Consider the following 56173-nt stretch of genomic DNA (forward strand, 5'->3'; position numbering starts at 1 on the left):
GCCGGCAAGACCACCATGGTGAAGATCCTCTCCACGCTGCTCACAGCGGATGGCGGGCATGCCGCCGTCGAGGGCTTTGATGTTGCCACCGAGTCGCTCCAGGTGAGGCAGTCCATCAGTCTGACCGGACAGTTCGCCGCAGTGGATGAGGTCCTGTCCGGGAAGGAGAACCTGATCCTGGTGGCGAAGCTGCGCCATCTCAAGGACCCGGCACAGATCGCGGACGAGCTGTTGGCCCAGTTCAGCCTCACCGACGCCGGGGCACGCAAGGTAGCAACCTACTCAGGCGGCATGCGTCGCCGGCTGGACATCGCCATGAGCCTGATCGGCAACCCCAAGGTGATCTTCCTGGACGAGCCGACCACGGGCCTCGATCCGGAGGCGCGGCTTGAGGTGTGGCAGATCGTCAAGAACCTCGCCCATCAGGGGACCACGGTCCTGCTGACGACGCAGTACCTCGATGAGGCCGAGCAACTGGCAGACCGGATCGCCATCCTTCATGAGGGCCGCATCATCGCCAACGGCACGCTGGCCGAGCTGAAGCAACTCCTGCCGCCGGCCAAGATCGAATACGTCGAGAAACAACCGAGCCTGGAGGACATTTTCCTGACATTGGTTGGCACCGGCACCGGCTCCCAAAAGGCTGGTAACGAGTCAGTAAAGGACAAGTCATGAATACCCATTTCTTCGCAGACACGTCCGTGCTGCTGGGCCGTTCCATGCGGCACATCTTCCGCAGCGTGGACACTATCATCACCACGGCCATCACACCGATCGCGCTCATGCTGCTGTTCGTCTACGTTTTCGGCGGCGCCATCAAGACCGGCACTGAAAACTACGTGAACTACCTACTGCCCGGCATCATGCTGATCGCCATCGCTTCGGGCATCGCCTACACGGCAGTCCGGTTGTTCACGGATATGCAGAGTGGCATCTTTGAGCGGTTCCAGTCCATGCCGATTGCGCGCTCCTCGGTTCTGTGGGCACATGTGCTGACGTCCTTGGTGGCCAACGGACTTTCGCTGGTGATCATTGTGCTGGTGGCGCTCCTCATGGGGTTCCGGACGTCGGCCAACATACTTGATTGGCTGGCCATCGCGGGAATTCTGGCGCTGTTCACCCTGGCACTGACATGGATTGCCATTATCGCGGGGCTTTCGGCAAAGTCCGTGGATGGCGCCGGCGGGTTCTCCTACCCGCTGATCTTCCTGCCATTCATCAGCTCGGCCTTCGTCCCGACGGAGACCATGCCGGGCCCGGTCCGCTGGTTCGCAGAGAACCAACCGGTCACCTCCATTGTGAACACCATCCAGGATCTCTTCGCGCAGCGTCCGGTGGGCGGCGACATCTGGGTAGCCCTCGCATGGTGCTTGGGGATCCTGGTTGTCTCCTACGCCTTTGCCACTGCCGCCTACAAGCGCCAGATCGCCTAGTCACCGCAGCATAAGGACCAGCGCCCAACAAAGGCCTAAGCTCCCCCTTCATCAGGGCGGGAGCTTTCGCCATTCAGACCGATTCGCCATTCGTCAGGCATTAGCTATAGCTTTATCGAACAGATTTGTAACGGCCGTCACTATTATGGCGGATCCTTCGAAGGGTTCTTGAACTAATGTCCGACCAGACAACACAGGGGCAGCTCCGCGCCTCCAGCAGGGACAGCGAGCCCCACCTGTCACGCTCGCTCAGCAACCGCCACATCCAACTCCTGGCCATCGGCGGCGCCATCGGAACCGGCCTCTTCATGGGCTCCGGCAAAACCATTTCCGTCGCCGGGCCCTCTGTGATCTTCGTGTACATGATCATCGGCTTCATGCTCTTCTTCGTCATGCGGGCCATGGGACAGTTGCTGCTTTCCAACCTGAACTACAAGTCCTTCAGCGACTTCGCAGGCGACCTCCTTGGCCCCTGGGCCGGCTTCTTCACGGGCTGGACCTACTGGTTCTGCTGGGTAGTCACCGGCGTGGCAGACGTCATCGCGATCGCGGGCTACGCCAACGAACTCTGGCCGGGAATCCAACTCTGGATCCCGGGCATCGCCACCATCATCATCCTGCTCCTCCTGAACCTGCCCACCGTTAAGGCGTTCGGCGAGACCGAATTCTGGTTCGCCCTCATCAAGATCATCGCCATCGTGGCGCTCATCGTTGTGGGCCTGGTGATGATCTTCACTGGTTTCCAGTCCAACGCAGGCACGGCCAGCTTCACCAACCTGTGGAGTCATGGCGGATTCTTCCCCAAGGAATTCATGGGCTTCGTGGCCGGCTTCCAGATTGCCGTGTTCGCGTTCGTGGGCATCGAGCTTGTTGGCACCGCAGCAGCCGAAACCAAGAACCCGGAGCACAACCTGCCCCGCGCCATCAACGCCATCCCCTTGCGCGTGATGCTCTTCTACGTAGGCGCACTCATCATCCTCATGTCCGTCACGCCGTGGACCGAATTCAAGGCAGGCCAGAGCCCGTTCATTGCCATGTTCTCCTTGGCCGGTTTGGGCATGGCAGCCACCGTGGTCAACCTCGTAGTGCTCACCTCGGCCATGTCATCGGCCAACTCGGGCATCTACTCGACGTCCCGCATGGTCTACGGCCTGGCCAACGACGGCGACGCACCCAAGCTCTTCGGCCGCTTGTCCACCCGCAAAGTACCCCAGAACGCACTGTTCCTCTCCTGCGTCCTGCTGCTGGCCGGCGTCGCGCTTCTCTACGCGGGCAAGGACGTTGGCGTGGCGTTCGACATGGTGACCACCGTATCCGCCGTCTGCTTCATGTTCGTCTGGTCCATCATCCTGGCCAGCTACCTCGTGTACCGCAAGCGCCGGCCCGGGCAGCACGCGGCCTCGCCGTTCAAGATGCCCGGCGGCATCCCGATGGTGTGGGTTGTCTTCGCGTTCTTCGCGTTCCTCGTCTGGGCGCTCACCACGCAGCCGGACACGCTCACCGCGCTTATGGTGACGCCCATCTGGTTCGCGATCCTCGGTATCGCCTACGCCGTGGTCCGCAAGTCCCCGCTCCACCAGGCCCGCGTGGCCGAATGGAAGGCCATGTCCGAGGCCGAAACCGCGGAAGCGCGCTAACGCTTCAAAATTAAAGCCCGACGTCGGCACCCACCCTCGGTGCCGACGTCGGGCTTTCTTGATGCAAGCGAGAGAGCGTCCGGCCCCACCCCGCGAAAGGTGAGCGAGGGTCAGGCGAAGTACACGCCAATCCGGTCCCCGTCGATTTCCTCAATGCGGATGTCGATGTCGTAAACGTCGTGCAGCATCCCGGCGCGCATGATCTCCGAGGGCGTGCCCTGATGGATGAGCCGGCCGTCCTTCATGGCCAGGATGGTGTCCGAGTAGCAGGACGCGAAGTTGATGTCATGGACCACCAGGACAATCGTCTTTCCGAGCTCGTCGGCCAGCCGGCGCAGCAGCCGCATCATTTCCACGGAGTGCTTCATGTCCAGATTGTTGAGCGGTTCATCGAGCAGCAAGTATTCGGTGTCCTGCGCCAAGACCATTGCGATGTACGCGCGCTGACGCTGCCCGCCCGACAGCTCATCCACGAACTTGTCAGCCATGGACGTCAGATCCAACTGCCGGATGGCCTCGTCCACGTGCTCAAGATCCTCCACCGTGGGCCGGCCGCCGCTGTGCGGGAAGCGGCCGAAAGCCACGAGGTCGCGGACCGTGAGCCGCATGGTCAGGTGGTTTTCCTGCCGCAGGATGGCCATGGTCTTGGCCAGTTCCTTGCTGGGCGTCGCTGTGACATCCAAGCCAGCCACCGACACTCCCCCGCCGTCCATGGGCTGGAGGCGGCTGATCAGGGAGAGCAGAGTGGACTTGCCCGCACCGTTGGGTCCAATGATGGACGTGATGCCGCCGCGGGGGATCTCGCAGGTGACGTCGTCCAGCACGGTGGTGCCGCCGTAGCGCTTGGTCACGTTCCGGACGGTAATCATGGGCACTTCCCAATCATTTCAGTGAGCCTTTCAGCAACAGGTAAAGGAAGAGGATGCCGCCGGTGAACTCGATGATCACGCTGAGGGCAGTGGCGAACCCAAACACGCGTTCCAGCAGCAACTGGCCACCCACCAAGGCGATGGCGCCAATCAGGACCACCATGGGGAGCAGCCAAGCGTGCCGGAAACCGCGGCAGAGCTGGTAACCGAGGCTGACCACCAGCAGCCCGAAGAACGTCACCGGCCCCACCAGGGCGGTGGAAACCGCCACCAGCAGCGAGCACGCGAGCAGCACCCGCATCACCACGCGCTTGTGGTCGACGCCCACGTTGATGGCCACTTCCCGGCCCAGCGCCAGCACGTCCAGCGTGTGCCGCATCCGCCACACCCCAACGCACACCAAGGCGATCAGCACCGCAGAAACACCCAGGAGTCCCGGGTCTACGTTGTTGAAACTGGCGAAGAACAGATCCTGGAGGATGATGAATTCGCTGGGCTCCATGAGCCGCTGCAGCAGGGAGGAGAAGCCACGGAACAGCGTCCCCAGGACGATGCCCACCAGCAACAGCAAATGCAGTGATCGCGTGGCCCCAGTGAACATCCACCGGTAAAGGAGCACGCTGAACCCCACCATCAGTACGATTTCCAGCCCGAACTTAAGCGTGGACGGAGCCGTGGCCAGCGTCGCAGCACCCGCCACGAACGCCAGCGCCGTCTGCACCAGGATGTACAGCGAATCGAAGCCCATAATGGACGGCGTCAGGATCCGGTTGGCCGTGACGGTCTGGAACAGCAGCGTGGAAACACCCACCGCCGCGGCCACCAAGAGCATTGCCGAAACCTTGATAACCCGCCGCGGCAGGACGTAGGCGATGTTGCCCTTGAGGTCGATGGTCAGGAAAACGGCAACAAGCACGACGGCGGCAATCGCCAACACGGCGATCACCCGTCCCGGCGGGGTGCTTCGGATGGCGTCGCGCCAACGGGTGCGGGCGGACAGGCGGGGTGCGGTCAGGAGTGTTTCAGGCATTGCGTTTCCTCAACAGCAGGAAGAGGAACAGGATGGCTCCCAGGACCGACATGACCATGCCCACCGGCACTTCGTAGGGGAACCGGATGGTCCGGCCGATGATGTCGCAGACCAGCACGAACGCTGCTCCGAACAACGCCGTCCAGGGAACAGCCCGGCGGAGGTTGTCCCCGAAGAGCAGGGACACAATGTTGGGCACTACCAAGCCGAGGAACGGCACGGCACCCACCGTGGTAACCACAACGGCCGAGATCAACGAAACGATCATCAGCCCCAACCGCATGGTGCGCGCGTAGTTCAGACCAAGGTTGGTGGTGAAGTCCTGCCCCATGCCGGCCACGGTGAAGCGGTCGGCAGCAAAGAGGCCCACCAACACCAGGACAGCCACGATCCACAGCAGTTCATACCGCCCGCGGAGCACGCCGGAGAAGTCTCCGATCATCCAGTTACTCAGGGTCTGGAGGAGATCGAAGCGGTAAGCGAAGAATGTGGTGACGGCTGCGATGATGCCACCCAGCATGATGCCTACCAGCGGAATCAGCAGGGTGTTACGGGCAGGAAGGCGCCGCAGGATCGCCAGGAAGAGGGCTGTGCCCAGAACGGCGAACACAGAAGCCACCAGCATCTTGGTGGGAATCGGAGAGTCGGGAGCCAGCACGGTGACCACCAGGATGCCGAGTGTCGCCGACTCCACGGTGCCCACAGTGGACGGCTCAACAAATCGGTTCCGGGCCATGAGCTGCATGATCAACCCGGCAACGGCGACGGCCATGCCGGCCAGGACCACGGCCACGGTGCGCGGCACCCGCGAGACCCAGAAGATTTCCCAGGCACCGGCGTCGTTCGCCAACAGAGCGGGCAGTGAAACATCGCTGACACCCACAAAAATGCTGGCCACGGCGATCACCACCACAACGGCAGCGGCCGCAACCAGGCGGGCAGTTTCGCCAGTCCGGTTGCGGCTTGCTGGCACCGTGGGGCGCACGGCGGTAGTTGTCACGTCAGGATTTCAGGTGGAGCGGTTGTCAGGCGACCGAGTCGGCCACTGCGGTGACCATGACCTGGACGTTGTTCAGGCCGTAGCCCACGATGTACCAGCCTGCGGGATCCAGGTTGATGATCTTGTTGTTCTTGGCGGCGTTGGTGGACTTCACGAGCTCGTTGTCCAGGATGGGGTTGGCAGTGGAGCCTGCGGTGCCGATCGCGGTGTCGCGGTTGATGACGTAGAGGATGTCCGGGTTGGTTTCCTTGATGTATTCGAAGGAGACAGCCTCGCCGTGGGATCCCTCGGACTTGACGTCAGCGGCCGTCGGAACGCCCAAGACATCGTGGATGATGCCGAAGCGTGAGCCCGCGCCGTATGCGGTGACTTCGCCACCGGAGGTCAAAACGATCAGGCCCTTGCCGGCCGAAGCGGCTTTGGTCTTGGTGTCGGCAACGGTCTTGTCCACTTCTGCGAGCTTGGACGCGACCTCGTCTTCCTTCTTGAAGATCTTGCCGAGCTTCTCGGTCTGTGCCTTGAAGCTTTCCATGGGCTTGGCCGCATCAACGGAGAGGTCGATGGTGGGGGCGATCTTGCTCAGTTCCCCATAGGCGCCGGCAGTTCGGCCGGAGACGATGATGAGGTCCGGGGCTGCGGAGCTGACGGCTTCGAAGTCGGGTTCCTTAAGCGAACCCACCTTGGCGTACTTGGCCTCGGAGAACTTCTTGAGGGCCTCCGGGTAGCTGGCCTCGGGAACACCGGTGGGCTCGACGCCGAGCGCGTTCATGGTGTCCAGGACGCCGAGATCGAAGGTGACAACCTTGGCCGGATTCACGGGAACGTTGGTGGTTGAACCCTGGGCGTGCTCGATGGTGATGGTGCTGGCCTCCTCGGGTTGCGAAGACGCCGTTGCCCCGCCTCCACAGGCCGTAACGGCCAGCAAAGCAGCGCCTGCAGCCAATGCCCCAATGTAGCTCGACAGCCTCTTTTTCACGCCAGTACTCCACTCACTAATAAGTCATAGATGTGTTGCCTAATTGCTTTTTGACTCTATTAGTAAGGTGAGGCTAACTTCAAAACCGAAAGGCCCTCCAGCGGGATTTTGTGACTGAAGTCACCCTTTTTTCTCCCGCTGGAGAGCCTTTGTTACTTTCGGGTGGCGCTTACGCCTCGGCCTGCCGATCCTCCACGAGCTTTTGGACCGCCGGGAAGAGCGGGTGCGACGGCGTCAGTTCCGTGATGCGTTCGACGGCGGCAGCCGCGTCCAGTTCGGACAGCAGCGTGGCAAGTTCCACGGCTTCGTCATCGTTGCCGTCGTCGAAACGCAGCGCTGCGGACATCGTCTCAAGGAGTGCCACTGGGGTGACACCGCGCTCAGCGAGCTCCGCGGCAGGACCAACGAACCGCTCATGCCGGCCCAGTTTCCGCAGCGGGGCACGGCCGACGCGGACCACCGTGTCCGGCAGGTGCGGGTTGGTAAAGCGGGACAGGATCTTCTGCACGTACGCTTCCTGCTCGGCCTCGACAAAGCCGTGCTTGGCCACCAACAGTTCCTTGGTTTCCTCCAGAACCGCCCGGACCTTCGCGGCCACGGACGGATCGGCCATGGCATCGGAGATCTTCTCCAGCCCGGCTTGGTAACCGAAATACGCTGCCGAAGCATGGCCGGTATTGACCGTGAACAGCTTGCGCTCAATGTACGGGCCCAGTTCGTCTACGAACGTGGCGCCGGGGATCGTGGGCACCTTGTCACCGAACGGCGTGCGGTCAATGACCCACTCGTAGAAGGTCTCCACCGTGACATCAAGGCCCTGGCCCGGAGCCTGGTTGGGGACAATGCGGTCCACAGCCGTGTTGGCAAAAACCGCGATGGCGTCCAAATCACCTGCGGAATTGTCCCAAGCCGACAGGATCGCCGTGTGCAGGAGGTCCGTGGCGTTGATGGCGTTCTCGCAGGCCATCACGTGGAGAGGCGGCAGGTCTGTGGGACGGGCCGCCAGCCCACGGGCGATCACCGGTGCCACGAACTTCAGGATGTGCGGCCCCACCGCCGTGGTGACCACATCCGCCGTCGAGATTTCCTCCACAACAGCGGCCTCCTGCGATGCGGAGTTGAAAGCTCGGAAACCAGTGACGGTCTTGACCGCTGGATTCTCACCAACCTCGTGGACGTCGTAGCTGCCGGCCACCGCGAGCTGGCTGATCAGCGCGTCCGCGACATCCGCGAACACCACCTCATAGCCGGCTTCATGAAGCAGCAGCCCCACGAAGCCGCGCCCGATGTTTCCTGCCCCAAAATGGACTGCCTTCACTATGCATTGACCTTTCTGAACAGCTCCAGGACCTCGTCAACCGTGGTGGCCTCCTCCAACTGGGCAACTTGTGCCTTGTTGGTGAAGATCTTGGCAATGGAAGACAGGATGTGGAGGTGCTCATTGTTGACGCCGGCGACACCGACCACGAACTTCACTTGCTTGCCGCCCCAGTCGATGCCCTCTGGGTAGCGGATGATGGACACGGCCGAGTGGTTGATGTGTTCCTTGGCATCGTTGGTGCCGTGCGGGATGGCCAGGAAGCTGCCCATGTAGGTGGATACGGATTCCTCGCGCTCGTGCATCGCGTGGACGTAGCTGACATCCACGGCGCCGCGGTCCAGCAGGAGCTTTCCGGCCTCGTCGATCGCCGCGTCACGGTCAGTGGCCGTGCCGTTCAGGACCACACTTTCGCGGAGGAGGACACCTTTGCCCCCGGCTGCCTGACCATCGACGGCGGGGGCCGGTTCAGCGGCATGCGCACCGTGGGTGGCGGCTGCTGCGGCCGCGGGCTGTGCGCTGGCTGCGGGGGTAGTGCTGTTGCTGCTCCGCACCAGTTCAACGATCTCTTCGTACTTGGGACTGTTCATGAAGTTGTCCACCGAGTAGTGCACTGCGCTGGACGTGCGCGGCTGGGCGCGTTCTGTGAGGTCCTGGTGCGTGACCACCACATCGTAGTTGTCGTTGAGGTTGGCGATGGCCGAGTTGGTGACCTTGACGTCCGGGAAGCCGGCGGCCTTGATCTTGTTGCGGAGGACCGAGGCACCCATGGCGCTGGAACCCATGCCTGCGTCGCAGGCGAACACGATGTTCTGGACCGGGCGGGTGAGCACGGTACCGGGCTGGGAGCCTGCCGGTTCGCCGGCGCGGTCACCAACAAGCGCGGAGGAGACGGAGCTCTTCTTGCCCTTCATGGCTTCCATGCGGGATGTCGCTGCCGAGAGATCATCCTCGCCCTTGTTCTTGGACGTGCGCAGGATGACCGCGGCAATCAGGAAGGAAACGGCAGTGGCCAAGACAACCGCCAGGATGACGCCAAGGTAGCTGTCGCGGGCAGTCTGTGCCAGCACGGCGATGATGGATCCTGGCGCGGCCGGAGCAACGAGGCCGGAGTTGGTGATGGCCAGGGTAGCGATGCCGGTCATGCCGCCACCGATGGCAGCCAGGATGAGGATGGGCTTCATCAGGACGTACGGGAAGTAGATCTCGTGGATGCCACCGAGGAAGTGGATGATCGCTGCACCGGGGGCCGAAGCCCTGGCCGCACCGCGTCCGAAGAACATGTACGCCAGCAGGATGCCCATACCCGGACCCGGGTTGGCTTCCAGCAGGAACAGGATGGACTTGCCCTGTTCCAGGGACTGCTGAATACCCAGCGGAGTCAGCACGCCGTGGTTGATGGCGTTGTTGAGGAAGAGGACCTTGGCCGGCTCAATGAAGATGCTGGTCAGAGGCAGCAGGCCGTTGTTGACCAGGAACCCGACCACGGCCCCGGCGCCGTCAGTGAAGCGCTGGACCACCCAGGAAAGGCCGTAGAAGCCACCCAAAGCCAACAGCGCACCCCAGATACCCGCGGAGAAGTTGTTGACCAGCATTTCGAAACCGGGGCGGATCTTGCCGTCCCACAGGGCGTCGATCTTCTTCATGGTCCAAGCACCCAGCGGGCCCATAATCATGGCCCCGATGAACATTGGCGCGTCCGTACCTGCGATGACGCCCATGGTTGCGATGGCGCCGACCACGCCGCCGCGGACGTCATAGACCATGCGGCCGCCCGTGTAGGCAATCAGGATTGGCAGGAGGTACGTGACCATAGGGCCAACGATGCCGACGTTGGGATCGCCCTCGGCATTGGTACCGAACCCACCCAGTTCAGCGACTGGAATCCAGCCCTTCTCGATAAAGAGGGCTGTGATGAGGCCCCAGGCGATGAAGGCGCCGATGTTGGGCATGATCATGCCGGACAGGAATGTTCCGAACTTCTGAACACCAACGCGCACGCTGGTGCGGGGCTTCGCAACTGTCTCTGTTGCCATGTGAATTCCTAACGTGTGTCCCGCGGCGGCGCGGGGTCAGTCGATAAAGATCGAGAGAACGCAGCCTTAGGAGCTGCTGGAAATGCGGTGAAGCCATTCAAGGAAAAGCTTCAGTTCAGAGCTGGAAAGTTGGTCTGAATGTGAGGCCTGCAGTGCCGCATTCAGGGCGATTGCCGCAACAACCACGGACGATTTACCGGAGTCGTCCGCTGCGGCGCCACGGGCGGTGTCCGTGGAGACGGCAAAAATCATGGAATCCCGGGTCATCGTTGAGAGCTCGAGGTTCCTTTCTTCCACCGGTTCTGCGATCAGCATGAGCGTGACGCCCACGTTGGCCGCCAGGATGCTACGGGCCGCTTCGCGGGGCGGCACGTTGATCTGACCGGAAATTGCGGCCTTGTTCAGCATTTCCTCCAGAAGCGCTTCAGCATCGGCCACGATTGCAGGGCGGCTTTCCGGCCTGATGTTGCCGAACATCACCAGGTACAGATGCGGCTGGCTCAGCCCGAACTGGACATGGTTATCCCACATCCGCCGGACGTCTTCCAAAGGCTCCCCGGACGGCGCAAAATCCCGCTCCCCCGCCACATACTCTTCAAATCCGGCTGAAACGACGGCGTCGAACAAGCCTTCTTTGTCGCCAAAGTGGTGGTAAAGCGTTGGTGCGGTGACCCCGGCCAGCTTGGTGATCTGGCGCGTTGAGACCGCTGACCCCTCCGAATTCGCCAGCAACTCGGCAGCTGCGCGAAGCAACCGAATTTTAGGCGGAAGCTGGTCATCGAAACTCATAACCGCTACCCTAGCACCTATAGCGTTGCTATATGAAGTGGCTCACAAAGGAATTTTGTAGGCTAGTTTTCGAGGCTCCCGGTGCCGTCGCCGGCGGGTCTGAACCAACAAGCAGGAACAGAGGATTCAGTGCAGAATTTCCAAGGAGTAGGGGTAAGCCCTGGCCGCATCATTGGTTCCGTCCGCCAGATGCCCAAGCCGGTGAGCGAACCGCCGTCGGGAGAACGGTTGGCTGCGGACGTTGCCCCGGAAGACGCAGTCGCAGGCTTGAAGGCTGCCGCGCAGTCCGTCCATGACGAGCTCAAGGGACGTGCGGAGAGCGCTTCGGGCGACGGCAAGGCCGTGCTCGAAGCCACCGCCCTCATGGCCAAGGACACCATGCTCCTGAAGTCGGCGGCGAAGCTGATCAACGCCGGCTCCTCTGCTGAGCGTGCCATCTGGGAAGCCGGCGCGTCCGTCTCCGAGATGCTGCACAACCTGGGCGGCTACATGGCCGAACGCGCAACTGACGTCCTGGATGTGCGCGCCCGCATCGTGGCTGAACTCCGCGGCGTGCCCGCACCCGGCATTCCCGCTTCGGACACGCCCTTCATCCTGGTGGCCGAGGACCTCGCGCCGGCAGACACCGCAACACTGAATCCCGCGGTGGTGCAGGCGCTGGTGACCTCAGGTGGAGGACCGCAGTCCCACACGGCCATCATCGCGCGCTCGCTCGGCCTGCCTGCAGTGGTCGCGGCTCACGGCGTTGACGACATCGCCGACGGAACCGAGATCTACGTCGATGGTGCGGCCGGCTTCGTGGCGGCTTCGCCCTCTGACGAGCACCGGGCTTCTGCCATCGCATGGGCCGAAACGTCAGCCACCCTCGCCGAATTCGACGGAAACGGCACGACGGCGGACGGGCACTTGGTGCCGCTCCTCGCCAACGTTGGTGGAGCCAAGGATGCCGTGGCGGCCGCCGCTTTGGGCGCCCAGGGCGTTGGCCTGTTCCGTACCGAGTTCTGCTTCCTGGAACGTGACACCGAGCCCTCCGTGGACGAGCAAGCCGCAGCGTACAAGGCCGTTTTTGACGCGTTCCCGGGCAAGAAAGTTGTCCTCCGCACGCTCGACGCCGGCGCCGACAAGCCCCTGCCGTTCCTCACGGACGCCACCGAACCCAACCCTGCGCTGGGTGTCCGCGGCTACCGTACCGACTTCACCACGCCGGGGGTCCTGGAGCGCCAGCTTGAAGCCATCGCCCGGGCTGCCTCCGATTCCGATGCTGATGTGTGGGTCATGGCACCCATGATCTCCACGGCTGCTGAAGCCGGACGCTTCGCTTCACTGTGTGCAGCTGCGGGAATCCGGACGCCCGGTGTCATGGTGGAAGTTCCCTCTGCCGCCCTGACCGCTGCCACCGTGCTGCGCGAGGTGGGGTTTGCTTCCCTGGGCACCAACGACCTCACCCAGTACGCCATGGCCGCCGACCGCCAGCTCGGCCCCCTCGCCGAACTCAATACCCCTTGGCAGCCCGCCGTACTGCGGCTCGTGCAGCTCACCGTGGAAGGCGCGGCGCAGGAAAGCTCGGGCCGTGAAGGTGACGCCAAACCCGTGGGTGTTTGTGGTGAAGCAGCTGCCGACCCGGCCCTCGCCGTCGTTCTTACCGGGCTGGGTGTCACCACACTGTCCATGACCGCCCGGTCGCTGGCCGCCGTCGGGACAGTCCTGAAGACCGTGACCCTGGAGCAGGCGCAGGAACTCGCCCGCCTGGCCCTTTCCGCGCCCAGCGCCACCGAGGCCCGCGACTGGGTCCGCGCCAAGCTCCCCGTGCTCGAAGAGCTCGGCCTCTAATTTTCACTTCCGACCTTAGGAGAAACCATGCCCGAACGCACAGCCACCATCGCCAGCCGCTCCGGCCTCCACGCCCGCCCCGCCGCGCTGTTCGCCGAGGCCGCAGGCGAGCAGCCGGTTGAGGTCACCATCGCCATGCAGGGTGCCCCTGCCGATGACGCGCTCGACGCCGCCAGCATCCTTTCGCTCATGACGCTCGGCGCCGCGAAGGGCGACGTCGTGGTACTTCGGGCGCAGGGTGACGGTGCCGACGCTGCGCTGGACGCACTGGTGAAGCTGCTGGAGACGGACCTGGACGCGGAGTAGTTTTAGCTGGATTGTCACGGTTAGATGGTTTGCTGCGTGTTGGACGGCAGGAGTCGCCCAACGCGCAGCGAACCATCGAAATGGGTAGCGCTTTCAAACGCACTGCTCACGCTAGGCTTCTGCCATGGCATTGATAGCTCCCCGCGTCACCGCAGGACTCCCCGCCGACGACGCCCGGAATCTGGCGCGCTCCCTCCAGGACAGCGACGACATCACCGTGTTCGTGGACGGCACAGTCCACCGCCTGCCTGATGAGGCGAGGGATGCCGTCGTCGACCTCCTCGCAAGGCTGGGCCGCGGGGAAACCGTGACGGTCAGCAGCGTGGAGGAAATGCTTACCACCTCGCAGGCCGCCGAGCTCGCCGGGATCTCGCACACCTATCTGCGCAATATGACCGACCGCGGCGAGATCCCCGTGGAATACCGCGGAACACATCGTCGGATCCGGCAAGCTGCCATCATCGCTTGGCTGGAATCCCAGAAGAAGAAACAGGCTGCCGCGGCGGAGGGCCAAGCCGGCGAAAGTGACGCCGACGCCGACTCATAGGGTCGACAGTGATAAGGATCAAGCAACGATCCCAGCCAACAGGCGGGCACCCCTTAAAGCCGGGGTTACGCTTGATCGGTGGGCAATTTCAAAGGGTGGCATATCGTGGCCGGGTTGGCCGCAATGGCCCTTGCCGCACCCTTGGGCTCTGCCATGGGATTGAACTTTGTGGCAACCTTCATGTTCGCGTGCACAGTGTTCGTGGCCGTTGCGATGTGGACGGAATCAAAAATTGCACGACGCCGGGACGCGGCTGAGGCGTCCGCCGCCGCCGAATCGGCACGCCCGGCAGGCGACCCCAACGAATCCGATGACGCCACAAGGTCAGACGACGCCACAAGGGAGTAGGCATGGGGTTCAATAGCGGTATGGCTTCGACTTCCCCCTCCGTTGTGTGGCCCGTGGTGCATGAGGAACGTCGCGCCCTGATCCGGGACCTTGAACCACTTCAGCCCTCCCAATGGAGGACCCCGTCACTGTGCCCTGGCTGGGACGTCCATGATGTCCTGGCGCACGTGATCGACAGCGCCAAAACCACGCGCCTTAATTTCATTCGACGGATGATTGCCTCCCGGCTGAACTTTGACCGCGACAACGACGTAGGTGTTGAGCGCGAAAGGACCCCTGACCCGGCTACGACCCTGAGTCAGTTGAAAGCCGTGCTCTCCCGGACATCCGGGCCGCCTGCAGGCCTGGGGACCCGGCTGGTGGAGGCGTTCGTCCACGGCGAGGACATCCGCCGTCCGCTGGGGATGCGCCGCGACTACCCCGCCGCGCACGTGGCCACTGCCCTGCACTATCAGGTGCGGACCAGCACCAAGATGGGCGGAGGCAAGGAGGTGGCAGGAGGCTGGCGCCTGGTGGCCACCGATGCATCCTTCGATCACGGGGATGGCCCTGCTGTGGAAGGGCCGGCCATTGCCCTGCTGCTGGCGGTGTCCGGCCGACCAATAGCAGAGGACGAGCTGAGTGGCCCCGGGGCTCCGGTGTTCTTGCGGCGGACACCATCATGAGGGCGCGGAGCAGGCCGGCAGCAATGCTGTCTGCAGACGTAGAAGTTCTGGGATTGAAGGGGCGGATCCTGTGGGCTGAGGGCACGCCTGAGCCTGCCGCTGTCCCCGCTGCCGGCTCTGAGGCCGATCCCACCGGGCCCGTCTATGTCCTGGTTCACGGCATCGGAGTCTCACACCGCTATTTGGCCCGGCTGCACACAGTCCTTGCAGCGAGCGCACCCACCTATTCCTTGGACCTCCCGGGGTTTGGAGGGACTCCAAAGCCTGATCGACAGCTTTCGGTGGAGGACTACGGCGCCTTCATTGCGGAGGCCCTCGCTTCCCGCGGCATCGGTTCGTACGTTTTGGTGGGCCATTCGATGGGTGCGCAGTTTGTTATCGAGGCGGCTTTGCATTCACCGGATCGGGTCCGCCAGGTGGTGCTGATGGGGCCAGTGGTTGATTCGCGGCACAAAAACGTGAGGCGCCAGTCCGTGGCTCTTCTCCTTGACGGGATGCTCCGCGAAAGCCCCTCCTCCAATTTGATCGTCACGTCGGACTATCTCCGCTGCGGTCCGCGCTGGTACCTTACTGAACTGCCGGTGATGATGACGTACCCCACCGAGAAACGCTTGGCTGGTATCAAGGTCCCTGTGCTGGTCCTAAGGGGAAGCCGCGACAACGTGGCCGGCCCGGACTGGTCGCTTCGGCTTTCGAGGGCCGTTGACCAGGGGCGCTTGGTGGAGATCCCCGGCGTCGGGCATGTAGCGCAACACATGCGGCCCCAGGCCGTGGCGGACGCCATCCGGAGTTTCGTTGCAGCGACAGCGCTTCACGGCCAGGCGCCTTGATGAGTCCACGCGTCCCGGCTAGGCTGGCGAAGCCATCGCATTAGTAAGTTTGCTTACGAAAGGGCCGATCGTGAACACTGGAGATAACAAGGACGAGCAAGGCTTCGGCGCAACCGGCGCCACTGGCCCCTACGGTGCCGCAACGCCCCCGGCCACCACCAAGGATGACGTCAACGCCGACCCCGAATTGCGCCAGGACGAAGAAGAGGACCCCGCCGCATCCTCCAACCCCGATCCCCTCGACGGAAACGTCACGGGCTTGGAACCCGGCGGAGGAGTGCCTCCGGGAGAAACCCCGCCGGCCGAGGGCAGCATGAGCAGCGACCAAGGACACGAGGAGTAAGCAACTGCGGGCGCCAAGCTACGGCAGCCCCAGGAGCTCCCCAAGATCATAATCCGCCGGCTCTTCCAACTGGGAGTAAGTGCAGCTCTCCGGCGTTCGGTCCGGCCGCCACCGCCTGAACTGCGTGGTGTGCCGGAACCGCTCGCCCTCCATGTAGTCGTAGGCCACCTCGATGACCAGCTCGGGACGCAGGGGCACAAACGAGAAATCCTTGCCCGCGCTCCACCGGCTTTGGGCACCGGGAATCCTGGAACCGCCGGCTCCGTCGCCCTGGCTGGCCCACTCACCCCAGGGATGCTCGCCCAGTTCAACCTGATACGGCTCGAGCTCAGCTACCAGGCTTTCCCTGCGGGCCATGGGGAAGGAGGCCACCACCCCCACATGCTGGAGCCGGCCGGCGTCGTTATAAAGACCCAACAGCATGGACCCCACAACTTTCGCGGTCTTGTGCCAGCGGAAGCCGGCCACCACGCAGTCCGCAGTGCGCTCGTGCTTGGTCTTGAACATCACGCGCTTGTTGGGCAAATACGTCCCATCCAGGGGCTTGGACAGCACACCGTCCAGGCCTGCGCCTTCCAACTGCACGAACCATTCCTTTGCACGCTCAAGGTCCGTGACTGCAGGGGTGACGTAAACGGGCGGCTCCGCCTTGGCGAGCGCATGTTCCAGGATGGCCCGACGCTCCGAAAAGGGAGTGCCCATCAGGTCGTCATCGCCGAGGGCAAGGATATCGAACGCGATCATGGACGCCGGAGTCTTCTCGGCGAGCATCCGGACCCGGCTGTCCGCGGGGTGGATCCGCTGCTGCAGCACCTCGAACTCCAGCCGGTTGCCCTCGATCAGGACAATCTCGCCGTCGATCACGCATTTGTCCGGAAGGTTCTTCCGCAGCGCCTCCACCAGTTCGGGAAAGTAGCGGGTCATGGGTTTCTCGTTGCGACTGCCCAGAATGATCTCATCGCCGTCCTTGAAGACTATGGTCCGGAAGCCGTCCCACTTGGGCTCGTAGTGCCCAACATCGGGGATGGCCGGAACGGATTTGGCGAGCATGGGCGAGACGGGTGGCATCACAGGCAGGTCCATAGACAATGTCTACCTGCCGGTGCACGCGGAAGCTAGTCCCAGGCGATGGATATCTTGGCCGTGGTGGCTGCCGCACCGGGAGCTCCCAGCGCCGGCCCCGAAGCCTAAGCGCCAGGACCCTCTCATCCGGGGAGGCCTACCGTCCGTTATATTAATGTGACTTTACTTTCCGGCTCATGTACCGTCGTAGGGCGACCCGTATCTCCGCTGGGCCGCTTCCGGAATGACGCCGAGCTCTGCCGCATTCCGGAATCCGCCAGACCCGCGGCAGAGGCGGGGGACCCAAAAGTTCCCGGACTTTCCCAAGTCCTTGGGGTGAAGCCGCTACGGCGGCCGGACGGCCTCGTCCGAACCCGACAGCTAACCTCGAAGGCGTTGAGAGGCAACCACCATGTCCCCAACCATGGATCAGCCGCGCCGCGCCGAGACTGAACGCGGGCGCACCAAGCCAACCGGACGCCGTCGGGCCCACCCCAGCGGATCCCCCCTCAGCGCGCAGCCAGACACTGTGGCCGCACCCGGAACGACAAGCACGACGCCGGAGGCCGCCACTGCGGCTATCCCAGCCGTCGCAACACCCACCACGCGTGCAGCCGCGCGCGCGGCCGAGCGCGCGGCCGAGCGGGAGCGTGCGGCACGGGCCGTGATCGCGCCTGAAGCACCGGCCTCGCAGCCGGCACCGGAAACGGCCGCACAGGAGGAACCCGCAACTGCGGCGATTCCCGTCGTGGAGGCAGCACAGGCTGCAGCTCCGGCCTCCACTACGCCAGGGCCTCCTACCGCGGCCATTCCCATCGTGCAGCAGGCCGCCCCGAACCACGGTTCTCAGGAACCCGACACCCCGGAGCCCGTAACTGCCGCCATTCCGGTGGTGGCCGAGTCCGCCCGCACTGAGCCACCGCGGGGCAAGTCCCCTGCCCAGGTCGCGGCGGCCGCAACGGCCTCGGCAGCACTGGCGAGCCGCAAGGACCTACGCAAACCGGCAGCTGCGCCCACGGCCGCCAAGTCGGGTTTTGGCGGCTCTTCGCCGGGCCGGGAACCCCATACGGTCCTGCGGAAAGCTGCATCCGTCAAACACATGAGCCAGCGCATGGCCGTGGTGGCCGGCGCCCTCGGGTTGGTCCTGACAGCCGGTACCCTGGGGCAGGCCCTCGAGCTGCCATTCTTCGGCCAGGAGACCCCCTCCCAGGAAGCCAGCGGCGCCGACCGGAATTCAGGCTCCGCGGCTCCCGCGCCCAGCGCCTCCTACTCAAGGGCATCATCGCCCTCCGCGTCAGCTGCTGCGACGTCGGCAGGCGGCCAACCGGCCACGGTTCCGGAGGCACCCGCACCAGGGTCGCCGTCGTCGGTTCCCACCCCGAAAGTTTCCTTGGCCGACCCCGTATGGGTCCCGTCCGCAGTGCCGTCAACCATCGCCGCGGACCCGGCCACCGCCAGCCCGATCCCCACCCAGCCGGCGCCGGCACCCAGCGAGGTGCCGTCGGACACGATCACCACGCCACCCACGACGCCGACGCCCACAACCACACCGACGGTCACACCCACGCCGGCTCCTACCCCCACGCCGACGGGGACTCCCACGCAGACCACCAAACCCAAGCCCTCGGGCAAGCCCAGTGCGGCCACCGCGCCGCAGCCCTCCGGGACGGCACTTGAAGAAATCCTTGACGCGGCAAAGGACACCCTCAAATGAGCACCCGCTTGCCACGCACCACCACGCATGTGGGATGGCACAGCCGGTACTGCAGCAGCAGCCGGACGGCCACGTTCCGGCGTCGATTGGGCCGCTGGAGCTGCCAGCGGCTGAGGCGCCCGTAAAGCAAGACCATACCAATGAGCAGGCGCCCGCACCGGGCGCCTGCTCATTGTTCTTGACAACCTCAGATCCGCGGCCTGCCGGCCCAGCGGCGGGCTTTCAAGGCAGCGTGCAATTCGACGCGGATCACTCCGCTCAACGGGTCAGCGCCGATGAGCTGCCGGATCCGGCCGAGCCTGTTGTAGATGCTGCTCCTGTGGAGATGGAGTTTGGCAGCGACGTCCTGCACTGAACCATCACTGTCATAGAGGAGTTCCAGGACGGGCAGGAGTTCGCCGTTCTTGTCCTGGTCCTCCAGCGTTCGGAAGTGCACGGAACCTGTGTCGTCCCAACCTCCGGGCGCCAGCAAGCGGTCGAAGAGCTGATAGACGCCTACGGCCCGGCTGTCCACGAGCTCGCCGAGGGGTTGATCGACGGCGGCAGCCTGCGCTGCAACCTTGGACTGCCGGTACGCTCCTGCGAGCTGCCGGATCACCTGGAACGGCTCGCTGATGCCCAGGATTACCCGGTCCACCGCCCTGCCGGAGCGCTTGGCGAGTTCCAGTTGATAGTGGACCAGCACCTGGGCGTGGTCCGCCCGACCACCGGACTCTCGAAACAGGACCACGGAATGCGTCTCCGTTCCGGCGCTGAACAACGCAGCGTTGACGCCGATGGTGGACTGCAGTGCAGCTGTTCGGTGCGTCAGGGTTGCGGCGAGGGGATCGACGTCGGACCTCGCGCCGTCCGCGTCCAGGATGGTCACCAGTTGCCATGGACCGCGGCCTTGGATCTCCTTCCACCCGGCCACGGCCGCCACGGCATTCGATTCGCCACTGCAGGCCGAGAGGAACTCCTGCTCACGCCTGCGCCGGAATTCCGACTCTGCAGTGTTTGAATCGAGGAGCAAACCCGCCAACAGGTCCAACTCATCACGCACGCCGGGCAACTCGGCGAGTATCGCCGTCGGGCTTTGCTCTTCAACGTCCAGCTGGACCCACAAGTAGCCCACGCGGAAGCCGCGCACCAGGAGCGGCACGCAGACGCGGCCCAACATTCCGAGTTCCTCGTTGGCGGGAACGACGACGGGACGCACCGCCGTGGCGATGCCGTGGGACAGTTGCCACGCGCTGACGTCGCTGGGGACACGCTTGCTGAGGAGGAAGTTCACGCGGACGCGGTCGGCGTGCGACTGGTTGGAGCTGTACGCGAGGAGGACGCCGTCGAGGTCTTCGAGGGACAGGCCGCGGCCCAGCTTCAACGCCACGCGTTCAACGATCTGTTCCACGTCCTGCTGCATCAGAAAAGCGTACCAACAGCAGGCGACACCTGACGCTCCAGGGCTCGACAAATGTCGAGCTGCAGAGGTGAAGATCCTTGAGTTTCCGGGGCGCCTCCGCCTGTGCGCGGCAAAACCCATGTCGCCTGCCTCACAGCCGGATTTATTCTGGAATCACAGCCCGCAACACATTTTCGGCCGAAAAGGCCGCTAACGATGGAGCCCACAGATGATCATCGGCGTCCCCAAAGAAATCAAGAACAACGAGTTCCGCGTAGCCATCACGGCCGCAGGTGTCCACGAATTCCGCACCCATGGACACACCGTTCTGGTTGAGCGTGGCGCAGGCCTCGGCTCGGGCATCACCGACGAGGAATACTCGATCGCCGGCGCCGAAATCGTCAACGAAGCTGACGACGTCTGGGGCCGTGCGGACATGGTCATGAAGGTCAAGGAGCCCATCGCGGCCGAGTACCACCGCTTCCGCAAGGGCCTCATCCTCTTCACCTACCTGCACCTCGCCGCAGAACCCGAGCTCACCGCCGAGCTCATCAACTCCGGCGTCACGGCCATCGCTTACGAAACCGTGCAGGAAGGCCGCACCCTTCCGCTGCTCGCTCCGATGTCCGAGGTAGCAGGCCGCCTGTCCGTCGTGGTGGGCGCTTCCTCGCTGATGGCTCCCGCCGGTGGCAAGGGCGTCCTCCTGGGCGGCGTACCGGGTGTCCGCCCGGCCAAGGTTGTTGTCCTCGGCGCCGGCGTTGCAGGAACCAACGCCGCTGCCATGGCGCTGGGCCTTGGTGCTGATGTCACCATCATGGACATCAACATCAACCGGCTGCGTGAACTCGACGCCCTCTACCAGGGCCGCCTGAAGACCGTTGCCTCCAACGCTTACGAGATCGAGAAGTCAGTCATCGATGCAGATCTCGTCATCGGTTCCGTCCTGATCCCGGGCGCCAAGGCTCCCAAACTGGTCACCAACGAGCTCGTTGCCCGCATGAAGCCGGGCTCGGTCCTGGTGGACATCGCTGTTGACCAGGGCGGCTGCTTCGAGGACACGCACCCCACCACCCACCAGGAACCGACGTACAAGGTCCACAACTCGATCTTCTACTGCGTTGCCAACATGCCTGGCGCTGTTCCCAACACCTCCACGTACGCACTGACGAACGTCACCCTGCGCTACGCCGTGGCACTGGCCAACCTGGGCGTCAAGGCTGCCTTCGACCGCGACCCCGCGCTGGCTGCCGGCCTCAATATCGCCGCCGGCCACGTGGCACACCACTCCGTTTCCGAGGCGCACAACCTGCCCCTCGTCAACGACTGGCACACCCTGGTCTCCGCGTAGTTCCAAGGCCTAACAAACACGACGGCGGGGTGCGGCTTCCACACGAAGCCGCACCCCGCCGTCGCGGTTTAACCCGCAACGTTATCCACCCCGGTAGTTCTCCCCATGGCAGCCCTGTTCCGCAGTAGTTATGCTCGGGAGACGCCTGGTGCCACGACTGGTCCGCAGGTTTTTACCAATGTCGCTACGTTCAGGGGATACGTGATGGGGCTGAGTACATAATGGGGCAGGGACTGGTAGGCGCCGACGTCGGTGATCTCCGCCGACTCTCGGCAGTGATGGACTCCGAAGCTGAGAAGATCACCACACTTCAACAGCAGCTCAATGTGCTCATCCAGAATGGCCACTATTGGCGGGGAAACGATGCCGAGCAATTCCGCAGCAACTGGCACAGCCAGCTGTACGGACGGCTCGGTGCGGCAGCGGTTTGCCTCAAGGACAACGCCCGCGCCCTGAAACTCAATGCCGACCAGCAGGAGCAAGCCTCGCTGGGCGGGGCGGGACGGGGGCTTGGTGACGGAAAGGGCAGAAGCCCCTCAGGGCCGCTGGGGTTCACTTTTGATCCCACCACCTTCGGTCCGGTCACTGTGGAAGGCAAGGGCGGATTCGACAGTCAGGCATCGGGCGAAACGCACGGATCCATGGGGCCGGGCGGAATCGCGATTGGTGGCTCCGGTGATGCGTCCACTGGCGGTGAGATGACGTGGACAGCGAAATCCGGATACGGGCCGGTGGACACCACTGTCACCAACGAAACATTCATCGGAGCGCGCGCCAACGGCGAGTTCGATGCAAGCGTGCCCTCCGGGCTGCGGCTCCCCCATGCCAGCGCCACCGGCGAAGCTTTTGCAGGGGCCGAGAACACCACCACCGTGCGGTCCGACTTCTTCGATGGCTGGGTCACCAACACCTCTACCACGCGAATGATGACCGGAGTAGAGGCCAGCGCACACGCCGAAGCGACCAGCCCATTCCTGTTTTCTGCGGGCGGTGAGGGTTTTGCCGGTCAGAAGGTCACGATGGATAACAAGACCGACTTCGCCGGAGGGCTGTTCTCCCTGGGGCAGGGCGGAGAACTGCGCGCCGGTGCCTGGGCAAGCGCCGGCGAAGGCGAGCTGAGCGTCAAGGGCAGCGAGACAACCGGTACAGCCTTCAGCGCAGGTGCCGGAGCGGAACTGACCGGGAGCCGGTACGTCGAAGTTTTGGGCCAGACGCTGACCCTCAACGCAACAGTTGCCGCCGGAGCCGGGGAGGGTCACTTCTTTACGGCTTCCATGGACGAAGACGGACTGACCCTCGGCGCGGGTGCCAAGATCACTGCGGAGCTGGGACTGGGAGCAGGTGGCCAGATCACCATCAGCCCGTCCGGGTTCGTTGATTCAGTAACCGGGTTCGTCGACTTCCTCAGCAAATAGCTTCCTGCACTGACAGCGCTCCGAAAGGGCTCCCATGACATCGCACCAGGTTTTCCCATCCGCCGAGTTCCCCGCCTACCCCTCCATCAAACTCAACGCGCCCGCGGGATGGTCCCAGCAAGTTGTCCCCGATGCGGTGGGCGCCCTGATGGCACCCGCTGCGGAAGGACGCTACACGGCGAATGTGGTGATTTCCGTGTCGCGCCGCTTGCCCGGCTATCAGCTCCAGGACATCGCCGCGTCCGTGGACTCGTTCCTGGACGCCTTGCCGGATGCAGTTCTGCTGGGCACGGAGCCGGTGGTGATCAATGGCCGGGATTGGCACGTACGCGAAGCACGCTACACGCATCCGCAGGCCGGCTCGCTGGCCCAGTTCACCGCCGTCACGGTAGTTCACCACGAGACCGCAGCGGATATTGTCCAGCTGACGGGCAGTTGCCAGCCCACTGAAGGCAACGACGACCTCAAGGCCATCTACTCGCTGGTTGCCAGCGCGGACGTTACGCCAGCGTCCTAGCCTGCTCAATCAGCTTCAGCACCGCAACGGAGCCGTCCGGATCAACAGGCAAGGGAAGCGCCGAGGCTGTGCCGCCGTCGTCGAGCTTTTCCGCCAGAATCCGGTAGAACTCGGGGTAGGCGCCACGCTCTGTGGGGACCTGGATGCGCTGCCCGTTCAGTTCCAGCGTGCCATGGTTTTCTGCGGGTTCGACGCCGTACCGCGCGTCCGTAGGGAGCCCGCCTCCCAGCACGTAGGGCTCCTGGGGGTCGGCGCCGAACTTCACGAAGCCACCCTCGGTGCCGAGGACGCGGAAGCGCGGGCCGTGCAGGTGGCTGGTCAGGTTGATGGTGACATGGCTGACCACGCTGGACTGGTGCCGGAGTGCCAGGAAGACATCGTCATCGACGCTTTCCTGGGGACGGCGCGCCTGGATTTCCGCGTAGGTGACGGTGGCTGGACCAAAGAACTGCAGGCACAGGTCCAGAACGTGGGTGCCGAGGTCGAACAGGACACCGCCGCCGTCTTCCGCAGTAGCACTGGCCTTCCAGGCTTTGGCGATCTCCGGCGCCCAACGCTCCATTCCCACCTCGAATCTGGTCACTGTCCCCAGTGTTCCGGCGTCGAGCAATTTCCTGACGGTGAGCGAGTCGCCGTCCCAGCGCCGGTTTTGGTACACGGTGAGGACACGGCCCAATTTCGCTGCCAGTCGGATCAGTTCCTCGCCCTCGGCGCTGCGGACCGTGAACGGTTTGTCCACGACGACGTCGAGCCCGGCTTCCAGCGCGGCTTTCGCGAGCGGGAAATGGGTTGCGGGCGGTGTGCCCAGGACGATGAGGTCCAGCTGGTCAGCCAGCGCCAGGATGTCCTCCGGCGTGCTGACAATGGTGGCCTGCGGGTAGCGGTCCTTGGCCTTGGCTTGGCGCGACTCGTCCGAGGTGGAGATGACGGCAAGCTCATATGCAGGGTTGCTGGCAATGAAGGGCGCGTGAAAGACGCTGCCCGACAGGCCAAAACCTGCCACGGCGGTACGGATCGGCTGGGAAGTCATGACCCTAGGCTACCGACCCTCTCTCACGTAATAGCCCTTTCACGCCAACCCTCTATCACCGGGTGAGAGAGCGTCCGACCCAAGCACGCGGGACGTGAGAGAGCGTGGGGACGGCGAAGGCCGGGAACCTCCCCGACCCGATGAACAGGTTGGGGATGTTCCCGGCCTTCTGGAAACTACATCTTGGACAACTACAGCGGGGAGGCTACTTCTTGGCGCCCTTTTCCCAGCCGAGGGTGGTCCAGTCCGGAACGTTGGAGAGGCTCTGGAACAGGGACGGGCCGTAGTTGGCCAGACCCTTGCGCACGAACTGGATCTCCGGGCCGTTCATCACGACGCCCATGGAGAAGTACTTCTCCATGTGCTTCTTCTCTACCTCCATGGCGGCCTTGTTGCGCTCGGCGTCATCCGCGATGCTCGAAAGTCGCTTGATCTCGGCATCAAGTTCAGCGTCGCCCAAGCCATTTTCGTTGGTCTCGGAGTCGTAGTACTGCTTCACAGCGTCGGTAGCGTCCGGGCCAACGGTGTACCCGGAGATGGTGACATCGAACTCGCGTGAGCCAACAACCTTGCCGAAGTCAGCGTCGCCGCGCTGGTCGATGGAAACATCCATGCCGGCGGCCTGGAGCTGCTTCTGCAGGGTCTGGGAGGTGGCAGCGGTAGTGGGGTCGTCACCGAAGTTGGTGATCTTGAAGGCGACCGGGACGCCATCCTTCGCCATGATGCCCTTGTCGTTGGCCGTGTAGCCAGCGTCGGTCAAGACCTTCTTGGCTGCATCTGCTCCGGTGTCCTTCACGGGGTAGTTGTCCTGGTAGTACTCGGAGAACGGCATGAGCATCATGGAACCTGAGCTCTCTTCGGACCAGTTCAGGCCGTTGAAGCGGACATCGCGGATGGCCTTGCGGTCGACGGCGGTGAAGATCGCCTTACGCACGGCAACGTCGGTGAGGGCAGGGCGCTTGGCGTTCAGGTTCAAGCCACCTGCGAACAGGCGCTGGCCACGACGGATCTCGGAGTCGGTGGTCCCTTCGAGCTGCTTGTAGCGCCCCAGGGTGCGGCCGTTGGCTGCGTCGATTTCGCCGTTCTTGAACGCGGCGATGGTTGCACTCGGCTCCATCTGGCGCCAGATGACCTTCTCGAGGACCGGCTTCTGGCCCCACCACTTCTCGTTCGGAACCATGGTGACCGTCTTGGCGGTGGTGTCGTAGTTTTCAACCTTGAACGGGCCGGCCATCCACTCGGGGTGCATGTTGCCCGCGAAACCGGTGTTGAAGGTCTCCGCGGAGTTATTGGCCGGGTGGATCAATCCGAAGAAGAGTGAGTCCAGCGGGTAGACAGGCTGGGTGGTGGTAACAACGACTTCCTTGTCGTTGGCGCCGGCCTCGACCGAGTCAACGAAGGCGTAGTTGCCTGCCGTGACAATGTCGATGGCCTTGTCTTCACCCTTCAACATGTTCCAAGTGTTCTGGAACGTCTTGACGTCGATCGGTGTGCCATCGTTCCAGGTGGCCTTCTCGTTGACCTTGATGGTGATGGTCTGCTTGCCATCCTTGACCTCGCTCTTGACCTCTTCGCAGAAGTCCTTGTTGGGCTCTGCCTTGCCACTGAAGTCCAGTTTCCAGCAGCCACCGATTCCACCGCTGCTGATGGCAGCCGGGTTGACCGGTGTCAGCAGTGCAGAAGTATCCGCGCTGTTGCCGACATTGGAGAAACCATTGAAGTCCGGTCCAATGCTGCCCACGCCCAGGGTGACAGTGCCGCCCTGCTCAAGATCTTTTGCTTCCTTGGCGTTGACGCTGATCAGCTTGCTGATGTCGCCGCCACTTTCTTCTGCCTTCTGCGAGGCCGGACCCGACGGCGTTCCCCCGCCGCAAGCGGTCAGCATGAGCGTTGCTACGAGCGCTACGCCGCCAATCGTCGTGTACTTCTTCATGGTTTGCCCTTCGTGTTTACGACTGAAATATCTTTGCGAGTTGAGACCAGGGATGTATTCAATGCTTCATATGTCGTCAGGCATGCACCACCAGCATGTCGGCATCCAGCTCTCCGTCCGGGAAGAAGCAGGCGAAGTCCTGCGCGCCTTCCTTCTCAGAAGCCAATGGCGGCTCCAGAGTAAGGCACTTCTCCTGCTTTGCGGCAGGTAGTGCGGCGAACACGGGACAACGGGTGGCGAAATTGCATCCCTTGGGAGCATCAAGCGGGCTGGGAAGGTCACCCTGCAGGATGATGCGTTCGCGGGTACGTTCCAGGTTCGGGTCGGGCACCGGGATGGCGGACAAAAGCGCCCGGGTGTAAGGGTGGCGCGGATTGTCGAAGACATCGTCTACGTCACCGGTCTCCACGATCTTGCCCAGATACATCACGGCAACCCGGTCTGAAATGTGGCGGACCACGGAGAGGTCGTGGGCCACCATCAGGTAGCTCAGCCCCAATTCGGCCCGGAGCTTGTCCAACAGGTTGATGACTCCGGCTTGGACGGAGACGTCCAAGGCAGAAACCGGCTCGTCCAGGACCACGAGCTTGGGATTGACCGCCAGAGCCCGGGCTATGCCGATACGCTGGCGCTGACCGCCGGAGAACTGGTTGGGGAAGCGGTTCACGTGGTCAGGCTGCAGGCCCACCAGCTTCATGAGTTCCATGATGCGTTTCTTGATGGCGGCCTTGGGCATCCCGAGGTTTTCCAAGGGCTCAGCCAAGACTTCATACACGGTGAAGCGTGGATCCAGGGCGCCGGTGGGGTCCTGGAAAACCATCTGCATTTCCTTGCGCATGGCCATCTTGGTCTTGTGGTCGGTAGCCACTTTGTTGCTGACGCCCCCGATGATGACTTCGCCCATCTGATCCGGGTGGAATTCCATGATCTCCAGGAGCGTGGTGGTCTTACCGCAACCGGACTCGCCCACGATGGAGACGCACTCGCCCTCGCGGATGTCGAAGCTCAGCCCGTCCACGGCCTTGACCGTGCCGATCCGCCGCTTGATCAGGGCACCCTTGAGCAGCGGGAAGTGCTTTTTTACATCCTTGAGTTCCAGGACCTTGTCGCGCTCGACGCGGGCAACGCCGTCGAACTTTGACACCGGCTTGGGCGGCGCGTGGAAAATCTTGTGGGCGTCAGCGTCGCCGCTGAGCTGGTCTGCCTTAATGCAGGCTGCCTTGTGACCCAAAGTCTGACCTTCAACTCCGGGCACCGGGAACAGTTCCGGTTCGCCCTGAAGGCAGGCATCGCTCACCATCGGGCACCGAGCGGCGAAGGAGCATCCAGTGACGGGCAACGCCAGGTTGGGCGGGGTCCCTTCGATGGGCACCAGCGACTGCTTGCCCGAGGTATCCACACGCGGCACGGCCCCGAGCAGGCCCAAGGTATATGGCATCCGGGGGTTGTAGTAGATGTCCTCCACAGTGCCGGTCTCCACCGGCTTGCCCGCGTACATCACCATGATGTCGTCGGCCATGCCCGCTACGACACCGAGGTCATGGGTGATCATGACGACGGCGGCGCCGGTCTCCTCCTGCGCCGTGTGCAGGACTTCCAGCACCTGCGCCTGGATGGTGACGTCCAACGCCGTCGTGGGTTCATCAGCGATGAGCACCCGAGGATCGTTGGCAATCGCGATGGCGATCATGACGCGCTGGCGCATGCCACCGGAAAACTCATGCGGGAAGGCCTTCAGCCGGTCCTTAGGGCTCGGGATGCCCACCATGCGTAGAAGGTCGACGGCGCGGGCTTCTTTGGCCTGCTTGCTCATGGTGGGGTTGTGGACCGTCAGCGCCTCAATGATCTGGTTGCCCACCGTGTAGACGGGCGTCAGCGAGGACAGCGGATCCTGGAACACCATGGCAATGTCACTGCCGCGGTGCTTGCACATGGCTTTGTCAGACAGGCCAAGGAGCTCCTTGCCCTTGAAGCGCACGGAGCCGGTGATGTCCGCGGTTTCGGGGAGCAGCCCCATGACGGCCATGGACGTCACGGACTTGCCGGAGCCGGACTCACCCACGATGCCCAGGGTCTTCCCGGGCATGAGATCGAAATCCACTCCGCGGACAGCATGGACCACACCGTTTTCGGAGTTGAAGCGGACGTTGAGGTCGCGAACGCTGAGGACGGCGTCGCCGGGAGCGTAAAGTCCAGCGTCGCGGAGGCGTTCGGCCGGCGTGTGGGAGATGTTGGTGCTCATTTGTTGACCTTCTTTGCGGTCTTGGTCTTCGCCCGGCCGATGGAGCTGGAGCTGGGGTCGAAGGCGTCGCGGAGGCCGTCGTTCATCATGGCCAGCGAACCGGTCAGCAGGAACATGACAGTCAGCGGTACCCAGAACATCCACGGGAAGGAGGACACCTGGCCCGTGGCCTGGCCAATCAGGACACCCAGGCTGACGTCTGGAAGTTTGATGCCGATGCCGATGAAGGAGAACGCAACTTCGGCCAGGATTGCGCCGGTGATGCCGCGGGTGAAATCGAGCACCAGCAATGAGCCAATGTTCGGAACCAGGTGGCGCCACACGATGCGGCGGGACGGGACGCCCATGTACTTGGCGGCTTTGACGTAATCACGCTGCATGAGCGACAACGACAGCGAACGCACCAGGCGGGCAGTTCCCATCCAGCTGAAGAACAGCAGGACGACGACGAGCAGGAGCCAGCTGGGGAGGTCCTTCAGACCACCGCTGCCGCTGGTTGCAACGGCCACTACCAGGATGGCGGGCATCATGATGAGTGCTTCGAGGATGAACAGCATGGTGGCGTCCACCTTGCCGCCGAAGAAGGCCATGGTGCAGCCATACACCGCGGAAATCAGCACCGAAATGCCGCCCACGATCAAGCCGATGAGGATGGAAGTCCGCGTGCCGTCCACAATGAGCGCCATGAGGTCGATGCCGGCCTGCGTGGTGCCCAGCAGGTGGTCCGGCGAGGGCGGCATACCAATGTTCAACGGATCAAGCGTGTCTTTGTCCCACGACGTCAGGAACCCGCCGAAAATCGAGAAGAGGAACAACGCGAGGAAGATGAACAACCCGGCGACGGCGGTACGGTTCCGCATGAAGCGACGGAAGATGATGCGGGACTTGCCGATGACGACGTCCTGGTCGCCGACCCGGGATTCGTCGATTTCCGCAATGGGATCGATGATGTTGGTCATTACTGGACCCTCACTCGTGGATCGACCAGCGTGGTGGCGAAGTCGGCAAGGATGGCCCCGATCGCGAAGATCACGGAGCCGTAGGCCAGCGTGGCGGTGGCGACGTTGACATCCTGCAGGCTGATGGCCTGGATGCTCCAGAGGCCGATGCCCGGCCACGCGAAGATGGCCTCGGCGAAGAAGCCGCCGGTGAAGATCGCCGGGATGGTGAACGCGATGCTCTGGGCGACCGGGATGAAGGAGACGCGCAGGGCGTGCTTTCGGATGGCCTGGTTGCGGGTGAGCCCCTTGGCCCGTGCTGTGCGGACAAAGTCGGCATTGACGTTGTCCAGGAGATACTGCCGCTGGGCGATCTGGTAACCGGCCCAACCAAAGATGGTCATCGCGAAGGTGGGCACGGCGTAGTGGGCAACCAAGTCCACGAAAGCCGGCCAGCCAGGGTCGATTCCCGGCGTCGAAATTCCCGTCACGAAGAAGATGCGCTCCCCAACGGCCTCGTTGATGCTGATGGCGCCGAGCTGCACCAGGAAGTAGGCGATGGGCGCTGGGAGGATGTGGACCAGGTAGCTGTAGGACGTGATGACACGGTCTTGGAACTTGTACTGGCGTGCGGCGGAATAGACACCGAGTGCGACGCCGATGACCAGGGTCAGGATGATGGAGGCGATGAACAGCCGGGTGGAGACCATCACGCGGTCCGCGAACTCGGCGTTGACGAACGCGCCGTTCGGGCTGCGTCCCCAGTCCCAGCGGGTGACGATGCCGCCAAGCCACTGAATGTACCGTTCCCAGGGGTTTAACTCCGGGTCAAGTCCCAGTCCACGGAATGACGCTGCTACCTGTTCCGGGGTTGGCCGCGGAATTTTCTCTTGCTCCAGAACCGCCGGCTTGAGCGAGGAGACTGCCAGGAAATACCCGGCGCTGGTGGTCAGGAAGATCATGATCAGGTAGATGCCCGACCGCTTCATCAGATATTTCAGCATGTCGGGCGGCTGCCCCGAATCGTGGCAAAACTCAATGCTCGTCCTTCCGCGGTTCCCGGCTGTGGCCGGCGTCAGCTACGAATTGATGCAGCGGGTTCTTGGGTCCCCCACACCCCTTCAGTGATCACCAGCCCTGTATGGCATGCGTCACATTCAAGAGGAAACTACCACAATAACTGCTTCACGTTTTGCTTCCTCGCGTCCAGTTTCCCGCCTGCAGCCAGATTGTTATGTGCAGACTGCGTCACGTTACCGACGCCAATGGCACTTATGCGCCTGAAGTAGCGGCAATGGGGGCGCTAACAGGGCGGGGCGGCGGGTTGCGCGGCCGGCAGTGGCGGGTTGCGGCCCACCCGCGGGCAGTCAGGCGGCAGGCAGCAGCCGCGTGATCAGTTCGCGCCAGGAGTCCGTGAGGCGCGTGGGTGAAATGCCGCGCACTCGGACGTCATCCACAATGCGCTCAGGGTCCAGGGCATAGGTCAGGGACATGGCCATCACCCAGGGATCAGCAATCCCGGCCTCGCGGAGCAAGATCTCCATGTGGCGGTGGGAGAGCTTGGTTGCGGGGACATCGAACCTGTTGCGGGTGGCAGCACCCGCCGCCTTCAGGAGTTCGCCGTTTTCCAGGACGAAGAAGATCCGCCCTTCGCCGAACGCAATCAGTCGTTCCTTTGCGGCGGCGCCTGGACCCAGCGGTGGTGGCCCGAACATGAAGCCGTGTTGGAACTCGGATTCAGAATCGCTCAACAGAGTCATCATGAGCCCCGCCCTGCTGCCGAACCGGCGGAAGACAGTGCCCTTGCCTACGTGGGCCTTGCAGGCGAGCGCGTCCATAGTGAGTGCTTCCGCGCCGAACTCGGCCACCAAGTCCCGGGCAGCGTTGAGGAGGCGCTCACGATTTCGGGCGGCATCGCTGCGCTCGTGGGGCGCGCCCAGGGGCACGTCCGGCCGAAGAGGGATGGAGCTCACAGAAATATTCTAGACCCCGGGAATAGAAAGCGGACCATAGTCCGTTTAGTATCGATGAAGGCTCCAAAGCCCAGATACCGCAGGTCGGGTTCCGCAAGGTACCCGGCCAGACACAAGGAGACACCATGTCCAAGAGCACCGTTCTTACCCTCGTCGGCAGCCTCCGCGCCGATTCCCACAACAAGAAGCTCGCCGAAGCCATCCAGCTGAACGCGCCTGAGAATGTTGATGTGCAGATCCACGGCTCGCTGGGCAACATCCCGTTCTACAACGAGGACATCGACGTCGAAGGTCAGATCCCCGCCGAAGCCGCCGCACTCCGCGCCGCAGCAGCCGACGCCGACACCATCCTGCTGGTCACCCCCGAGCACAACGGCACCATGCCCGCCTCGCTGAAGAACGCCATTGACTGGCTGTCCCGCCCGTTCGGCGCCGGCGCCCTCTCCGGCAAGCCGACCGCCGTCGTCGGAACCGCTTTTGGCCAGTTCGGTGGCGTGTGGGCCCAGGACGAGGCCCGCAAAGCAGCCGGCATCGCAGGTGCCAAGGTCCTGGAAGACGTCAAGCTGGCCGTCCCGGGTTCGATGATCCGCTTCGCCGAACTGCACCCGAAGGACGACGCCGAGGTCGTAGAGCAGATCAAGGGCATCTTCGAGCCGCTGACGGCCGCCCAGGACGAAGAAGCAGCAGCCTAGTCTTTCGCCTTCAACGCCCCCGTTCCGCTTTTGTGCGGGGCGGGGGCCTTCGCGTTCCTGCCGACTGTTGGCCTGCCGGACAGCCCCAGCGTGACCAACTCTTGTCCGAACCGTCACCGTAGCGGCATGTTGTGTTCCGTCCACCCGGCCTAACGTTGGAGTTACAGGTGGACAGGAGCGCGGGGCTGTCATGTATGCCGGACGGGGACTAAAAAGTACGACGGCGATCACGGCTGCCTGCCTCTTCTTCAGCCTGGGAGTGGCTGGCTGCACCACTGTCCCCGCAGATCCCGCTGTCCCCGAAGGCGCAGCCCCTTTGCCGACCGTCTCTGTGACGCCGACGGCACCCTCACAGAGTGCAACGCCTTCTGCGTCGCGCCCTGTTGCCCCGGCTTCTGCCCCCGTAGTCCCCGGCACGCCGTCCGTTTCCGTATCCGCCGCGCCGCCCTCGCCGGCAACACCAACACCGCCGGCACCTTCATCCGCTCCCCCGGGCACCCCGGACGTTTCCGCAGCCGCGCCTACCCAGCCGCGTGCCGCCGTCGAGCCTTCACCCGAACCGGGCACCAGCGCTCCGGAGCCTGCAGAAACCGGCACGGTAAAGACCGTGGATGCCTCCGGTCCGGCGGTGTACTACGTGGCAATCGACGACGGCGGCGCCCGTGGCGTGCGGTTCGGCTGCAACGACAGCCTTGTTCCCGTCCGCGGCATGGCCGTTCCCGGGGATCCGCTGACCGTGGCGCTGGGCCGGCTGCTGGAGGCAGGAATGCCGGTGGACAGCGATGCAGCCCTCTACGATGCCCTGGCCGGCTCCTCCCTGCGCTACCTGTCCGGCTACATGAGCGGGGCCACCGTGGTGGTGAACCTCAGCGGGTCACTGCGGCCCGGGGGTGTATGCGACATTCCACGCATCCAGGCGCAACTGACGCAGACCATCGTGGCGGCCAGCGGTGCGTCGCGGGCCGAGATCTATGTGAACGGCAGGACGTTGACGGAGGCCCTCAGCGTACGGTGAGCAGCGGTACGGTGAGCAGAGTCTTTGGAGAGCAACTCTTTGGGGGAAAACGCTTGATGACATGTCCTGACGAACAGGTCTGGCCCGCTGCTGCGACGGCTACCGCCGCTCGGAGATCACTGCGGTGATATCTCCGAGCACGGGAGCCAATGGTGTTTGGGAACGCGTCACGGAGCAGGTGCTGCGGTGGGGAGTGAAGACCGCAAGCGGATTCTCCGTCGATTCACCGAATCCCGTGTCTCGTGGTGATCGGGTGCTGGTTACCGCACATTTCTTCAGTTTCAGGGTGCTGGAACCCGTGGAAGTGGTCGCGGCGGTAAAGGAGCCGGACCGGTCCTCGAAGAATCGGCCACCTTCATCACGCAGTCGCGATCGCCAGCACCCTCCGGAGGGCCCAGGCCACCCGCAACAAAGCCAAGGCAGAAGCGAACGCCAGTACGAACACCACACCCTCGGGAATCCACAAGCCAGTGGGCGCGCCTCCTTCCAGCACCATGGTGACCAGCGCAGCGATCAGCAGCAGGCCAAGCCCGGGGATGGCGAACAGAAACACCTCACCGATCTGGCGGCGATGGGTTGCCGATAATTTCTCCAGGGGAAGTTCCCGCTGGCCCGGCGCGGCTTTCTTGCCCAGCACATTGATAAGCATGGAAACACTGGTGAGTGTCAGCCCGGCCGTGGCGCCGGCCAAGGTAGCGAGCGTTTGGAAGAGGGTTCGCCGGGTTCCGGCATCAACCCCTTCCAGCAACAACGGCTGACGCGCCAGCAATGTAATGCCCCACCAGATCAGGACGGCAAGAACCGCCCACAGGTAGTCGGCAGTGGGATGCAGCAGGAACCACCGCCACAGGGTCCGTCGCCTTCCGGAGCGTTCGATATCAACCTCGTACAAGCTCATGGCCGGCACCGCCTGCCGCGGCTTCATCAGCGAGTGCCGCGGCGGCGAGAGCCTCGCGCACAGCAGTCATTCCGCCCGCAACGATGTCCGGCACCAGGCTCGAGTCAGCAGGGCCCTTGACGTCCGGCAGGGTCCTGGCAAAGAAGGCCTCGTTGTCCCGGGCTTGTTTGTTGAGGATGGCAATGGCCTCGGCCACTGACTTCTGAGGATCGTTGAACACGTCCGGGTCAACCTCGATGTGTGAAACGAACCGTTCCTTCAGGAGATCCACCACCTCCCGGTCACCTGTCAGCGAGTCCTTGCCCTCCGCCACCACGTAGTCAAAGTGCTCCACGGACCCAGCCCGGCGGAAGAGGTCGATGAGTTGCTGAATACGATCCCGGATCCGCTGCTTGTCCTCCGCCCTCCCGGAACGGCCCACGCTCAGGGAAATGCGGAACGTTCCTTCGTTCATGAGGCGCGAGGCGCTCTCCAGGACGTCGGCCCATTCACCTTCCATCAGCTTCCCTGAAAGGCGCTCCGCGGGAAGCGCAAACTCGAAACGGCTTACTTCAAGCCGGGTGAGGATTTCCTCGATGTCCTCCCTCACCACAGGAACCAGGGCGGGTTCCAGTCCCAGCATCCCTCCGAGGTACTCCCCCATCCGGGATGCCCGGGGCCCGTTACCGCTGGTGAGCACGGCGATGACGTTCCTTTTCAGGAAAGCGAAATAGGTGGTCTCCAGGAGGTGGTCGCCGGGAGCCAGCGGGAGTGGTTTACGCCGGCCAAGGGCGTCGCCGACACTCGGTAGGTTGGTATCCCGGACACGGTCCAGCAACAGCACAGGATGAGGCGAGGATGCCACCGCCTGCGCGAGCAACACAGTCCCGTCCACACTGGTGAAATGCCGGTCCGTCGCGGAATCCTGGGCTTTCTTCAGGACCTCCACTACCCGGCGCGCCGGAAAGGGACGGCTGAGCTCATCACCGTTCAGCTGTTCGATCCGCCAAAACTGCACACTGCGTCGTGCCATCCGTACTCCCCTGCCGTGGTGGCCTTTGCTACAGATCCCAAGCTATCGGTGAGGTCCGACATTAAAGGCGGGCTCCGCCGTCCTGCGTTGCATCAGTTCACAAGCTGTACTTGGGCCCCTCCGCAAAGAGTGCATCCATCTCGTCGTGGCTGCGCGTGCCGGCGAGGCCGGCCCAGTTGCCGTCGCCCAGGATCTCCTTCGCAACCCGGGCCACCTTGGCGTAGGCAGCCTTCGCGGTGTTGCCGCCGATACTGACGCGACGGACGCCGGCGTCGTGCAGTTCCAGCGGCGACGGCGCCCCTACGCCCGCCAGCGCGTTCAGCGGCGCCGGTATGCGGCTGGATAGTTCATGGAGGACATGCAGATCCAGGACGCCGGGCACGAAGACGCCATCGGCACCGGCAGTGAGGTAGGCCTCGGCACGCCGCAGCGTCTCGTCGAAAGCCTCATCCGGAAACCGTCCGGACAGATAAGTGTCCGTGCGGGCATTGATGAACAGTGGGATCCTGCGGTCATCGGCCACGGCGCGGATGAGGGCTATGCGACGCGATTGCTCGGCGATGTCGGTGAGCGGTTCGGCCGCGGAGTCCTCGATGTTGATGCCCACAGCACCCTCGTCCAGGACGGCGTGGACGGTTGCCCGCAGTTCATCATCGGTGCGTCCGTAGCCCGTCTCGATGTCCGCGGTCACCGGCAGGGTGGTGGCGCCAACAACGCGACCCAACGCGGCCATGGCCAGCCCCCACGGCACATGGTCCCCGTCCCGGAAGCCCAGGCTCCAGGAGACGGCCGAGCTTGAAGTGGCAATCGCCGTCGCCCCTGCTTCCTGGACAACGCGGGCGGAAGCGGCGTCCCACACGTTCACCAGCACCAGCGGCACAGGCCCTGCATCATGGAGTTTGTGGAACTGTTCGGCCTTGGTCACGGATCCCCGGTGCGCTGTCATAGCTACATTCCAGCCCTTCCCGATCGCGACGTAAAGCGGGGACTGCCAAACTGGGAGAGATCCGAAAACAACTGTTGCCTCATTAGCAACATCGAGGAGTATCCTGTCACTGTGACCCACGAAACATTGGATGCCGGCGCAACGCTGCCCGCTGAAGCCATCGACGCCATTGAGCGGGCCGCCACGGCCGCCCACCCGCACGAGGAACTGTTCTCCGCGCGGGCCGCCAACATCAAGCAATCCGCCGTCCGCGATGTCTTCGACATCTCCATGCGGCCCGGCCTTGTCTCACTCGCCGGGGGCAACCCCTACCTGCAGTCGCTGCCGTTGGAGAAGCTCGGCCAGACCGCAGCCCGCATCATCGCCGAGGAAGGCATGACGGCCCTGCAGTACGGCGGCGGCCAGGGCACCGAAGAGCTCCGTGCCCAGATCTGCGACATCATGGCGGCAGAGGGCATCACCGACGCTGATCCCGGCAATGTGGTCATCACCGCCGGCTCACAGTCGGCACAGGATGTGGCCACCAAGGTCTTCTGCAACCCCGGCGATGTGGTCCTGGTGGAAAACCCCACCTACGTGGGGGCCTTGAACACGTTCGAGGCATACCAAGTCGAGGTGGCACCGATCGACATGGACGACGACGGCCTGGTACCTGAGCTTCTTGAGGCCAGGATCGCGGCGCTCCAGTCAGAGGGAAAGAACATCAAATTCCTCTACACGATCCCCAACTTCAACAACCCCTCCGGGATCACCCTGGCCGCCGAACGCAGGCAACGGATCGTCGATATATGCCGGGACGCGAACATCATTGTCCTGGAGGACAACCCCTACGGACTCCTGCGTTTCGATGGCCATCCCATCGCCCCGATGCGCGCGGCCAACCCGGACGATGTCATCTACCTCGGCTCCTTCTCCAAGATCTTCGCTCCCGGCCTCCGGATCGGCTGGGCACTGGTTCCCGCGCACCTGCAGCGCCGCTTCTACCTGGCCTCCGAAGCCGTGACGCTCTGCCCGCCGCCACTGAACCAGATGATCGTCTCGGCATATCTCCGCGACTATGACTGGAAAAGCCAGATCGATACGTACCGCACGCTGTACGCGGAGCGGTGCGAGGCCCTGCTCTCAGCGCTGGATGAGTACATGCCCGCCGGGCTTACATGGACCCGCCCCGACGGCGGCTTCTTCGTCTGGGTCACCCTCCCCCACGACGTGGACACGTACCCCTTGCTCGCAAAAGCCATCGACGCCGGCGTCGTCTTCATCCCCGGCGCAGCCTTCTCCCCCGCAGACTGCCCCTCCAACAAGCTCCGCCTGGCCTTCAGCGCAGTGCCGCCCGATACGATTGCCGAAGGCGTCCGCCGCCTGGCCCCAGTTTTGGCAGAAGCCATCACAGCCACCAATGAAGGAGCAGCACAATGACCGGAGTTGTGATTGTCGGAGTAGACGGCAGCGAGACGGCGATGAGGGCAGCACAGGCCGCCCAGCAGCTGGCCATCGGACTCGGAGCCAGCCTGCGCGTTGTCAGCGCTTTCGACAGCAACCGTACTGAGGTGGTTGAGATCGGCACCGACAAGTGGATCGTGTCAGACGCCGCCGAAGCGGAGACCGTAGCCCGTACCGTGGCGGAGCGACTGACCCATGAGGGCCTGGACATCACCTACTCCGCGGCGCGTGGCAAGCCCGGCGAAGCCTTGGTGAAGGAAGCCGAAATGCAGGATGCCCGGCTGATCGTGGTGGGCAACCGGCGCATGCAGGGCCTGGGCAGGGTTCTGGGCAGTGTGGCCAACACCGTGGCCCACACGGCACCGTGCGACGTCTACATCGCCAAGACCGACCAGACGTAAAGCGAGCTGAATCACGCCGCCGGGTGGGGAGCCTCACCCGGCGCTTGGCGTCTTTCGAGCCATTCCCCTGAAGTCATCGTTATAAAATCGAGATGCCCCCAATGGCGCGTGCCGCCTCCACCATCCGACTTCAGGGGATCATTTTCTTGCTTACTTTGCAGCCGCGCCAGCGCGTGGGACACGACATTCTGCTTGCCCGCCACGGCAACAACATCAGCACCATGCGCTACGACCGCAGTAACGATCGCATCATCGCGATGCTCGACGACGGCTCCTGGGACAGCGCCCCCAACATGATCACTCCGGGACTTGATATGCCGGAGACTTTCGGCAGCGTGTTCCGTAAGGACTGGCGCTTCCTGTCCGTGGCATGCGTTGCCATGCTCACCGTCGCCGCTGTTGCCATGGGCATCAGCGTCGAGATGGCCAACCACATGTCCACCACCGAACTCCAGGCGCTGCTGGTCAGCTACCCGGCGTTTTAGCTGAGACGGGATGCGGCTCCTCAAGAGGGGTCGCGTCGTCGAAATCCAGGGCGATATTGCCTCCGGCCCTCCTGCGGCTCACCACGTAGATGGTTGCACCCACCGCAAGCCACGCTGCTCCCAGCAGATACGTGAACCAGGCGAGTGACGTCCACAGCCACGCGATGAAGGCGAATCCCAGCAGCGGCATGATCAGGTTCCGCAGCGCGCTTTGGGGACCGCGCTTACGCAAGTCAAAGAACAGCACCTTGATGGTGGCCAGGTTGACCGCGGCGAAGGCAATCAAAGCCCCGAAGTTGATCATGTAGACCGCCTGTTCCAAGGTGATGAACAAAGCAACCAGTGAGACTGCGGATACCAGCAGCGCCGCCACATGCGGCGTGCGAAAGCGCAGGTTCAGCGTGGAGAAGGCCTCGGGCAGGATGTTGTCCCGCCCCATGGCATAGATGACCCGGCTGACACTCATCTGGGCCGCCGTGCCGCAGAGAACTAGTCCGCCGAGGTTAACCACCACGAACACCACCATCAGGACATCGCCGCCGGCACGTTGCATGAGCTCCGTTCCTGCCGCATCAAGGTTCTCAATGGCCCTCCACTCGGGAGCGATGAGGCTGCCGGCTACGGAAAACAGCGCGTAACCAACACCTGCGAACAGCGTGGACAAGATAATGCCCCGCGGCACGTCCCTCTTCGGGTTGCGCGCTTCCTCGGACAGCGTGGAGACGCCGTCGAACCCCAGGAACGCAAAGGACACCATTGCAGCGGCGGCCATGACCGGCGCCAGCCCACCCTCCCCAAGAGTGAGGGGCCGGATGAGGTTCTCCACAGTCAGGTCCGGAGCGTTGAGGACCGCCAGCACGAGGAAGACAAGAATGACGACGACGGACGCCGCCACCACTACAAAGTTCATCTTCTTGATCCACGCAACACCGATCACACTGAAGAGGCCCACCGCCAGCAGACAAGCCAGGACTGCGAGCTGTGATGGTATGGCAGGCAGCAGGCTGTTGAGATAGAGGCCGAAGAGCAGGAAGTTGACCATGGGCAGGAACAGGTAGTCCAACATCATGGCCCAACCCACCATGAAGCCCACAGGCTTGCCAAAAGCCCTTGACGCGTAGGCGTACGCGCCACCGGTGACAGGAACATTGCGTGCCATTTGTCCGTAGCTATGAGCTGTAAAGAGCATGGCTACCAGGGCAGCTATGTAGGCTGCTGGAAGATGTCCATCACTGATCTCCGTACCGGGTCCGTAGACCGCCACCACGGACAAGATACCCATGGACGTTAGCCCGAAGGCGACCAATGACGGCAAGCCAAGGACCCTCTTGAGCGTTGGCCCAGAGGGCGGGATTTGGGTAGCACTTGCTGGGGTAGTGTCCATGGGCTTCTCCTCGATGCGATTCACATCACATAAATGAATGGTGATCATTAGAGTAGGCTCTCGATCGAGTTCTGTATAGATTTGGTATTCCAAAAAGCTTGTCTCGTTCTTTTGTAAGCTGATTTTCAGGCGTTTTTCCTGCAAAACTCCATCGTGGTGGCGCTTTGGTATACCGTTGAGACATTACTTAGGAGGCCCTATGACAACACATTCACCAACCCGCGAAGTAGGCCAAAGCCGTTGGTCCGGCGGCCCGTCTCTCCTCACGACGCGGGGCTTAGTGGACGCACACATTCACCCGGATAAGACCACAGTGGGTTCTGCATGGTTGCCCCGCCGATCCGCCCCCACGCTGGCCGACCTCATCGAAAACGATCTCCGTGCACAGCTCTCGTTCCAGGACAGCGTGGAGGAACGTTCCTTCGCGTTGATGAGGCAAGCTGTCCTCCAGGGGACCATGGCGATGCGGGCGCACGTTGACGTCGGTACCCAGATCGGGCTCAGGAACATTCACGGCGTCAGGGCGGCCGCGGAACGCCTTGCACCCTTCCTCGACGTCCAAATCGTCGCTTTCCCGCAGTTCGGCCTCCTCAGTAATCCGGGGACGCTCAACCTCATGGAAGCGTCATTGGCTGAGGGGGCAGACCTGGTAGGCGGCCTTGACCCTGCTTCGCTGGACGGCGATCTGGATGGCCATCTGAAGGCGGTCTTCGGACTGGCGAACAAGCATGGCAGGGACGTGGACATCCACCTCCACGACGCCGGACCGGACGGACTGGCACAATTGCGGGACATCGCACAGCGCACGCGGGCGGAAGGCATGCAGGGCCGCGTCACCATTGGACATGCTTTTGCTCTTTGCGACCCTGCGCAACCCGGGCTCGAAGCCACCCTTGATGCCATGGCCGAGGCCGGAATGTGGATGGCGACGTGTGCCCTGGGTGCCGATCCGGTCCCTGTTCTGGATGTCATGGAAAGACACGGGGTCAAAGTTGCGCTCGGCTCCGACGGAGTCCGGGACGCGTGGTCACCCTTTGGTACGGGGAGCATGATGGACCGCGCGCATCTGCTCGGATACCGCACTGGTGCTTCCACCGATGCTGAGCTGGAACGTTGCTTCAGGATCGCTACGGTTGCAGGCGCAGAGCTTGTGGGATCGGCGGCTGTTAGCGATTTCTCCGGTGCGGAATCAGGTGACCGTCTCGAATTCGCAGCAAACTCAATCCCCGAATTGGTGGTCGACCGGCCATCACCGCTGAGGGTTATCCGGGATGGGCAACAAGTGGTGATCTAGGCGGCAAGCCAGCAGTGCTAGAGCATCATGTCCTGCAACAACCACCACAGGCCGGCGATCACCACGCCACCAAACAGCGAGCCGACGATGACCTGGCCCAAGGTGTGGGCACGCAGGACCAGTCGTGACCAGCCCACTGCTGGCACCAGGAGAAGTACAGGCAGCCATGCAGGCCCAAACATGGCCACCACAATGACGGCCGCCGCGGCAAGGGCAGATGCATGCCCGCTCATCTTCCAGAAGGCGCTGACCACCGCCAGGATCCCGATACCACCGATGAGCGCGATGATCATTACCAAGACGCTGACCGGACCATTCATCAGGTGCAGCACCACCAGGCCAACCACCACCGACACCAGGGCCATCAGCAGCAGGGCCGGCCGTTGGCGCCGGTCGCTGACATGGTGGTCCGTGATCCTGCCCAATTTGACCATCACCAGCACATAGGCCAGCGGGAGGACACAAACGAACAACGCGGCCAGGAGGCCGAACCACATGGTTCCAGGAAATCCGGGCTCGATCGCGGGGCTGATCAATAACAGCCCAAACACCACAACCGGCGGCTGGAACACCTCCGTAAGGACACGGGCAACCGTGCGCCACGGCCCCGACACCAGTTGAGGGGGCACGTGCCCTGGGACGTTGGCGGCCACCTCAGCAACAGGCGCGGCGTCGGGGTAGGGCGCGGCGTCCGGGTAGGGCGCGGCGTCCGGGTAGGGCGCGGCGTCCGGGTAGGGCGCTGCAGCGTCCGCTTGAGACGCTGCACCCGGACGCGGCGAGGCGTGCCTGTCAGTCAAGCAGCAGCGCCGGTTCTTCGAGAATGGCTGCAACATCGGCCATGAACCGCGCCGACAGGTCGCCGTCCACCACGCGGTGGTCGAACGAACCGCCCAGCGTGGTGATCCAGCGGGGAATGACTTCGCCGTCCAGGACCCAGGGCTTCTGCTTGATGGTTCCGAACGCGATGATGGCAACCTCGCCCGGGTTGATGATGGGCGTTCCGGTATCAATGCCCAGTGCACCGATGTTGGTGATGGTCAGGCTTCCGCCCTGCATCTCCGCCGGCTGGGTCTTGCCTGCACGTGCCTTGGTGGCCAACTCGTTGAGCGCCAAGGCCAATTCCTTGAGCGAGAGGTCCTGGGCGTCCTTGATGTTCGGGACCATGAGGCCGCGCGGGGTGGCGGCTGCAATGCCCAGGTTCATGTAGTGCTTCACCTGGATCTCGGCGTTTCCGTTCCCGTCAGCATTGTCCACCCAAGTGGCGTTGACGCTGGGGTTGCGGGCAGCGGCCCAGATGACCGCTTTGGCCAGGATGAGCAGCGGCGAAACTTTGATGCCTTCGAAGTCGCGCGAGACCTTGAGCCGCTTGACGAACTCCATGGTGCGGCTGGCATCCACGTCCACAAAAATGCTGACGTGGGGAGCTGAGAACGCTGACTCCACCATGGCCTTGGCGGTCGCCTTGCGCACACCCTTGACGGGTAGACGCTCAACGCGCTGGTCCTGCGGTTTCTTGGACGCGCCCCAGAACGAGTCAGCCTGATCGTGTTCGGCATCGCGTTGCGCCTGGTAGCTGACCAGGTCCTCACGGGTCACCTCGCCGCGCTGGCCCGTGGCCACGACGTCGGCGAGATCGATGCCCAGATCCCGGGCGAACTTGCGAACAGGAGGCTTGGCTAGGACCTTGTTCACCAGGCCACTGATGGTGCCGCTGATGGCTGCACCCCGGGAAGCGGCCGTCGGCGTGCCCGCGGGCTGGGTTGCTGGTGCGGACGGCGCCTGGATAACCGGCGCCTGGGCGACAGGCGCTTCGGAGACAGGCGCGACGACGGTGCGTGCCGGCGTCGTGCGGTGGGAAGCCGGCGCTTCGGCCGCCTTGGCTTCAAGAACTGCCTGGTGGTCCTGAACGGTACCTTCGGCATTCTCGGCGACCGTGGCTGCCTCTACCGAACCTGCCGGCCGCTTACGCGCGCGGCGCTTGACGGCGTCGGCCTTCGGTCCCGAACCGACCAGCGGTCCACCGGCTGGACGGTTGTCATCGTGGTCGTCATCGGCGGGCAGTTTGCCGTACAGCGGCATCTCGATGGCGGGAGCTGCCGGCGCGACATCGCCTGTACCCTCTGTGCCTTCCGCGCCTTCGGCAACAGCGATGATTGCCGTGCCGACCTCCACTGTGATGCCCTCTTCCACCAGCAACTCGGTAACTGTGCCGGCGAAGGGCGACGGCAGCTCGACGAGGGACTTGGCGGTCTCGATCTCGCACAGGACATCGTTGATCGCCACAACGTCGCCGGGCTTGACCTTCCAAGCCACTACCTCGGCCTCGGTCAGGCCCTCGCCTACGTCCGGCAGGTTGAATTTCTTTACAGTCACAGTGGTCCTCGGTTTCCGGTTACCTGGCAGCGAAGCCGGGCAGGATCAGGGCGGTTTGGTAGGCCAGTGGGCGCTGGTAGGCCTCTGGGCTTTAGTAGGCCAGGGAGCGGTCGAGCGCTTCGAGGATCTTGTCGATGTCCGGCAAGTAGTCCTCTTCCACCTTGGCAACGGGATAGGGCATGTGGAATCCGCCCACACGGATCACAGGAGCTTCAAGGTGCAGGAACGCCCGCTCGCTGATACGTGCCGCGATCTCACCTCCGATGCCGCCGAAGGTGGGGGCCTCATGGGCGACGATCAGCCGGCCGGTTTTCTTGACCGAGGCTTCCACGGTGTCGAAGTCCAGGGGCGAGATGGAACGGAGGTCGATCACCTCGATGCTCCGTCCGTCCTCGGTGGCAGCGTTGGCGGCTGCCAAGGCCACGGGCACCAGCGGTCCGTAAGCCACGATGGTGGCATCGGTCCCCTCGCGCACAACGTGCGCCTTGAAGGGATCCTCCGAAAGGCCGGCATTCTCGACGTCCACTTCACCCTTGAGCCAATACCGGCGCTTGGGTTCGAAGAAGATGACAGGGTCCTGGCACTCAATGGCTTTCTGGATCATCCAGTAAGCATCGTGGGCGTTGGACGGCGAGATGATGCGCAGGCCGGCAGTGTGTGCGAACAGCGCTTCCGGAGACTCGGAGTGGTGCTCGATCGAGCCGATGCCGCCGCCGTACGGAATGCGGATGACAACAGGCACGGTGAGTTTGCCGAGGCTGCGGGCGTGGATCTTGGCAAGCTGCGTGGTGATCTGGTTGAAGGCGGGGTAGACAAAGCCATCAAACTGGATCTCGCACACCGGTGAATACCCACGCAGGGCCAAGCCGATTGCCGTACCCACAATGCCCGATTCGGCCAACGGCGTGTCCAGGACGCGTTCGTCGCCGAATTCCTTGATGAGGCCATCGGTGACGCGGTAGACGCCGCCAAGGTGGCCGATGTCCTCACCCATGAGCAGGGACTTGGGATTATCCGTCAGCGATGCGCGCAGACCCTCGTTGATGGCCTTCGCAATGGTCATGGTTACCATCAGTTAGCTGTCTCCTCATCGCTTTCGAATCCGGCCGAGTAATCCTCGAACCAGGCCAGTTCCTCCGCAATCAGAGGGTGTTGTTCGGCGTAGACGCTGGCGAACGCATCCCGGATGTCCGGAACTTCAAGGCCATGCGTGGTGCTGCGGACATACTTGGCCAGCTCATCGCCGTCGGCTTTGACCTGGTCAAAGAAAGCTTCGTCCGCAAGCCCTTCGGCGCGCAGGTAGGTCTCCAGGCGGTCCAGGGGATCCTTCTCGCGCCAGGCAGCTTCCTCAGCGGATTCGCGGTATTTGGTGGGGTCATCAGCGGTGGTGTGCGCACCCACCCGGTAGGTGTACGCCTCGATCAGCACCGGGCCGCGGCCCTCACGGGCATGCTCCAAGGCCCACTCGGTGACGGCGTGAACTGCGATGACGTCATTGCCGTCCACACGGATTCCCGGGAAGCCGTAGCCCTTGGCTCGATTGGCCAGCGGCACTTTGGTCTGGACTTCGGTGGGCACGGAAATGGCCCAGTGATTGTTCTGGCAGAAGAACACGACCGGTGCGTCGTAGGACGCTGCAAAGACCATGGACTCGTGGACGTCGCCTTCTGAGCTGGCTCCGTCACCGAAGTAAGCGATGACTGCGGCTTTGGGGTCTGTGGAGTCAGTTGCTGCGGCGAGCTTCTGGTCCCTCTGGATACCCATCGCATAGCCAACTGCGTGCAGCGTCTGGGCTGCAAGAACCAGCGTGTACAGGTGGAAGTTGTTCTCACGGGGATCCCAGCCGCCGTTGGACACGCCGCGGAACTGCTTGAGCAGTTCAGCAAGGTCCACATTGCGGACCAGCGCGACACCGTGTTCGCGGTAGGTGGGGAAGATGTAGTCCTGGGGCTGGCTTGCATGGCCGGACCCGATCTGCGCAGCTTCCTGGCCTGTCAGCGGCACCCACAGCGCCAACTCACCTTGGCGCTGCAAGGCGGTGGCTTCTTGGTCAAAACGACGGATCCTCGCCATATCTGTGTAGAAAACACGCAACTTCTCCGGATCGATGCGCTTGGCGTAATCCGAGAACTCTGGATCTGAACCCAGTTTTCCGTTAGGGCCTAGCAACTGAACCATTTCCACCGGTTCGCCTGGCGCGGCTGCTGCCGCGGAGGTTGCCGCGAGAGTGTCTTCCGTCCCGGGGGGCAGTTGTGTCGAGCCCATTCCGTCTCCTTGCTTGCCACGGCGGGTGCCGGGCAATGTCTGTCGCTGGGATATATGCCCGTTCCGGAATGTATTCCGGAACGGGCATATTATTGGCTTTCGTCCCTTACTTTATCGGCAGTAAGTTGGGTTGGCGCATTTGTTAACCGCTAGGAACCCAGCGGCGCCTTTGTATAACCTGCACAGAGTTCCAGGAATCGGGTGTTGGCCTCGACCTCACCGATGCTCACCCGAACACCCTCATTGGCGAAGGCCCGCACGGACAATGCTTGCTCTGCCGCCAAGGCCGCAAACTCGCCACTGTGCTCACCAAGATTCAGCCAAATGAAGTTGCCCTGGGCTTCAGGAACAAACCACCCAAGGTCCCGCAGACCGGCTGTGACACGGTCCCGCTCGTCCACCAGGCTTTGTACCCTTTCCACAACCTGATCGAAATTCTCGAGGGAGGTAACGGCGGCGCGTTCTGCGATTTGGGAAACTGCAAAAGGAGTGGCGGTGACGCGGAGGTGCTGCGTGAGCGCGGGGCCCGAGACACTGTATCCAACCCTCAATCCGGCCAGTCCGTGTGCCTTGGAGAAGGTCCTCAGTACCACCACATTGGGATAATCGCGGTACAACTTGATGCCGTCCACCGCGTCTGCATCCCGAACGAACTCCTGATACGCCTCATCGATGACCACCACCACGTGTGGGGGTACAGACTGGATGAAGCGCTCAGTTTCTTCTGCCGTGAGGATGGGCCCTGTGGGGTTGTTCGGGGTGCACAGGAGGATGACCTTGGTGCGGACAGTGACGGCCGAGGCCATGGTCTCGAGGTCGTGCCGTCCGTCGGCCAGCAACGGGATCTGGACACTGGCGGCACCTGCAAGGCCGACACAGATGGGGTATGCCTCGAAAGAACGCCAGGCGTAGATGACCTCGTCCTGCTTGCCGTCGTCGTTCTGCCCGGCAAACGTTGCGAGAATCTGGTTCAGCGCTCCAAGGCTGCCCGCACCAGTGACGACATCGTCGGCGGGGACACCAAGGAAGCCGGCAAGCGCGGTTCGCAACTTGGTGGCGAGTGGATCCGGGTAACGGTTGATATCGGACTGGTCAGCAATTGCCTGCAACACTGCAGGAATCGGAGGCAGCGGGTTTTCGTTGGACGACAATTTGTAGCTGGTGAGGCCCTCAATCGCAGCGGGGGGTTTACCTGCCGCGTACTTCGGTAGCCTGTCCACGACCGGTCGAGGGAGTACGCCCTCCGGTGCGTTGTCAGTAGTAGTCATGGCTTCAAGCCTACTTGGCTGCTTATGGCTAATGCTGAGCTGATTAACAGCTCCGTGTGAAAGCATGGGCCCATGGGTTCATTCATCATTCGCGTCCTCATTAATGGGCTTGCCCTGTGGGTGGCCACCTGGCTCCTGCAAGGCATGGATATCACCACAAGTGCCACCGAGACAGCCGCCACCAATGCAGGACTCACCCAGGGCGCAGACACCGCCGGCATCATCCTGGCGTACTTGTTCATAGGACTGATTTTTGGTGTAGTGAACGCAGTCGTCCGCCCTCTGGTCAGGCTGCTGTCCCTTCCGGTAACCATCCTCACGCTTGGTCTGTTCACCATCGTGATAAACGCGGCGATGCTGTACCTCACTGCCTGGCTGAGCTCTTTCACGCCGGTGCACCTCACCCTCGACTCGTTCTTCTGGACAGCCATTCTGGCCTCGCTCATCATCAGCATCATTTCGATGGTGGCGGGCCTGATACCTGGAGCCCGCAAGCGGTAGGAGCAGCGCACCTACCGCGTTCCGGCCCCCTTCCTCGTGTCCTGGACTGTCGGCGGCGAATCCGGCTTCACCGCCAACGGCAAAACTGCCAACCGCGAGACCGGCATCGGAGCCCTTTCCATCTTGAACCGCGTCACTCTTGCTACCCCACCGGCCCCCACAACCCCCCCGAATACGGCGGTCGAAGCGACCAGTGACTCGTCGTGGCTCGCGGCAACCAACTCTGCACCTGCCGCGTAATTCTCCTGATCGTGTCCCGGGCCAAGGCCAGAGTCCTGGCCTTCGGGCGTCCTGACCTCGTCTGTCAGCGACACCGTCACCCTGTCTTTCGTATCGGCGTTTACTTGGCCGTCTATTCCCGGGACCCAGTCCTGCACATGCTCCAGGTGGAGTGAGGTAATGCCTGGCTCGGGGGTAATGCCGCCGACAGGGGCTCCGGCTGTCAACACGTATTTGAGGTCGAACTCGCTGAGAAAGGCCTGGTTCCGACTGAGGTTCATGGCGTGTATACCGCCTTGGCTGTGCCCCACCGCTACGACGTGGTCTCCGGCTTCTGCTCCGGCTTCGCGGAGGGCTTGGCCAACAGCCGGGATCACTTCCTCCGAATCGTAGGCAACAGCCTCGCCGATTCCTTGAATATCGAGCGGGTTCGTATTGGGTGAGTTGGGTTGGGTTCCAGGTATCAGCACCATCCAGGACGACGTGCCGTCCTGTTCGAACTGGATGACCTCGATCTCGCCGTCATTCCGGGCGTGAAGCCTCTCGAGCCGGCGAAGGCTTTCTGCCATTGAAGGCTCCACATGTTCTACTGCTTGCTCAACTTTTCCGACCCTGACGTCTCTGGGTTGAAGGACTTCCAGGAGCGGCGACTCCAGAATTCCGTGAAGGGTATCCCTCGTGTTCGTCCAAGGTGGAACCACGACACCCCTGAGGACGTTGTGCGTCATGTCGCGGCCAGGGAACCAGCCTGTTCCGGAGACCCTTAGCTCATCGAGACGCAGTTGCTGCCGGAAGCCGTTGCCTGCTTCCATTACCTCGTAATCCCGGTGGCTGGCCCGAACACCCGCGCTGACCTCAATCAACTCCTGACGCACTTGCGCCACGTCCCTCCTGCTCCCGGCAATGGCGTCGGCGGCACTGCGGCCCGAGTCGAGGGACTCGTATAGATACGGTTCCAGATCGTCTTGGACCCGACGTGCCTCGTCTTCGATACCAAGGAGCTGTTGGACTACGTCATCGAGTTGGGTTGCGCCCCGCAGAAGTTCCTCCAACTGGAAAGACATCCCTCCCACCCCGCCCCGTATGGTGAGAATTCCGTCCGGCGCCGGTGGTAAGGGTCGTGGCGCTTCCCCGGCTCCCACTGGAGCTGAATCGGCCATTACCGGCCCCTCTCACCGGAAACTGAAACGTTTTGGGAATGACGCAACACCAAGGCAGCTGCGGCGTCCATGGCCTCACGGGCACGCATCAGCGCTGAAGCATGCAGGGCAACGGTTGTCCGGTAGGCGCGTCCGGCGGGAGACTGCCAGTCATCCATTTGGGTTCTTCGCAAGGACGTCAGAACAGCATCCACTTGGTCCACGCACGTCTTGAGGCGCCAAGCGAGCCGTTGGACTTCGTGGCTTCTGGACGCACACTCCAGGGGGTCAAAAGTGGGCGGGTTGGCTGCAGGCATCAAGCCGACGCTCATGTCCGTATACTCCATTGATTGTTCTGCTGATCGGTAGGTTCGACGCTACGGAGTGCCAGAGCCCGACGAAAGCGCCGACGTTGCGTATGTGGATAACCCGGGGGTCGTCCACATAGCGTCGTCACCGACTCGGGCACCATTGCGGAACATGAAAGAATAGGGACCATGGCTGAATCCCCTCGCGTGTCCCTCGCTTCCGAACCCCTCGCCCTTGGCGCCCTTGACGGCCGCTACCGTGCCGCCGTCGCGCCCCTCGTGGATTATTTGTCCGAGGCTGCACTTAACCGCGATCGCGTTCACGTCGAGGTCGAGTGGCTCATCCACCTGACCAGCCAGTCAGTACTGCCAGGTGCCGGTCCTCTCTCCGACGAGCAGATCGCGCAATTGCGTGCCATCGTTACCGATTTCAATGCCGAATCGGTCAACGAACTCGCCGAGATCGAGGCTGTCACTGTCCACGACGTCAAGGCCGTGGAGTACTACATCGGCCGCCGCCTGCCCGCCATTGGCATCGAGAACCTCACCGCCATGGTGCACTTTGGCTGCACCTCGGAAGACATCAACAACCTCTCCTATGCTGTCGGCATCAAGGGCGCAGTGGAGAACGTGTGGCTCCCGAACGCCGCCGCCCTCGTCCAGCAGATCGAGGCCATGGCGGAAGAGAACCGCGCTGTGCCCATGCTGTCCCGCACCCATGGCCAGCCCGCCACCCCCACCACACTCGGCAAGGAACTGGCGGTCATCGCCCACCGCCTGAACCGCCAGCTTGCACGCATAGCCAAGACCGAGTTCCTGGGCAAGATCAACGGCGCCACCGGCACCTACGCCGCACACGTCGCGTCGGTCCCGAATGCTGACTGGGAAGCCGTCGCCAGGACGTTCGTTGAAGGCCTGGGCCTCACTTGGAACCCACTCACCACCCAGATCGAAAGCCACGACTGGCAGGCCGAGCTCTACGCCGACATCGCCCGCTTCAACCGCATCCTGCACAACGTTTGCACGGACATTTGGAGCTACATCTCAATCGGCTACTTCCGCCAGATCCCGGTTGCCGGCGCCACCGGTTCCTCCACGATGCCGCACAAGGTCAACCCGATCCGTTTCGAGAACGCGGAAGCCAACCTTGAAATCTCCAACGGTCTCCTGGACACCCTAGGTGCCACGCTGGTGACCTCCCGCTGGCAGCGCGACCTGACGGATTCCTCATCGCAGCGCAACATCGGTGTTGCCTTCGGCCACTCGCTGCTGGCCATCTCCAACGTCGCCAAGGGCCTCAAAGCCCTCGACGTCGCCGAGGAAGTCCTCGCAGGCGACCTCGACGCCAACTGGGAAGTCCTGGGTGAAGCCATCCAGATGGTCATGCGCGCAGAGGCCATTGCCGGCGTCGAAGGCATGGAAAACCCGTACGAACGGCTGAAGGACCTCACCCGCGGCCAGCGAGTGGACGGTGCCCGAATGCAGGAATTCGTGCAGGGACTTGGCCTCTCCTCCGACGCCGAGGCACGCCTGCTCGCCCTGACCCCGGGCAAGTACACGGGCATCGCCGACAAGTTGGTGGACCACCTGCAATAAGAACAGACGCACGACGACGGCGGGCCGGGGCTTGGTGCCTCGGCCCGCCGTCGGCGTTAATCGTGCTTTCTGCCAGCTTCTCCCCCGGGATCGAGCGCGGAATTCCGGGCCACGGCGTGTCGGGTCCTTCCGGTGCTTGAGTGGCTGATTGGCTGGGAAGACTGGAGGAAACTCGCGGTGCAGCCAGTGGAAACCAGCACAGCCGGCGCAGCCAGTGCGGCGGTTCATGTGACCGCGCGACCCTCTCTGGAAAAGGATCAGTGACGACGTAAGGAGCGGAGCACTTATGAAGCTCCTGTTGATCAGGCACGGACAAACGCCCGGAAATGTTGCCGGCCAACTGGACACAGCTTTTCCAGGACCGGGACTGACAGAACTCGGTGAGCGCCAAGCAGCGGCCCTCCCGGATGCGCTGGCGGACGATGCCATCGAGGTGCTCTACACCTCCACGCTGCTGCGCACCCAACGGACTGTCGCTCCTTTGGCGAAGGCCACAGGCTTGAAGCCAGCCATTCTGGAGGGGGTCCACGAGATTGAGGCGGGCGCCTTGGAGAAGAAAACAGACCATGAGTCGCACCTCCGCTACATGAGCACAGTCTTTGCCTGGACGGACGGCGACTTGGACGTCCGGATGCCGGGCGCTTTCACTGGACATGACTTCTTCGCCCGGTTCGATGCGTCCGTGGAGGAAGTTGCGGCCGCTGGACACTCCACGGCCGCGATCGTCAGCCATGGTGCCGCGATCCGCTGCTGGGCGGGACGCCGGGCGACGGACATCGACACTGTTTTCGCTCAAACCCATCAACTCCCGAATACCGGAATCGTGGCTCTCGAAGGCGACCCCCGGAATGGCTGGAAAGTGCTGCACTGGGACCAGATCCCCGTGGGCGGAATGGCCTTGGCCGACCGAACCGCGGAGGATCCCACGGGCGAGGCCCGTCAGCCCTGATCGGCGCGAGTCCGCTGCGGGCGGATTCTGATTCTTGGCGTTGTGAGGCCGGCTCTGCACCCCATAACGCCTCCGGAGTGCGCAGAGCGGGCCCCACAATGCGGGAGAGGCCGGCAATTCTCCGGACGCTTACGCGCAGGAAACACCGCGGTAACCACAGCTCCCTAGGCTTGAGAGGCATAGACACCTCCCCGAAAACCGGCGAAAAGAGGCAAGATGCAGACCAACCCACGGCTCAACATCCGGCAGGTCACATGGGCCAACCCCGTGGGTGCTGACCTCCGGGCCGCACAGCAGGCTGAACTCGATGCCCGGTTCGGCAGCACGGACCATGAGCCGGGGCCTCCGCCGTCGGAAGCAGATACCGCCGTATTTGTTGTGGCGTACGAGAAATGCTCAGGTCAACCGCTGGGGTGCGGCGGACTCAGGATGCTCGACGAGAAGACTGCGGAGATCAAGAGGCTGTACGTGGTTCCCTATGCCCGTGGTTCGGGAGTCGCGAGCTCCATCCTTGCCGCGCTGGAAGCCCAAGCGCATTCCCACGGGTTCAGTGTCATCGCAGCGGAGGCGGGTTCGGCCCAGTCTGACGGTCGAAGCTTCTACGAGAGCGCCGGTTTTGCAGCGGTACCGAATTTTGGCCCATATGTTGGCGTCACCGAATCGTATTGCTACTCCAAGAGGATCGACTCCCACAGCGCTTCGCATACCGCCATGGCGTAGCAAGGCCGGCGTGGCTGGAGTGGGGGTGTACGGGGTTGCGAATTCCGCGCCGGGACGCCCCCACTGGGCGTTGTGAACACCGCAGCGTCGGAGCCGGGCGGCGGTCCTGCGTCGCAACACCAAGCGGCGGCCGCCGCAGTTCGATAATCTCGGATTATGGAAAAAGCAGACATCACCTTTCGCACCCGCAAATGGGTGCGGTCTGAGGACCTGAACGCCAACGGCACACTCTTTGGTGGCAGCCTGCTGAAGTGGATCGATGAAGAGGCAGCGATCTACGCCATCCTCCAGCTTGGCAACGGCCGGGCCGTAACCAAGTACATCTCCGAGATCAACTTTGTGAGCTCGGCTGTGCAGGGCGACCTGATCGAGATGGGGCTGACGGCCAAGCGCTTCGGCCGCACCTCCCTGACCATGCGCGCCGAAGTGCGCAACATGATCACCCGCCAGGCCATCCTGACCATCGAGGAAATAGTCTTCGTGAACCTGGGCACCGACGGACGGCCGCAGCCGCACGGCTACACGGAAATCACCTACGACCGGGACCGCATCCCCACGCATCACCTGACGGAAACGCTCGACGAGGACTGACCCGACCGGCCTCACCCCGGACTACATCCGCCGCGCAGCGCGTGGCATCCGCGGGCAGACCAGGACCCGCTGGGTGCCCACCCGTTGAACCCGGCCCAGCAGCAGGGTAGAACGGAGGAATGAGCGACGTGAACTCTTGGATGGACCAGTACGAACGGGCGTGGACCTCGAATGACCCTGAGGAAATCAGGGCACTTTTCACCGAGGACGCCGTCTACAACGACCGCCCCAACACGGCGAAACCATGGAACGGCCACGAGGAAATCGTGAAGGCGTGGGCCGACGCCGGCGACAAGCCTGAGGACTGGACCTTCGAATGGACGCTCCTGGGCAAGGACGGCGACACGGCCTTCGTCCAAGGCCTGACCACGTACCTGAACGGCGCCCCCACCTACGACAACCTGTGGGTCATCCGCTTCGCTGAGGATGGCCGCGCCCGCGAATTCACTGAATGGTTCATGGCGCGGAAGTAGCCTTCCACGGTTCAGCGGGCGACGATCAGCACATTCTCGTGAATCTGCTTCCAGCCCTCATACTTCGGTTGGCTGGCGTCGACGCCGTCCCTGATGAACTTCGTCGTGGACCCGTCAACGCCAGTCAGGGCAAGGATCTCCTCGTCCGTCGCCGCTCCGCCGCAGGCAGCACGCCACCGTTCCGGGACAGCTTCGGGGGCCACGATCAAGCAGACGGTCCCTGCAGTGGAACCACGGGCTGCGAAGTACCTCACGCCGTCGTCGGTTGCCAGCAACCGGACTGTCCCGGCGTCGACGTTCAGATCCACGCCTGTAAGGCTCATGGACTCCGGAAGCTTGTCCTCCGCCGTCGCTTCCCTGTCCAGCGCTTTCAGCCCCGCCGGCGCCGAGCAGCCGGCAAGTCCAATACCGGCTGCAACAGCAAGCACGGCTAAGACACGACGATTCATGGCTCTGCCCCCTCAGGCTCTCGTTCCGTCGAGCCTAACCCAATGGGGACGGTCAGTAGCTTTCGCGGTCAGCCGTTTCGGACACAGGAATGAACGTGGACGCGAACGCTTCCGACGCGCGGGCCAGCACAGCAACATCGGCGCCGACCAGCACAAAGGAGGCACCGGCGTCGAGATACGCCCGCGCGGTTGACTCGTTGAAGGCGTTAACGCCAGCCGGTTTACCGGCCGCCTTCGCGGCTTCGAGGCAATGCTCGACGACGGCCCTCACCAAGGGATTTTCCTGCTGTCCCAGCAGGCCCATGGAGGCGGCGAGGTCCGACGGACCCAGGAAGATGCCATCCACGCCGTCGACGGCCAGGATCTCTTCCACCGCCGACGCCGCAGCCTCGGATTCGATTTGGACCGTGAGGCTGATGGATTCCGACGCCGACGCCAAATAGTCGGGGACCCGGTTCCAGCGCGAAGCCCGGGCGAGTGCCGAGCCAACACCGCGGACACCATGCGGCGGATAGCGGACAGCGGCGACGGCGGACGCGGCCTCGAAAGCCGAGTTCACCATGGGAATGAGGAGGTTTTGCACGCCGAGGTCAAGGTATTGCTTGATGCCCACGGTGTCATTGACGGGTGGCCGGACCATGGCCTGCACTGGGTATCCGCTCACGGCATGAAGCTGGGCAAGGATGGATTCCAGTCCGTTGGGGCTGTGCTCTGCGTCGATCAGGACCCAGTCCAGGCCGGAACCGGCGCAAATTTCCGCAACCAAGGGACTACCGGAACAAACCCACATGCCGGCCAACGGACGGCCAGCCTCGGAGAGGGCCGAATAGAAGGTGGGGCTCAGCTGAAGTGACATGTCACAACTCCCGACGGTCCGTAGTCAGCGTGCACGGTATCACCTTTGTACACCCAGAGTGGGCGCGTAAACGAGCCCGCCAGGATGATATCTCCGGCCTTCATGGAATCCCCGTGCGCGGCGATCTTGTTGGCCAGCCAGTGCACGCCGTTGGCCGGATGATCCAGCACCCCGGCGGCCACTCCGGTCTCCTCCACGGTCTGGTTTTTGTACAGGATGGCGGACACCCAACGGAGGTCGACCGCGTCGGGCCGAACCGGGCGGCCACCCACCACCATGGCACCCATCGCGGCATTGTCCGAGATGGTGTCCACGATGGTCCGGCCCTCCATTTCGATCCTGGAGTCCAGGATCTCGAGGGCCGGAACCACGTAGTCGGTGGCGTTGAGGACATCGAAAATCGTGCAGCCGGGCCCTTTGAGGCCGGACTTCAACACGAAGGCCAGTTCCACCTCAACCCGGGGATGGGTGTACTTGTCCCACTCCACGGAACAGCCGGTTTCCAGGACCATGTCATCGAAAATGGCACCATAATCCGGCTCGGTGATGCCCGTGGCGGCCTGCATGGCCTTGGACGTGAGGCCGATCTTGCGCCCCACCAACGTGCGCCCCGCTTCCTCGTTCCGCCGCATCCACAGCTGCTGCACGGCGTAGGAGTCCTCCACCGTCATGTCGGGGTAGCGCGCGGTCAGGCGCGGGACCGGTTTACGGTTCCGGCCGGCTTCGAGGAGCTCGTCGGCAATGGCTTCGATCGTCTTCGCGTCCAGCATGGTTTAGACCTGGGCTCCCAGCTTGAAGCCCTCCGCCGTATCTGAAGCGCCCTCGGGTCGGGTGTAGGAGAAGCCGTCGGCGCCGACGGTGACAGCCATCTCAGAAGTATCAGTCCGCTCGATGATGGGCTGCGGGTTGCCGTCGAGGTCCAGGACCAAGGAGGCCTCGGTGTACCAGGACGGGACGACGGGGTTGCCCCACCAGTCGCGGCGCTGGTTGTCGTGGACATCCCAGGTGACGGTGGGGTTGTCCGGGTCGCCGGTGTAGTAGTCCTGGGTGTAGATCTCCACGCGGTGGCCGTCCGGGTCCAGGATGTAGAGGTAGAACGCGTTGGACACACCGTGGCGTCCGGGTCCACGTTCGATCCTGTCGGAGATGCGCAGGGCACCCATCTTGTCGCAGATCTGGATGATGTTGTGCTTCTCATGCGTGGAGAAGGCGATGTGATGCAGGCGGGGTCCGTTGCCACCGGTCAGGGCGGTGTCGTGCACGGTCTGCTTGCGGTGCATCCACGCGGCGTACGTGACGCCGTCGGAATCCTTGATGTCTTCCGAGACGCGGAAGCCCAGGTCCTCCAGGTACTTGCGGCCGCGTGGGACGTCCGGGGTGACCTGG

At 63.2% G+C, this 56173-nt stretch carries 56 protein-coding genes and 1 riboswitch (2 of these 57 cut by a window edge); of the genes, 26 read left to right on the plus strand and 30 right to left on the minus strand.

Annotation, left to right across the window (positions count from 1 at the left end):
* From QEH68_RS19495 to cycA, 3 genes are all read left to right on the plus strand, one after another.
* Window positions 1–675, plus strand: partial view of an ATP-binding cassette domain-containing protein gene (locus QEH68_RS19495; protein ID WP_207595315.1) — the 3' portion only. It extends 123 nt beyond the left edge of the window; the window shows 675 of its 798 coding nt (coding positions 124–798); its start codon lies beyond the left edge, outside the window; it ends in the stop codon at window positions 673–675.
* Window positions 672–1433, plus strand: coding sequence for an ABC transporter permease (locus QEH68_RS19500; RefSeq protein ID WP_280624354.1), 762 nt, complete (start codon window positions 672–674; stop codon window positions 1431–1433). The genes QEH68_RS19495 and QEH68_RS19500 overlap by 4 nt, the downstream gene beginning before the upstream one ends.
* Window positions 1434–1609: 176 nt before the next feature.
* The gene (gene cycA, locus QEH68_RS19505; protein WP_207595317.1) at window positions 1610–3070 is read left to right on the plus strand and encodes a D-serine/D-alanine/glycine transporter; all 1461 of its coding nucleotides are present in this window, start codon (window positions 1610–1612) and stop codon (window positions 3068–3070) included.
* A 110-nt stretch (window positions 3071–3180) separates the two neighbouring features.
* Here cycA and QEH68_RS19510 read toward each other — a convergent pair whose 3' ends face one another.
* From QEH68_RS19510 to QEH68_RS19540, 7 genes are all read right to left on the minus strand, one after another.
* Window positions 3181–3939 (minus strand): ABC transporter ATP-binding protein, encoded by a 759-nt coding sequence (locus tag QEH68_RS19510; protein ID WP_280628052.1) that lies wholly within the window; start codon window positions 3937–3939, stop codon window positions 3181–3183.
* 13 nt (window positions 3940–3952) lie between these two features.
* Window positions 3953–4969, minus strand: a complete 1017-nt coding sequence (locus QEH68_RS19515) for an iron chelate uptake ABC transporter family permease subunit (RefSeq protein WP_280624356.1) — start codon at window positions 4967–4969, stop codon at window positions 3953–3955.
* Complete coding sequence (locus tag QEH68_RS19520; RefSeq protein ID WP_207595319.1) at window positions 4962–5969, minus strand: ABC transporter permease; 1008 nt, start codon at window positions 5967–5969, stop codon at window positions 4962–4964. The genes QEH68_RS19515 and QEH68_RS19520 overlap by 8 nt, the downstream gene beginning before the upstream one ends.
* A gap of 25 nt (window positions 5970–5994) precedes the next feature.
* On the minus strand, window positions 5995–6945 hold the full coding sequence (locus tag QEH68_RS19525; RefSeq protein ID WP_280624359.1) for a siderophore ABC transporter substrate-binding protein: 951 nt from the start codon (window positions 6943–6945) through the stop codon (window positions 5995–5997).
* A gap of 169 nt (window positions 6946–7114) precedes the next feature.
* A complete protein-coding gene (locus QEH68_RS19530; RefSeq protein ID WP_280624361.1) occupies window positions 7115–8263 on the minus strand; it encodes a mannitol-1-phosphate 5-dehydrogenase in 1149 nt (382 codons plus the stop codon).
* Window positions 8263–10299, minus strand: a complete 2037-nt coding sequence (locus QEH68_RS19535; protein ID WP_280624370.1) for a PTS mannitol transporter subunit IICBA — start codon at window positions 10297–10299, stop codon at window positions 8263–8265. Before QEH68_RS19535 ends, QEH68_RS19530 begins: the two co-directional genes overlap by 1 nt.
* A 66-nt stretch (window positions 10300–10365) precedes the next feature.
* Window positions 10366–11088, minus strand: a complete 723-nt coding sequence (locus QEH68_RS19540) for a TetR/AcrR family transcriptional regulator (RefSeq protein ID WP_014923084.1) — start codon at window positions 11086–11088, stop codon at window positions 10366–10368.
* A gap of 129 nt (window positions 11089–11217) precedes the next feature.
* Here QEH68_RS19540 and ptsP point away from each other — a divergent pair, with 129 nt between their 5' ends.
* The 7 genes from ptsP to QEH68_RS19575 all read left to right on the plus strand — a co-directional run bounded on the left by ptsP (window position 11218) and on the right by QEH68_RS19575 (window position 15957).
* Window positions 11218–12918 carry a phosphoenolpyruvate--protein phosphotransferase gene (ptsP, locus tag QEH68_RS19545; protein ID WP_207595323.1) on the plus strand — a complete coding sequence of 567 codons (1701 nt, stop codon included), beginning with the start codon at window positions 11218–11220 and terminating at the stop codon, window positions 12916–12918.
* Between the two features lie 27 nt (window positions 12919–12945).
* Entirely contained in the window at window positions 12946–13224 is a 279-nt protein-coding gene (locus QEH68_RS19550) for an HPr family phosphocarrier protein (RefSeq protein WP_280624379.1), read from the plus strand.
* 124 nt (window positions 13225–13348) lie between these two features.
* Window positions 13349–13771 carry a helix-turn-helix domain-containing protein gene (locus tag QEH68_RS19555; protein ID WP_207595324.1) on the plus strand — a complete coding sequence of 141 codons (423 nt, stop codon included), beginning with the start codon at window positions 13349–13351 and terminating at the stop codon, window positions 13769–13771.
* 78 nt (window positions 13772–13849) lie between these two features.
* Entirely contained in the window at window positions 13850–14119 is a 270-nt protein-coding gene (locus QEH68_RS19560; protein ID WP_207595325.1) for a hypothetical protein, read from the plus strand.
* A 2-nt stretch (window positions 14120–14121) separates the two neighbouring features.
* Window positions 14122–14784, plus strand: coding sequence for a maleylpyruvate isomerase family mycothiol-dependent enzyme (locus tag QEH68_RS19565; protein ID WP_280624382.1), 663 nt, complete (start codon window positions 14122–14124; stop codon window positions 14782–14784).
* Window positions 14785–14807: 23 nt separating this feature from the next.
* Window positions 14808–15614 (plus strand): alpha/beta hydrolase, encoded by an 807-nt coding sequence (locus tag QEH68_RS19570; protein ID WP_280624384.1) that lies wholly within the window; start codon window positions 14808–14810, stop codon window positions 15612–15614.
* A gap of 70 nt (window positions 15615–15684) precedes the next feature.
* The gene (locus tag QEH68_RS19575) at window positions 15685–15957 is read left to right on the plus strand and encodes a DUF6480 family protein (RefSeq protein WP_280624386.1); all 273 of its coding nucleotides are present in this window, start codon (window positions 15685–15687) and stop codon (window positions 15955–15957) included.
* Between the two features lie 18 nt (window positions 15958–15975).
* On the opposite strand, the gene QEH68_RS19580 is transcribed toward QEH68_RS19575, so the two are convergent.
* A complete protein-coding gene (locus QEH68_RS19580) occupies window positions 15976–17040 on the minus strand; it encodes an ATP-dependent DNA ligase (RefSeq protein WP_280624388.1) in 1065 nt (354 codons plus the stop codon).
* Window positions 17041–17284: 244 nt separating this feature from the next.
* A riboswitch (cyclic di-AMP (ydaO/yuaA leader) is annotated at window positions 17285–17429 on the plus strand.
* Between the two features lie 2 nt (window positions 17430–17431).
* Here QEH68_RS19580 and QEH68_RS19585 point away from each other — a divergent pair.
* Window positions 17432–18733: a hypothetical protein gene (locus QEH68_RS19585; RefSeq protein ID WP_280624390.1), complete on the plus strand. Its 1302-nt coding sequence runs from the start codon at window positions 17432–17434 to the stop codon at window positions 18731–18733.
* A gap of 187 nt (window positions 18734–18920) precedes the next feature.
* On the opposite strand, the gene QEH68_RS19590 is transcribed toward QEH68_RS19585, so the two are convergent.
* Window positions 18921–20135 (minus strand): helix-turn-helix domain-containing protein, encoded by a 1215-nt coding sequence (locus tag QEH68_RS19590; protein WP_280624392.1) that lies wholly within the window; start codon window positions 20133–20135, stop codon window positions 18921–18923.
* Between the two features lie 208 nt (window positions 20136–20343).
* Between QEH68_RS19590 and ald the strand changes: the two genes are divergently transcribed.
* The 3 genes from ald (at window position 20344) to QEH68_RS19605 (ending at window position 23394) form a co-directional block, all read left to right on the plus strand.
* Window positions 20344–21462: an alanine dehydrogenase gene (gene ald, locus QEH68_RS19595; protein WP_091463716.1), complete on the plus strand. Its 1119-nt coding sequence runs from the start codon at window positions 20344–20346 to the stop codon at window positions 21460–21462.
* Window positions 21463–21683: 221 nt separating this feature from the next.
* Window positions 21684–22877 (plus strand): hypothetical protein, encoded by a 1194-nt coding sequence (locus QEH68_RS19600; protein ID WP_280624395.1) that lies wholly within the window; start codon window positions 21684–21686, stop codon window positions 22875–22877.
* A 34-nt stretch (window positions 22878–22911) separates the two neighbouring features.
* Window positions 22912–23394 carry a hypothetical protein gene (locus QEH68_RS19605; RefSeq protein WP_089596573.1) on the plus strand — a complete coding sequence of 161 codons (483 nt, stop codon included), beginning with the start codon at window positions 22912–22914 and terminating at the stop codon, window positions 23392–23394.
* Here the strand turns inward: QEH68_RS19605 and QEH68_RS19610 are convergent.
* From QEH68_RS19610 to QEH68_RS19635, 6 genes are all read right to left on the minus strand, one after another.
* A complete protein-coding gene (locus QEH68_RS19610; RefSeq protein WP_280624398.1) occupies window positions 23378–24424 on the minus strand; it encodes a Gfo/Idh/MocA family oxidoreductase in 1047 nt (348 codons plus the stop codon). The two genes, QEH68_RS19605 and QEH68_RS19610, sit on opposite strands and share 17 nt — an antisense overlap.
* A gap of 205 nt (window positions 24425–24629) precedes the next feature.
* Window positions 24630–26357 (minus strand): ABC transporter family substrate-binding protein, encoded by a 1728-nt coding sequence (locus QEH68_RS19615; RefSeq protein WP_207595334.1) that lies wholly within the window; start codon window positions 26355–26357, stop codon window positions 24630–24632.
* A gap of 76 nt (window positions 26358–26433) precedes the next feature.
* Window positions 26434–28599, minus strand: a complete 2166-nt coding sequence (locus QEH68_RS19620) for an ABC transporter ATP-binding protein (RefSeq protein ID WP_280624400.1) — start codon at window positions 28597–28599, stop codon at window positions 26434–26436.
* The gene (locus tag QEH68_RS19625) at window positions 28596–29558 is read right to left on the minus strand and encodes an ABC transporter permease (protein ID WP_207595336.1); all 963 of its coding nucleotides are present in this window, start codon (window positions 29556–29558) and stop codon (window positions 28596–28598) included. The genes QEH68_RS19620 and QEH68_RS19625 overlap by 4 nt, the downstream gene beginning before the upstream one ends.
* The gene (locus QEH68_RS19630) at window positions 29558–30541 is read right to left on the minus strand and encodes an ABC transporter permease (RefSeq protein WP_207595337.1); all 984 of its coding nucleotides are present in this window, start codon (window positions 30539–30541) and stop codon (window positions 29558–29560) included. Before QEH68_RS19630 ends, QEH68_RS19625 begins: the two co-directional genes overlap by 1 nt.
* 363 nt (window positions 30542–30904) lie before the next feature.
* The gene (locus QEH68_RS19635) at window positions 30905–31510 is read right to left on the minus strand and encodes a helix-turn-helix domain-containing protein (RefSeq protein ID WP_280624403.1); all 606 of its coding nucleotides are present in this window, start codon (window positions 31508–31510) and stop codon (window positions 30905–30907) included.
* Window positions 31511–31635: 125 nt separating this feature from the next.
* Here QEH68_RS19635 and QEH68_RS19640 point away from each other — a divergent pair, with 125 nt between their 5' ends.
* Both QEH68_RS19640 and QEH68_RS19645 read left to right on the plus strand, forming a co-directional pair.
* Complete coding sequence (locus QEH68_RS19640; RefSeq protein ID WP_280624405.1) at window positions 31636–32202, plus strand: NAD(P)H-dependent oxidoreductase; 567 nt, start codon at window positions 31636–31638, stop codon at window positions 32200–32202.
* Between the two features lie 190 nt (window positions 32203–32392).
* Window positions 32393–33217, plus strand: a complete 825-nt coding sequence (locus QEH68_RS19645; protein WP_280624407.1) for a GerMN domain-containing protein — start codon at window positions 32393–32395, stop codon at window positions 33215–33217.
* A gap of 358 nt (window positions 33218–33575) precedes the next feature.
* Here QEH68_RS19645 and QEH68_RS19650 read toward each other — a convergent pair whose 3' ends face one another.
* The 3 genes from QEH68_RS19650 to QEH68_RS19660 form a co-directional block, all read right to left on the minus strand.
* Entirely contained in the window at window positions 33576–34115 is a 540-nt protein-coding gene (locus tag QEH68_RS19650) for a hypothetical protein (protein WP_280624409.1), read from the minus strand.
* Entirely contained in the window at window positions 34096–35127 is a 1032-nt protein-coding gene (locus QEH68_RS19655; protein ID WP_207595343.1) for a hypothetical protein, read from the minus strand. The genes QEH68_RS19650 and QEH68_RS19655 overlap by 20 nt, the downstream gene beginning before the upstream one ends.
* A gap of 97 nt (window positions 35128–35224) precedes the next feature.
* Window positions 35225–36073 (minus strand): isocitrate lyase/phosphoenolpyruvate mutase family protein, encoded by an 849-nt coding sequence (locus QEH68_RS19660; protein ID WP_280624411.1) that lies wholly within the window; start codon window positions 36071–36073, stop codon window positions 35225–35227.
* 111 nt (window positions 36074–36184) lie between these two features.
* On the opposite strand from QEH68_RS19660, the gene QEH68_RS19665 reads away from it, so the two are divergent.
* The 3 genes from QEH68_RS19665 (at window position 36185) to QEH68_RS19675 (ending at window position 38402) form a co-directional block, all read left to right on the plus strand.
* Window positions 36185–37492 (plus strand): PLP-dependent aminotransferase family protein, encoded by a 1308-nt coding sequence (locus QEH68_RS19665; RefSeq protein ID WP_280624412.1) that lies wholly within the window; start codon window positions 36185–36187, stop codon window positions 37490–37492.
* Complete coding sequence (locus QEH68_RS19670) at window positions 37489–37917, plus strand: universal stress protein (protein WP_280624414.1); 429 nt, start codon at window positions 37489–37491, stop codon at window positions 37915–37917. Before QEH68_RS19665 ends, QEH68_RS19670 begins: the two co-directional genes overlap by 4 nt.
* Window positions 37918–38090: 173 nt before the next feature.
* Complete coding sequence (locus QEH68_RS19675) at window positions 38091–38402, plus strand: hypothetical protein (RefSeq protein ID WP_207597674.1); 312 nt, start codon at window positions 38091–38093, stop codon at window positions 38400–38402.
* Here the strand turns inward: QEH68_RS19675 and QEH68_RS19680 are convergent.
* On the minus strand, window positions 38383–39786 hold the full coding sequence (locus QEH68_RS19680) for an APC family permease (protein ID WP_280624416.1): 1404 nt from the start codon (window positions 39784–39786) through the stop codon (window positions 38383–38385). The genes QEH68_RS19675 and QEH68_RS19680 overlap by 20 nt on opposite strands.
* A 199-nt stretch (window positions 39787–39985) precedes the next feature.
* Here QEH68_RS19680 and QEH68_RS19685 point away from each other — a divergent pair, with 199 nt between their 5' ends.
* Window positions 39986–41080: an amidohydrolase family protein gene (locus tag QEH68_RS19685; RefSeq protein ID WP_207595348.1), complete on the plus strand. Its 1095-nt coding sequence runs from the start codon at window positions 39986–39988 to the stop codon at window positions 41078–41080.
* A gap of 17 nt (window positions 41081–41097) precedes the next feature.
* Here the strand turns inward: QEH68_RS19685 and QEH68_RS19690 are convergent, their stop codons facing one another.
* The 5 genes from QEH68_RS19690 to QEH68_RS19710 form a co-directional block, all read right to left on the minus strand.
* Window positions 41098–41694: a phosphatidic acid phosphatase gene (locus tag QEH68_RS19690; protein WP_337341126.1), complete on the minus strand. Its 597-nt coding sequence runs from the start codon at window positions 41692–41694 to the stop codon at window positions 41098–41100.
* 175 nt (window positions 41695–41869) lie between these two features.
* Window positions 41870–43453 (minus strand): 2-oxo acid dehydrogenase subunit E2, encoded by a 1584-nt coding sequence (locus QEH68_RS19695; RefSeq protein WP_280624419.1) that lies wholly within the window; start codon window positions 43451–43453, stop codon window positions 41870–41872.
* Window positions 43454–43544: 91 nt separating this feature from the next.
* Window positions 43545–44525, minus strand: coding sequence for an alpha-ketoacid dehydrogenase subunit beta (locus QEH68_RS19700; RefSeq protein WP_207595350.1), 981 nt, complete (start codon window positions 44523–44525; stop codon window positions 43545–43547).
* The gene (gene pdhA, locus QEH68_RS19705; RefSeq protein WP_280624422.1) at window positions 44525–45718 is read right to left on the minus strand and encodes a pyruvate dehydrogenase (acetyl-transferring) E1 component subunit alpha; all 1194 of its coding nucleotides are present in this window, start codon (window positions 45716–45718) and stop codon (window positions 44525–44527) included. Before pdhA ends, QEH68_RS19700 begins: the two co-directional genes overlap by 1 nt.
* 149 nt (window positions 45719–45867) lie before the next feature.
* The gene (locus QEH68_RS19710) at window positions 45868–46986 is read right to left on the minus strand and encodes a histidinol-phosphate transaminase (protein ID WP_280624424.1); all 1119 of its coding nucleotides are present in this window, start codon (window positions 46984–46986) and stop codon (window positions 45868–45870) included.
* Between the two features lie 72 nt (window positions 46987–47058).
* Here QEH68_RS19710 and QEH68_RS19715 point away from each other — a divergent pair, with 72 nt between their 5' ends.
* Window positions 47059–47487, plus strand: coding sequence for a phage holin family protein (locus tag QEH68_RS19715; RefSeq protein ID WP_207595353.1), 429 nt, complete (start codon window positions 47059–47061; stop codon window positions 47485–47487).
* An 11-nt stretch (window positions 47488–47498) separates the two neighbouring features.
* On the opposite strand, the gene QEH68_RS19720 is transcribed toward QEH68_RS19715, so the two are convergent.
* Together QEH68_RS19720 and QEH68_RS19725 are read right to left on the minus strand one after the other, a co-directional pair.
* A complete protein-coding gene (locus tag QEH68_RS19720; RefSeq protein ID WP_280624428.1) occupies window positions 47499–48770 on the minus strand; it encodes a hypothetical protein in 1272 nt (423 codons plus the stop codon).
* Window positions 48771–48865: 95 nt separating this feature from the next.
* On the minus strand, window positions 48866–49177 hold the full coding sequence (locus QEH68_RS19725; protein WP_280624430.1) for a hypothetical protein: 312 nt from the start codon (window positions 49175–49177) through the stop codon (window positions 48866–48868).
* Window positions 49178–49342: 165 nt separating this feature from the next.
* Between QEH68_RS19725 and purB the strand changes: the two genes are divergently transcribed.
* From purB to QEH68_RS19750, 5 genes are all read left to right on the plus strand, one after another.
* Entirely contained in the window at window positions 49343–50749 is a 1407-nt protein-coding gene (gene purB, locus QEH68_RS19730; RefSeq protein ID WP_280624432.1) for an adenylosuccinate lyase, read from the plus strand.
* 286 nt (window positions 50750–51035) lie between these two features.
* Window positions 51036–51698 (plus strand): histidine phosphatase family protein, encoded by a 663-nt coding sequence (locus QEH68_RS19735; protein WP_280624435.1) that lies wholly within the window; start codon window positions 51036–51038, stop codon window positions 51696–51698.
* A gap of 216 nt (window positions 51699–51914) precedes the next feature.
* Entirely contained in the window at window positions 51915–52418 is a 504-nt protein-coding gene (locus tag QEH68_RS19740; RefSeq protein ID WP_089596605.1) for a GNAT family N-acetyltransferase, read from the plus strand.
* 156 nt (window positions 52419–52574) lie between these two features.
* Window positions 52575–53009, plus strand: a complete 435-nt coding sequence (locus QEH68_RS19745; RefSeq protein ID WP_280624439.1) for a hotdog domain-containing protein — start codon at window positions 52575–52577, stop codon at window positions 53007–53009.
* 119 nt (window positions 53010–53128) lie between these two features.
* Entirely contained in the window at window positions 53129–53482 is a 354-nt protein-coding gene (locus QEH68_RS19750; RefSeq protein WP_280624441.1) for a nuclear transport factor 2 family protein, read from the plus strand.
* Between the two features lie 11 nt (window positions 53483–53493).
* Here QEH68_RS19750 and QEH68_RS19755 read toward each other — a convergent pair whose 3' ends face one another.
* The 4 genes in view from QEH68_RS19755 to hpaD are tightly spaced (at most 52 nt apart) and all read right to left on the minus strand, a layout consistent with a single transcriptional unit that may run on beyond the window.
* Entirely contained in the window at window positions 53494–53931 is a 438-nt protein-coding gene (locus QEH68_RS19755; protein WP_280624443.1) for a hypothetical protein, read from the minus strand.
* Window positions 53932–53983: 52 nt separating this feature from the next.
* A complete protein-coding gene (locus QEH68_RS19760) occupies window positions 53984–54787 on the minus strand; it encodes an HpcH/HpaI aldolase/citrate lyase family protein (protein WP_280624445.1) in 804 nt (267 codons plus the stop codon).
* Window positions 54772–55557: a 2-oxo-hept-4-ene-1,7-dioate hydratase gene (hpaH, locus tag QEH68_RS19765; protein WP_280624447.1), complete on the minus strand. Its 786-nt coding sequence runs from the start codon at window positions 55555–55557 to the stop codon at window positions 54772–54774. Before hpaH ends, QEH68_RS19760 begins: the two co-directional genes overlap by 16 nt.
* A gap of 3 nt (window positions 55558–55560) precedes the next feature.
* On the minus strand, window positions 55561–56173 hold the 3' portion of the coding sequence (gene hpaD / locus QEH68_RS19770) for a 3,4-dihydroxyphenylacetate 2,3-dioxygenase (RefSeq protein ID WP_280624449.1). Its footprint extends 479 nt past the window's final position; the window shows 613 of its 1092 coding nt (coding positions 480–1092); its start codon lies off the right edge, out of view — the gene reads right to left on this strand; it ends in the stop codon at window positions 55561–55563.

The sequence above is a fragment of the Paenarthrobacter sp. OM7 genome (assembly GCF_029873575.1).
GTDB lineage: Bacteria > Actinomycetota > Actinomycetes > Actinomycetales > Micrococcaceae > Arthrobacter.

What these genes read in the sequence shown, in the direction of transcription:
- QEH68_RS19500 (WP_280624354.1), top strand. Translation starts at nt 672, where the DNA reads ATGAATACCCATTTCTTCGCAGACACGTCCGTGCTGCTGGGCCGTTCC.
- cycA (WP_207595317.1), top strand. Translation starts at nt 1,610, where the DNA reads ATGTCCGACCAGACAACACAGGGGCAGCTCCGCGCCTCCAGCAGGGAC.
- QEH68_RS19510 (WP_280628052.1), bottom strand. Translation starts at nt 3,939, where the DNA reads ATGATTACCGTCCGGAACGTGACCAAGCGCTACGGCGGCACCACCGTG.
- QEH68_RS19515 (WP_280624356.1), bottom strand. Translation starts at nt 4,969, where the DNA reads ATGCCTGAAACACTCCTGACCGCACCCCGCCTGTCCGCCCGCACCCGT.
- QEH68_RS19535 (WP_280624370.1), bottom strand. Translation starts at nt 10,299, where the DNA reads ATGGCAACAGAGACAGTTGCGAAGCCCCGCACCAGCGTGCGCGTTGGT.
- QEH68_RS19540 (WP_014923084.1), bottom strand. Translation starts at nt 11,088, where the DNA reads ATGAGTTTCGATGACCAGCTTCCGCCTAAAATTCGGTTGCTTCGCGCA.
- QEH68_RS19550 (WP_280624379.1), top strand. Translation starts at nt 12,946, where the DNA reads ATGCCCGAACGCACAGCCACCATCGCCAGCCGCTCCGGCCTCCACGCC.
- QEH68_RS19555 (WP_207595324.1), top strand. Translation starts at nt 13,349, where the DNA reads ATGGCATTGATAGCTCCCCGCGTCACCGCAGGACTCCCCGCCGACGAC.
- QEH68_RS19565 (WP_280624382.1), top strand. Translation starts at nt 14,122, where the DNA reads ATGGGGTTCAATAGCGGTATGGCTTCGACTTCCCCCTCCGTTGTGTGG.
- QEH68_RS19570 (WP_280624384.1), top strand. Translation starts at nt 14,808, where the DNA reads ATGCTGTCTGCAGACGTAGAAGTTCTGGGATTGAAGGGGCGGATCCTG.
- QEH68_RS19580 (WP_280624388.1), bottom strand. Translation starts at nt 17,040, where the DNA reads ATGGACCTGCCTGTGATGCCACCCGTCTCGCCCATGCTCGCCAAATCC.
- QEH68_RS19585 (WP_280624390.1), top strand. Translation starts at nt 17,432, where the DNA reads ATGTCCCCAACCATGGATCAGCCGCGCCGCGCCGAGACTGAACGCGGG.
- QEH68_RS19590 (WP_280624392.1), bottom strand. Translation starts at nt 20,135, where the DNA reads ATGCAGCAGGACGTGGAACAGATCGTTGAACGCGTGGCGTTGAAGCTG.
- ald (WP_091463716.1), top strand. Translation starts at nt 20,344, where the DNA reads ATGATCATCGGCGTCCCCAAAGAAATCAAGAACAACGAGTTCCGCGTA.
- QEH68_RS19600 (WP_280624395.1), top strand. Translation starts at nt 21,684, where the DNA reads ATGGGGCAGGGACTGGTAGGCGCCGACGTCGGTGATCTCCGCCGACTC.
- QEH68_RS19605 (WP_089596573.1), top strand. Translation starts at nt 22,912, where the DNA reads ATGACATCGCACCAGGTTTTCCCATCCGCCGAGTTCCCCGCCTACCCC.
- QEH68_RS19610 (WP_280624398.1), bottom strand. Translation starts at nt 24,424, where the DNA reads ATGACTTCCCAGCCGATCCGTACCGCCGTGGCAGGTTTTGGCCTGTCG.
- QEH68_RS19615 (WP_207595334.1), bottom strand. Translation starts at nt 26,357, where the DNA reads ATGAAGAAGTACACGACGATTGGCGGCGTAGCGCTCGTAGCAACGCTC.
- QEH68_RS19620 (WP_280624400.1), bottom strand. Translation starts at nt 28,599, where the DNA reads ATGAGCACCAACATCTCCCACACGCCGGCCGAACGCCTCCGCGACGCT.
- QEH68_RS19625 (WP_207595336.1), bottom strand. Translation starts at nt 29,558, where the DNA reads ATGACCAACATCATCGATCCCATTGCGGAAATCGACGAATCCCGGGTC.
- QEH68_RS19630 (WP_207595337.1), bottom strand. Translation starts at nt 30,541, where the DNA reads ATGCTGAAATATCTGATGAAGCGGTCGGGCATCTACCTGATCATGATC.
- QEH68_RS19640 (WP_280624405.1), top strand. Translation starts at nt 31,636, where the DNA reads ATGTCCAAGAGCACCGTTCTTACCCTCGTCGGCAGCCTCCGCGCCGAT.
- QEH68_RS19645 (WP_280624407.1), top strand. Translation starts at nt 32,393, where the DNA reads ATGTATGCCGGACGGGGACTAAAAAGTACGACGGCGATCACGGCTGCC.
- QEH68_RS19650 (WP_280624409.1), bottom strand. Translation starts at nt 34,115, where the DNA reads ATGAGCTTGTACGAGGTTGATATCGAACGCTCCGGAAGGCGACGGACC.
- QEH68_RS19655 (WP_207595343.1), bottom strand. Translation starts at nt 35,127, where the DNA reads ATGGCACGACGCAGTGTGCAGTTTTGGCGGATCGAACAGCTGAACGGT.
- QEH68_RS19660 (WP_280624411.1), bottom strand. Translation starts at nt 36,073, where the DNA reads ATGACAGCGCACCGGGGATCCGTGACCAAGGCCGAACAGTTCCACAAA.
- QEH68_RS19670 (WP_280624414.1), top strand. Translation starts at nt 37,489, where the DNA reads ATGACCGGAGTTGTGATTGTCGGAGTAGACGGCAGCGAGACGGCGATG.
- QEH68_RS19680 (WP_280624416.1), bottom strand. Translation starts at nt 39,786, where the DNA reads ATGGACACTACCCCAGCAAGTGCTACCCAAATCCCGCCCTCTGGGCCA.
- QEH68_RS19685 (WP_207595348.1), top strand. Translation starts at nt 39,986, where the DNA reads ATGACAACACATTCACCAACCCGCGAAGTAGGCCAAAGCCGTTGGTCC.
- QEH68_RS19700 (WP_207595350.1), bottom strand. Translation starts at nt 44,525, where the DNA reads ATGGTAACCATGACCATTGCGAAGGCCATCAACGAGGGTCTGCGCGCA.
- pdhA (WP_280624422.1), bottom strand. Translation starts at nt 45,718, where the DNA reads ATGGGCTCGACACAACTGCCCCCCGGGACGGAAGACACTCTCGCGGCA.
- QEH68_RS19710 (WP_280624424.1), bottom strand. Translation starts at nt 46,986, where the DNA reads ATGACTACTACTGACAACGCACCGGAGGGCGTACTCCCTCGACCGGTC.
- QEH68_RS19715 (WP_207595353.1), top strand. Translation starts at nt 47,059, where the DNA reads ATGGGTTCATTCATCATTCGCGTCCTCATTAATGGGCTTGCCCTGTGG.
- QEH68_RS19720 (WP_280624428.1), bottom strand. Translation starts at nt 48,770, where the DNA reads ATGTCTTTCCAGTTGGAGGAACTTCTGCGGGGCGCAACCCAACTCGAT.
- QEH68_RS19725 (WP_280624430.1), bottom strand. Translation starts at nt 49,177, where the DNA reads ATGAGCGTCGGCTTGATGCCTGCAGCCAACCCGCCCACTTTTGACCCC.
- purB (WP_280624432.1), top strand. Translation starts at nt 49,343, where the DNA reads ATGGCTGAATCCCCTCGCGTGTCCCTCGCTTCCGAACCCCTCGCCCTT.
- QEH68_RS19735 (WP_280624435.1), top strand. Translation starts at nt 51,036, where the DNA reads ATGAAGCTCCTGTTGATCAGGCACGGACAAACGCCCGGAAATGTTGCC.
- QEH68_RS19740 (WP_089596605.1), top strand. Translation starts at nt 51,915, where the DNA reads ATGCAGACCAACCCACGGCTCAACATCCGGCAGGTCACATGGGCCAAC.
- QEH68_RS19745 (WP_280624439.1), top strand. Translation starts at nt 52,575, where the DNA reads ATGGAAAAAGCAGACATCACCTTTCGCACCCGCAAATGGGTGCGGTCT.
- QEH68_RS19750 (WP_280624441.1), top strand. Translation starts at nt 53,129, where the DNA reads ATGAGCGACGTGAACTCTTGGATGGACCAGTACGAACGGGCGTGGACC.
- QEH68_RS19755 (WP_280624443.1), bottom strand. Translation starts at nt 53,931, where the DNA reads ATGAATCGTCGTGTCTTAGCCGTGCTTGCTGTTGCAGCCGGTATTGGA.
- QEH68_RS19760 (WP_280624445.1), bottom strand. Translation starts at nt 54,787, where the DNA reads ATGTCACTTCAGCTGAGCCCCACCTTCTATTCGGCCCTCTCCGAGGCT.
- hpaH (WP_280624447.1), bottom strand. Translation starts at nt 55,557, where the DNA reads ATGCTGGACGCGAAGACGATCGAAGCCATTGCCGACGAGCTCCTCGAA.